This is a genomic window from Lentzea sp. NPDC004782 (genome assembly GCF_040609115.1).
Classification (GTDB): domain Bacteria; phylum Actinomycetota; class Actinomycetes; order Mycobacteriales; family Pseudonocardiaceae; genus Lentzea.
This window is the reverse complement of record NZ_JBEXJN010000064.1, coordinates 1-53,463: the sequence shown is the minus strand read 5'-3', so window position 1 is coordinate 53,463 and position 53,463 is coordinate 1. Positions and strand designations below refer to the sequence as shown.

Sequence of the window (53,463 nt, the reverse complement as noted above, 5' to 3'; positions counted from 1 at the left end):
CCCGTACAACCAGTACGAGGACGTGGGGGCGGCACCACGATGCACCCGTCTGACCGTCGAAATACGGGGCAAAGGTTGCCGGTCGCGGCACTGGGGTTCGTGCTGCTGGTCGCGCAGATGATCCCCGGGATCATCATGGCGCTCGGCTTCTACGGCATCTACGTCAGCCTCGGCATCACGAACACGGTGTGGGGCCTGATCTTCGCGGACTCGACGGTCGCCGTGCCGTTCGCGGTGCTGATCCTCACCTCGTTCATCGCCGCGGTGCCCGACGAGCTGCTGCAGGCCGCCCGGATCGACGGTGCGGGACCGTGGCGCACGTTCGTCTCGATCGTGCTGCCCGCGAGCCGCAACGGCGTGGTCACCGCGGCGCTGTTCTCGTTCCTGTGGGCGTGGTCTGACTTCGTCTTCGCCGCGACGCTCGACTCCGGCGGCGCGCTGAAACCGCTCACCCTCGGCATCTACCGCTACATCGGCAACAACAACCAGGAGTGGAACTCGATCATGGCCACCGCGGTGGTCGCGTCGGTGCCCGCGTCCGTGCTGCTCGTGGTGGCCCAGCGCTACGTCGCCGCCGGAGTGACCTCCGGCGCCGTGAAGGACTGAGAGGAACGCCCGTGGCAACCGAGTTCTCCGTGCGCGAGATCCCCTTCAGCCGGTTCGGCGCCTGGTTCGGCCTGTCCCCGGTGGTCGGCCTCGCCTCCTACGCCGAGGACGTGCACCTCGTCTCGCACCGCAACGGCATGCACCCCGTCCTGTCGCTCGTGCCCGAGCTGGACGGTGACCGCACACCGGTCGAGGTGACCGCCACCCCGGCCGCGCTCACCTGGCAGACCGGTGACCGGCGCGTCACGGCGGTGTTCTCGTCACCCGACACGCTGCGGATCTCCGGCGCCGGACTGGGGATGCGGCTGCGGTCCGCCCAACCGACGCTGACCCCGTTCACCGGCACGTACTTCTTCGCCGACCCGGCCGGGGGAGTCGTGCTCACCTCCTACGAGACCGGTCACCGCTACCGCCTGACCGTCCTTTCCGGACAGTCGAGCCAGGCCGGTGACCAGGAGCTCGGGACCGCGGAACGCGCGGTCGTCCTCAGCGAGGACGAACCCTGGGAGCTGCTGGTGGAGGAGATCGGCACCACGCGGAGGTTCTCCCCGCCCAGCAGGGGTTTCGACGACGACCTGAAAGCCGCGCGGGAGGAGTTCGCGGGCTTCGCCGACGCCGTGGCACCGTGGCGGGACGACCGCACCCCGGCCGCCGAGCTCGCCGCCTACGTCCTCTGGTCGGCCACCGTGCGGCCCGCCGGGTTCGTCGGCCGGCCCGCGGTGCTGATGTCCAAGCACTGGATGGACAAGGTGTGGAGCTGGGACCACTGCTTCACCGCGCTGGCACTGGCCCCCGGCGCGCCCGAGCTCGCCTGGGAGCAGTTCCAGGTGGTGTTCGACCACCAGGACCCCGAAGGCGCGCTGCCGGACTCGATCACCCACTCGGAGGTGCTCCGCAACTTCGTCAAGCCGCCGATCCACGGGTGGGCGCTTTCCCTGCTGCGTCGGCGCCTTCCGCGCCTGCCGGACCCCGAGCGGACGTACCGGCAGCTCAGCGCGTGGACCTCGTTCTGGCTGGACCACCGGACGGCACCGGGCAGCCGGCTGCCGCACTACGAGCACGGCAACGACAGCGGCTGGGACAACTCCACGGTGTTCCGCGAGGAACGCCTCGTGCGCTCACCCGATCTCGCCGCTTTCCTGGTGCTGCAGATGAAGGAGCTCGGCGTGCTGGCCGCCGAGACGGGTGACACGTCCGCCCGCTGGGGTGAGCGGGCGGACGCGCTGCTGGCCGCGCTGGTCGAGGAGCTGTGGCAGGGCAACTGCTTCGTCAGCCAGGGCGTGACGAGCGGGGTGAAACGACGTGGCGCGAGCCTGCTCGACCTGATGCCCGTCGTGCTGGGCGAGCACCTGCCGCGCGAGATCTTCGACGACCTGTGCCACGGCGTCGCCGCGCACCTCACCTCGGTCGGGCTGGCCACCGAGCTGCCGAGCTCGCCGTTCTACGAGCCGGACGGCTACTGGCGGGGGCCGGTGTGGGCCCCCGCCACCGTGCTGATCGAGGACGGTCTGCGCCGCGGCGGCGCGGTGGAGCTGGCGGGGGAGGTGAGCGCGCGGTTCCGGGCCACCTGTGAGAAGTCCGGTTTCGCCGAGAACTTCGACGCGCTCACCGGGCAGGGCCTGCGCGACCGTGCTTACACGTGGACGGCAGGCGCCTACCTCTACCTCGCCGGGCGAGCCTGAGCGGTCACGGGACCAGGCTCCACTGCTGGTTGCCGCCACCCGTGCAGCTCCACAGCTGCAGCTTCGTGCCGTTCGCCACGGCCGCACCGCTGGCGTCGAGGCACAGCCCCGACTGCACGCCGGTGATGGTGCCGTTGGCGTTGAGGTTCCACTGCTGGTTGGTGCCGCCGTTGCAGTCCCAGATCACGGTCGCGGTTCCGTTGGTCGTTCCGGCACCGTAGGCGTCCAGGCACTTGTTGCCGTACACCACCAGCTGCTTGTTGGAGGCGTTGTAGGTCCAGCGCTGGTTGGTGTTGCCGTTGCAGTCCCACAGCTGGGCTTGCGTGCCGTTGGTCGTGGACGCGCCGTTGATGTCCATGCACCGGTTCGACTGCTGACCGACCACCTTGACGTTCTGGGCGTTCTGCACGCCGGCCGCCGCCATCACGGTCTGCGCACCGCTCGGCCAGTTGCCGTTGCTGACGAAGACGGTGCCCGTGACGGTGTTGCCCGACGTGCCGTTGGTGATGTCGGCACCGTTGTGGTCGGACCAGTTGTCGGTCAGCGTCAGGTCGCCGGTGTGGTTGTTGCTGTTGGCGTTCGCGTGCGCCCAGTTCCAGCCGCCCTGGTAGACGTTGTTCGTCACCGAGACGTAGCGCGAGCCCTCGTCGAAGTACATGTCGAAGCCGCGGTTCATGGTCTTGAAGTAGTTCTGCTTGAGAACCGTGCCGGGGCTCGCGGACAGCATGTAGAAGCCGCCGCCGTCGGACATGGTCGTCATCGTGTCGTGGATGTAGTTGCCGATGACCAGGTTGTTCTTCGCGGTCGTCGGCGTGGTGTAGAGCGGCTGGTAGTTGTAGGTGCCGCGGTTCTGGTACTCCTGGCTGCCGCCGGGGTCGTTGATGCCCCAGCCGTAGCCGAGGTTCAGGCCCGAGTAGGGCATGTTGTAGATCTCGTTGTGCGAGATGGTCGCGTTCGTGACGTAGGTGACCAGGACGGCGACGTGGCTGCGGTACTCGACTGCGACGTCGTGGACCTTGTTGTTGCTGAGGGTGACGTTCTGGACCGTCATCCGGCTGTCGCCCGGGTGGTGCGCGTCGGCCCGCATGCCGCCGACCACGATGCCACCGGCCGAGATCTGCTCGAACGTGCTGCCGGTGACCGTCACGTTGTTCACGCCGAGACCGACGCCGGTGGTGTGCCCGTTGGCGTCGTTGCCGATACCGATGCCGACCTGGCCGAGGTTCGAGAACTTGCTGCCGCTGAAGGTGATCGAGTTGGCCGCGGACACCTGGACCGCCGCGGGCATCTGGCTGAAACCGGGCCGGGTCGACTCGAACTGGCTGCAGCCCGAGCCGCAGCTGCTGAACGCGTTGGACGGCCTGGTGCTCCACCCGCCCTTGATGTAGCCGCCGGTCTGCTGGTCCGCGTAGCCCTCGTTCGTGCTCGGCTGCAGCCAGCTCGTGTACGAGAACTGCAGGCCGGAGAACGAGATGTTGTGGGCCGGCGAGTCGTAGGTCCCGCCGACGTTCACCAACGACTGCAGCCTGGGCAGCTCCACGTCGGCGTTGGCGATGCTCTGCCCGGCCAGCGGCTTGTAGTACAGCGTGCCGGTGGCCGTGTCGAGGTACCACTCGCCCTCGGCGTCGAGGAACTCCCTGGCGTTCGCCAGCCAGAACCCGGCCTGGTTGAACGGGTTCTGCACGGTGTCCCAGCCCCAGGTGTTGTTGTCCCAGGCGGGCTGCTGCATCGTGATCGTGTTGCCGGAGATCGACTGCACCGGCGTGAACCGGTCGGTGAACGAGTTGGCCGACTCCAGCTCGACCCGGCTGGAGTTGCCCAGGTTGTTCAGGTACGACAACGAGCTGCTGGTGAAGGTCATGCCGGTGGAGCTCAACGTGAAGTCGGACCGGTTGATCGCCGTGCGGGCACGGGTCGCGATCTTGCCGTCGACGTAGAGCTGCCGGGCGTCGAACCCGGTGCCGACGCCGGCCTTCCAGATGTTCTGCGCGGCGTTGTCCTGCGTCCAGCCGGTCACCTTCTGCCCGCCGGAGATGATCGCGCCCGGTGAGCCCTGCCAGATCACGGTGTTGCCGTTGGTGCCGGAGTCGGCGGCGGTGAAGGTGAGCGGCGAGCTCAACGTGTACGTGCCGGCCGCGAGCTGCACGACGACGTCGCCGGTCATGTTCGGCGCGATCGCGCGCACCGCGGTCTGGGCCTGGGTGATCGAACACGGCTGGGCGGACGAACAGGCCGTGCCGGAACCGGTCGGCGAGGCGTAGACGGTGGTCATCACCGCGGCTGTGGCCGGTGTCGACAGCACCGAGGCACTGCCGGCCGCGAGCAGCAGTGCTGCGGCGGATCGGGCGAGAACGTGCGACACGTTGCGCTCCTAACGGATGAACGTCGTTGGTTTTCCGGGTGCGCCGACGTACCGGCCGAGCTTCGGCCGGGTGCGGTCGGGGGTTGGGACGCCTGTCGGAGGTGGGCCGGGCATTAGGCGTAACGGCGTGCCGCAGAAACATAAGATGTATTACGTATGACGTCAATCGTTGACTCGCCGGTAACAACGGGCGAGCCTGCGCGCGCTCGTTGTCGATGAAGGGAACCTTCCTCCACGTGAGGTGGAGGAAGGTTCCCTTCATCGACGAAGCAGGCGCCTTAGATGGTGGCGGGGGCCGTGGTTCCGCGCGGCACGTAACGCGCGGTCGGGGACCAGCGCGGGGCGACGGGCACGCCGTCGATGCGTTCGAGCACGGACTCCGCCACCACCACGCCGAACTGGTGCACGTCGACGCTCATCGTGGTGAGTGCGGGGGAGGCGAGCCGGCACAGGGTGGAGTCGTCCCACGCCACGAGGCTCAGCCGGTCCGGTACGGCGACGCCGAGCTCGGCCGCCGCGGCGAGGCCGGCGACGGCCATGACGTCGTTGTCGTAGAGGATCGCGGTGGGCGGCTGGGGCGCGCGCAGCAGTGCCGCGGTCAGCTTCGCGCCCGCCTCCTCGGAGTAGTCGCCCTCGACGATCGTCGGTTCGACACCGGCGGTGGAGCACCCGGACAGCAGCGCGGCCGTGCGGGCGCGGGTGTGCAGCAGTGCGCTGGGGCCGGTGACCCGCGCGATGCGGCGGTGGCCCAGGTCGAGCAGGTGACCGAGGGCGGCGGCGACCGGACCGGCGTGGTCGGTGCGGACCTCGGGCAGGTCCGGTGCGCCCGCCTCGCCGACCACCACCGCCGGAAAACCCAGCTCCCGCAACACGTCCGGACGCGGGTCGTCGGCCGTGGGGTTGACCACGACGATCGCGTCGACGAGCCCGCGTGCCGCCCAGCGGCGGTACGCGGCTATCTCGGCGTCGTGGTCGGCCACGACGTGCAGCAGCACCGACAGGTCGCGTTCGGCGAGGCGTTCCTCGATGCCCGCGATGAACTCCATGAAGAACGGTTCCACGCCGAGCAGCCGTGCCGGTCTCGCCAGCACGAGCCCGATCGCGCCCGTCGACTCCACGGTCACGGCCGTCCCAGGTCGTTGGCACAGCGCAACACCAGCGGATCGGTGAACGCGGCGGGGTCCACAGTGGCCTGAGTGCGGACGTGGAACCGGCGCGACTCACCCGCGAGCAACGGCACCAGCAGGTCGTCGACCACCGCGTCCGGCGCGACCCGGTCGGCCAGGATCGCCACGTCCTGCGCGAACGACTCGGCGCGCACCTCCACCACGTACCCGTCCGGCACGGCTTCCGCCTGCGCCACCAGGGGAGCGGGGTGGTAGGACAGCTCGCGGTCGGCCAGGAACGGCAGCACCGCGCGTGCCTCGGCGGTGGTCGCCACCAGCACCTCCGCGTCCTCGTGCTCCGGTTCGAGCAACGGTGCGTCCAGCCGCAGTTCCAGCACCGACCGGGGCGGCACCGTCCGCCGCAGTCTAGTCAGGTGCAGCGTGACCCCGCGGAACGACTGCCGGTCGAGCGTGATGTGCGTGTCCCACGGTTCGTCGTGGTCGTTCACCGCGATGAGCACGAACCGGCCGTCGCGCGGCTGGAAGGTCAGGATCCGGGGCGCGAACGCGTGCCGCAGCCCGTACCAGAGCGGCTTCAGCCGTTCGTCGCCGTCGATCGCGGCCCACGACGTGACCGGCCAGCAGTCGTTGAGCTGCCAGACGACCGCCCCGGCGGTGCGCGGCCACCACGAGCGGAAGTGCTCGATACCGAACCGGATCGCGCGCGCCTGGTTGAGCTGCGTCGTCCAGTGCCAGTCGGAGAACCGTTCCGGGACGGGCAGGTGCGCCGCCAGGCCGCGGTCGAGCTTGCCGTTGCCGTCCTCGGCCTTCTGGTGCGTCAGGAAGCTCGGCGAGGCCGGGGTGAGCGGCTCGTCGTGGATCCACCGGGTGAGCGTGGCCCAGGTCGGCGGTCCCTGGAAGCCGAACTCCGAGCAGAACCGGGGCACCTGGTCGCGGTAGTGGGTGTAGTCGACCCGGTTCCAGACCTCCCACTCGTGCCGGGTGCCGTGGTTCTCGTCGTTGGGGTGCAGCCCGGGCTCGGGGCTGTACGGGCTGCTGGGGCAGTAGAACCGGGTCGGGTCGAGCTCGGCCACGATCCGCGGCAGCAGGTCGGTGTAGTAGTCGAGGCCCCACGTCCTGCCTTCGAGCTGCCACGGCCAGCCCCAGTCGGCGAACCCCCAGATGTTCTCGTTGCTGCCGTTCCACAGCGCGAGCGACGGGTGGGACATCAGCCGGGTGACGTTCTCGCGGGCCTCGGCTTCGAGCTCGCTCCGCAGCGGCTCCTCCTCCGGGTAGGCGGCGCAGGCGAGCAGGAAGTCCTGCCACACCAGCACACCCCGTTCGTCGCAGAGGTCGTAGAAGTCGTCGGACTCGTAGATCCCGCCGCCCCACACGCGCAGCAGGTTCACGTGCGCGCCCAACGCCTGGTCGACGCGGCGCGCGAGCCGGTCGCGGGTGATCCTGGTGAGGAAGTGGTCGTCGGGGATCCAGTTGGCGCCCTTGATGAACACCGGTTTCCGGTTGACCATCACGGTGAACGGCGTGCCGATCTCGTCCGGTGTGGTGTCGACGGTGATCGTGCGGAACCCGATCCGCTTCGCGACCCGGTCGATCTCCGTGCCCGACGCCGAGAGCAGCACGACTTCCAGGTCGTACAGCGGCTGCGCGCCGTGCCCTGCGGGCCACCAGAGCTGGGCACCGGGAACCGCGACGCGCGCCACGAGAGACCGTTGCGCCGCAGGAAGAACGATCGTGCGTCCACCGACCGAGACCTGCAGTGCGAGGTCCTGCGGACGGTCGTTCGCCCACTCGATGTCCGCGTGCAGCTCGACCAGACCGGTGCCGTCCTCGGCGACGGTCACGACCGGCCGGGTCGCGGCGATCCGCGCGGTGTGCCAGCGTTCCAACCGGACCGGCCGCCAGATGCCCGCGGTCTGCAGGTCGGGTCCCCAGTCCCAGCCGAAGCTGCACGCCATCTTGCGGATCATGTTGAACGGGTGGGCGTTGACGTGCGCACGCGGGCCGAGCGCGGCCTCGGCCTTCTCGGCGTGCGTGAGGGCAGACGAGAACGAGACCGTGAGGTCGTTGTCCCCGTTGGTGACCAGCTCGCGGACGTCGAAGCGGTAGCTGCGGTGCATGTTGACGGTGTTGCCGAGCAGTGTGCCGTTGAGCTCGACCGCCGCTACCGTGTCCAGGCCGTCGAACACGAGGTCGACCCGTTCGTCCGGTTCCGCCCGCCACGCGGGGAAAGTCGTGCGGTAGCACCAGTCCGCGCGGTGCATCCAGGCCAGCTCGGTCTCGGCCCGGTCCAGGAACGGGTCGGGGATCAGCCCGGCGGCCAGCAGGTCGAGGTGGGTGCTGCCGGGCACGGTCGCGGCCACCGTCCGGCCCCTGACGTGGTCGGGGACCTCGGTGGTCGGCGCGGTCAGCTGCCAGCCGTCGTGCAGGTACTGGCGGATCATCAGGTCAGGCCTCCTGGACCGAAACGGGCCTCGGGACGGGGTGCGGCCGCGGCGAGCCGCCGGGTGTAGGGATCCGCCGGACGCACGAGCACCTCGTCGGCCGGTCCGCGCTCGACGATCCGGCCCTGGTGCATCACGAGGACCTCGTCGGAGAAGTGCCGTGCGGTGGCGAGGTCGTGCGTGATGTAGAGGACGGCGAGGTTCTCCTCCTGCTGCAGGCGGGAGAGCAGCTTGAGCACGCCGAGCCGGATCGAGACGTCCAGCATGGACACCGGCTCGTCGGCGACGATCACCTTGGCGCCCGGTGCGAGCGCGCGGGCGATCGCGACCCGCTGCCGTTGCCCGCCGGACAGCTCGTGCGGCCGCCTGCGCGCGAAGTCCGGCGTCAGGCTCACCCGTTCCAGCAGCCTGATGACTTCTGCTGCCGTGTCCGCACGCGAGTGGCCGTGCAGCCGCAACGGCCGGGCGAGGTGGTGTTCGACGGTGTGGAACGGGTTGAGCGAGGCGAACGGGTCCTGGAAGATCATCTGCACGTGGTCGCGGTAGGCCCGGCGCGGCACCGGCTCACCGTCCGGCCCGGCCAGCAGGATCTCCCCGGAGGTGGGCCGGACCAGGTGGGCGATCATCCTGGCGACCGTCGACTTGCCCGAACCGGAGGCGCCGACCAGCGCCACCGTCCGGCCGGCCGTGAGCGTGAACGAGACGCCGTCCACCGCGCGCAGCTTGCGGAACGACTTGGTCAGGTCGCGGACTTCGAGGGTGGTCACCTGGTCAGCGCTCCCGCCTCGCCGGTCAGGCTGGGGAACGAGGCCAGCAGCTGACGCGTGTAGGGGTGCTGCGGCCGCAGGTAGATCTCCTCGGCGGTCGCGTGCTCCACGACCTCGCCGTCGCGCATCACGGCGATCCGGTCGCTCAGTTCGAGCAGCAGCGGCAGGTCGTGGGTGATGAAGATGACGGCGAACCCCAGCTCGTCGCGCAAACGCTTGATCTCGTTCAGGATCTCGCGCTGCACCAGGACGTCGAGCGCCGTGGTGGGTTCGTCCATGATCATGACCTGTGGGTCGAGCAGCAGTGCCATGGCGATCATGACCCGCTGCCGCATGCCGCCGGACAGCTCGTGCGGGTAGGCGCCCAGCCGGACCGGGTCGACGCCGACCAGCCGCAACACCTCCGCACAGCGCGCGTTGCGGTCCAAAGTGGACATGTCTGGCCGGTGGGTGCGCAGCACGTCCTGCAGCTGCGCCCGGATCGGCGTGACCGGGTTCAGCGAGTTCATGGCTCCCTGGAACACCATCGAGAGCTTGACCCAGCGGAACTCCCTGAGCTTCTCCGGTCCCAGCGCCAGCACGTCGACGTCGGAGAACCGGACGGAACCGGACGTCACCTCCGCCGGTGGCCGGTGCAGGCGGTTGATCGCGTACGCGAGCGTGGTCTTGCCGCAACCGGACTCGCCGGCCAGGCCCAGGATCTCGCCGCGCCGCAACGTCAGCGACACGTCCTTCACGGCGTGCACCGGTGTCGCGGCCTGGTACACGACGTTGAGGTTCCTGACGGTCAGCACGGCGCCCGGCTCGGCAGGGGCGATCTCGGCGTCGATGGCCACCACGTCCCGCTCGCGCCGCGCACGATCGCGCAGCCGCGGGTTGACGATCTCGTCGATGCTGAAGTTGATCAACGCCAGTGCGCCGCCGAACAGGGCGATCACCAGTCCGGGCGGGACGAACCACCACCACGCTTCCCGTTGCAGCGCGAAACCGTTCTGCGCGTAGTAGAGCATCGTGCCGAGCGTCGACGAGTTGGCCGCGCCGAGCCCGAGGAACGACAGCCCGGCCTCGCTGAGGATCGCCAGCACGACGGCGAACACGAACTGGGAGGCGAGGACCGGCAGCAGGTTCGGCAGGATCTCCACGCAGATCACCCGCCAGGTCCGCTCGCCGGACACCCGTGCCGCCGCCACGTAGTCCCGATTGCGCAACGACAACGTTTGCGCGCGCAGCACGCGGGCCGCCGCCGCCCAGCCGGTGATCGCCAGCACGAGCGCGATCGTCCACGTGCCGCGCCGGTCGGCCGGGACGAACCCGGCGACCACGATGACCAGCGGCAGCCCCGGGATCACCAGCATCACGTTGGAGAACAACGAGAACGCCTCGTCGACCACCCCGCCCGCGTACGCGCCGGCGATGCCGAAGATGCCGGACAGCACGGTCGCCATGACCCCGACGAGCACGCCGATCCACAGCGAGCCGCGGGTGGCGTGCGCGAGCTGGGCGAGGACGTCCTGGCCGGTCAGCGTCGTGCCGAGGAGGTGCTCACCGCCCGGCGCCGTGAGGCCGACGTCCCTGATCGTCGCCGGGTCGCCGGTGAGCAGCGGGCCGAGGAGTCCGAAGAGGACGATGAACCCGGCGAGGCCGAGGCCCGCGCCGAGCTTGCCGGAGAAGGTCATGACACCGTGCTCCGATCCCTCGTGCGGGCGTCGATCAGCCCGTACAGCAGGTCCACGACCAGGTTCGCGCCGAGCACGGCGATCGTGATCACCAGGAAGATGCCCTGCATGAGCGCGTAGTCGTTGTTCTGCACGGCTTGCAGCAGCTTCGAGCCGATGCCGGGGTAGGAGAACACCTGCTCGGTGACGATCGACCCGGACACCACGAACCCGAGCGAGATCGCGAACCCGGCGACCGACGGCAGCACCGCGTTGCGGGCCGCGTACCGGACCATGATCCGGCTGTCGGTCAGGCCCTTCGCCCTGGCGGTCAGCACGTAGTCCTCCGACATCGCCGACACCATCATGTTGCGCATGCCCAGCAGCCACCCGCCGATCGACGAGATGACGATCGTCAGCGCGGGCAGGGCGCCGTGGTAGAGCGCGGAACCGATGAACTCCGCGCTCCAGCCCGGATCCAGCACCACGTCGTAACCGCCGTTGAGCGGGAACCAGCCCAGCCCCGACGACAGCACCGCGACCAGGATGAGCGCCAGCCAGAAGTACGGCACCGCCGACAGCACGGTGGTCGCGGGCACCAGCGCGTCGAGCCACGTGCCGCGCTTCCAGCCCACGACCGCGCCGAGCCCGACGCCGAGCAGGAACGACAGCAGCGTCGCGAGCCCGACCAGCACGACCGTCCACGGCAGCGCGTCGCCGATCACGTCCGACACCTTCGCCGGGAACGCGCTGACCGAGATGCCGAGGTCACCGCGCGCCAGGTTGCCCAGGTAGGCGAAGTACTCGTGCAGCACCGAGTCGCGCCCGCCGGTGCCGAGCAGCGTCTCGTAGGCCTTGCGGGCGCCGGGGTCGACCGTCCCGCCGCGCTGCTGGAGCTTGGCCATCAGGATGTCCACCGGGTTGCCCGGCATCATCCGCGGCACCACGAAGTTCAGCGTCACCGCCGCCCACAGCGCCACCAGGTAGAAGGCGAGCTTGCGCAGGTGGTAGCCCACCGCTCACTGCCCGGCCGGCTTGAGCTTCACGTACACCTGCGAGGCGTCCGGGCGCTTCCACACCGCGGGGAACGCGTAGAGGTCGTCCTTGCTGGGCCAGCCGGTGAACGCCTTGGCGTTGTACTCGTTCGGGACGCCACCGGTCAGCACCGGGATGTACGGCATGTACTTCTCCAGCTCGACCTGGATGGCGTCGTAGTGCTGCCGGCGCGCGGGATTGCCGCGGTCGGTCTTCTTCAGCTCGGCCAGCGCCTGGTCCACGGTCGCGTTGCTGAACCGGGAGTAGTTCGGGTAGGCCGACTGCCCGGCCGGTGCCGTGGCCGCGGTGGAGAAGAAGTAGGCGTAGGTGTAGTACGGGTCGGGCGCCGGGCCCTGCTCCACCGAGTCGATCAGCAGCTCGTACTGGCCGCGGCCGCGCGCGTCGGCCCACTCGTTCCACGACAGCTGCTGCGGGGTGATCTTGATGCCGATCTGGAGCAGCTGCTGGGCCAGGGTCTCCAGCGCGGTGATGTAGTCGGTCCAGCCGGCGACCACCTTCACGCTCAGCGTCAGCGGCTTGCCGTCCTTGGCGTAGATGCCGTCCGCGCCCTTGACGTACCCGGCGGAGGTGAGCAGCTCGTTGGCCTTCGCGGTGTTCGGGTTCATCGGTGCGAGGCGGTCGGTGAGCTTGCTCGACACGAGTGCGTTGTCGCGCGGCAACAGCGTGAAACCGGGAGACATCTCGCTGTTGACGTTCTGGAACGCCAGCGAGTTGATCTGGGTGCGGTTCATGCCGTAGTAGATCGCCCTGCGCACGGCCGGATCGGTCTGCGCGCCCTGGCAGCCCAGCTGGGCGTTGGAACAGGTGAACAGCGCGACCTGGTTGAGCGGCAACGTGATCGCCTTGTACCCGGGGTAGTTCTTCTCGATGTCCTTGAGGTCGGGGATCGGACCGGTCTGCCAGTCGATCGACCCGGCCTTCAACGCGTCCACGCCCGCCTGGTTGCCGGACAGGGACAGGTAGCGGATGCGCTTGAGCGCCGGCTCACCGCCCCAGTACTTCGGGTTCGCCTTGAGGGTGAACGACTGCGGCTTGAAGTCGTCGAGCACGAACGGCCCGGTGCCGACCGGCTTGGGGTTCACCTCGGTCGCGGGGTTCGCGATGTCCTTCCAGACGTGCTCCGGCATGATCCACATCTGGCCGAGCACCTGCGGTCCGTCCATGTAGGACGGTTCGGGGAACTTGACCACCACGTGCGTGTCGTCGGTCGCGGTGGCCGTGCCCTGGAAGGCGGTCTTGTTCAGGGCCGGATTCTTGGCGACCATGCCGAGCGTGAACACGACGTCCTTGGCGGTGAACTTCTGGCCGTCGGACCAGGAGACGTTGTCCCGCAGGGTGATCGAGAGCTCGGTGCCGTCGCCGTTCCACGAGTACGCGGTGCCGAGGAGCGGTTTCGGCGGCTGGTCGGCGGCGATGTTGAAGAAGAACAACGGCTCGTTGATCGTGCCCATGCCTTCGATGAAGGTGGGGGAGTACGGGTTGAAGTTGAGCTGGAAGTCGCCCGCCTGCCCGGTGTAGACGACGAGCGTGTCCCGGGACTGACCGCGTCCGCCGGAGCTCGCGCAGCCCGCGGCGAGCAGCACCGCCAGGCCGAGTGTGCAAAGCCGCTTCAGCAGGAACATCGTTGATCCTCCGCGTGGCCGAGTGGTCCGCACCCGGCCTGTGGAGCCCGGACGGGGCGCCTGCGTGGGGGAGATTCTTCAGTTGCTAAACAAAGAAAGTCAACGGTGCGGTTGTCGACGCTTTGCTAGTGTTCTGTTATCGATCAGGAGGTTCGTCGTTCGACGACGGAGGCGCGGATGACCCATTCCAGCACCAGAGCGGCTGTGCTGGACCTGGTCCGCGCGGCCGGCACGATCAGCCGGGTCGGCCTGGTCAACGCGACCGGCCTCACCGGCGGCACGATCTCCACGGTGGTGCGCGGCCTGATCGACGAGGGCCTGGTCGTCGAGACCGGGCACGCCGAGTCCACCGGCGGCAAGCGCCGGGTCATGTTGCAGCTCAACCACTTCGCGCGCTACGCCGTCGGCGTGCACCTGGACGACGCGCGGATCACGTGCGTGCTGACCAACCTCGGCGGCGCGGTGGTCGCCAGGATCTCCCGCGCGTGCGCGGGTGAGCCTTCCGGCCTGGCGGCGCGGACGGTCGACGCGGTGATCGACAGCGTCGGCGTCGACCGCGACCGCGTGCTCGGACTGGGCCTGGTGTCCCCGCGGTCCCTGCGCGGCTGGGAGGGGCACGACCTCGGCCCCGCACTGGAACGCGCCACCGGCCTGCCCGTGGTGCTGGACAACGACGCCGCCGCGGCCGCGATCGGCGAACACTGGGCCGGCGGCGTCGGTGCCACGTCGACGTTCGCCGCCCTGTACATGGGAACCGGCATCGGTGCGGGCACGGTGCTCGGCGGCACCACCTACCGCGGCCCGAGCGGCAACGCCGGCGAGATCGGCCACACCTGCCTGGACGTCGACGGCCCGCGCTGCTGGTGCGGCGCCCGCGGCTGCCTGGAGGCGCTGGCGGGCCCCGCCGCGGTCGTCGCGCAGGCCCGCTCCGACCGCGCGCTGACCCGCGCGGCCGGCCTGCTCGGCGGCCGGACCCGGCCCCGCACACCGGTTTCGGCGGACTTCGCGGCACTCAGCCGGATCGCGCGACAGGGCAATCCTCGCGCACTGGCCCTGCTGGAGCGGTCGGCCAGGTACGTCGCGGCCGCCGCCCGCACGCTCGCGAACGTGATGGACCTCGAGGTGCTGGTGCTCACCGGACCGGGCTTCGCCGTGGCCGGAGCGATCTACCTGCCGGTCTTGCGTGCCGAGCTGGACGCGGCGTTCTTCGCGCGCGCCGCGCACCCGATCGCCGTGCGGTTGTCGCCGTCGGCGGCGTCGGCTCCGGCGATCGGTGCCGCGGCGATCGTGCTGCAGTCGGAACTCGTGCCGCGGCACCAGGGGTTGCGCTTGCCGGACGACCTGGCGGCAGGAGAACCACCGGTCTTCCAGCCGTCAGCGTGACCGCCCGCGCCCCCGTTGTGGATGAAGGGCTCCTTGCTCCACCTGGTGTGGGTCAAGGGCGCCTTCATCCACGTCGCCTGCCCGCGAAGGTCGGCGCAACGCGTCGCCGCTTGAGTTCCTGGCATTGCACCTGACGTGGAGGAAGGAGCCCTTCATCGACCACGACGAGGGCCGGAGGCGCACCAGGAGACCGTCGCGGTCAGCAGCCCACCCGCTTCGACCCGAGCGCGATGTCGTCGAGCCAGAGGTCGTGGGTGTCGTCGTTGGCCTGGTAGAGCTGCCACCCGATCTTGACGGTGTCGAAGGCCGGGAACACGAAGTCCACCGGGTTGCCGCCGTGCGAACGGGTCGAGACGGTGAGATCGGGCTGCGGCACGCCGTCGAACCACAGCTCGACGCGGTTGTCCGAGGCGTCCATGCGCCACTCCACGCACTGCCACACGTCCTCGCGCGAAGGTGCCGACTCGCGCCAGTTCGTCCAGTCGCCGGTCGGGCCTCCGTCGGCGCCGACTCCCCACAGCGCGTGGCCGGAGGTCGGCACGTACTGGCCGCCGAGCGGTCGTACGATCTCGGGCCCGCGGCCGGTGGCCTCCACCAGCGTGTAGTGCGCCCAGTCCGGCCGTTTCGGGAAGGCCTTGACCTTCAGCCGGACGCGGCCGTAGAAGCTGTTGCCCGGCGCCGAGAAGTCGTCGACTCGCAGGAATGCTCGGCCGTTGCGTTCGGTGTGCGCGTGCAGCACCCGTTGGCCGCGTGCGCCTTTCTCCACGGTGAGCGTGCCGTGCTTGGTGTCGACGCCCCAGTCGAGGCTGGTCGCGCCGCCCAGTGGGACGGACTGGAAGTCCTCGCAGAACAACAGATCGGCGCGATCGCACGACCGGGCGTGCGCGTCAGCGGACGGGGTGAGGGTCAGCAGGAGGGGTAGAGCCAGGATCACGGACAACGCTTTCCGCATGTGCATGCGGGCAAATCTAGAAGATCCGCCGGTGAGATAGGCATTTCGAATCGAATTCGATCGCCGCTGACCAGCTCTGCCGCGCGGGCGTTTTGCGGGCTAACGTACGGGTCGTGGGGGGACCCCGTGGTGAGGTCCGGATTCTCGGGCCGGTCGAGGTGTGCGGCCCGCACGGACGGGCCGAGCTGACCGGTGCCCGGCAACGCGGCATCGTGGCGGTGCTCGCTCTGCGGGCGGGCACCCCCGTGCCGGTCGACCGCCTCGTGGACGTGCTGTGGGGCGACGATCCGCCTCGCACGGCCGTGCGGTCGTTGCACAGCTACGTGGCGCGCGTGCGGCAGGCGCTGGCGGACTGCGGCATGCCCGGCGCGCTGCTGACCAAGCCCGGCGGCTACCAGCTGGACGCGGCGGTCGACGCCGAGCGGTTCGAGCGGACCAGGGACCTCGGCCTGTGGCGGGGTGAACCGCTCGCGGGCACCGAGCTGTTCGGGTGGGGCCGTGCGGAGATCGATCGGTTGCGGGAACAGCGGATCGCCGTGCTGGAGGCGTACTGGGCCGACCGGCTGGACCACCGGAACGCGATCGGCGAGCTGGAACGGCTGGTGGCGGGCCATCCGACCAGGGAACGGCTCGTCGGCCTGCTGATGCGGGCGTTGCACCTCGACGGACGGCACGCCGACGCGCTGGAGGTGTTCCGCCGCCTGAGATCCACGCTGGCCGAGGAGCTCGGCGCCGACCCCGGTCCCGAGCTCAGCGCACTGCACACCGCCATCCTCCGCCGCGATCCCGCGCTGCACAGCGCGAAACCCGCCCAGCTGCCCGCCCGCGCCGGGCACTTCACCGGCCGTGCCGCCGAGTTCGCCGCACTGGCGGCGCTTCCGCCGATCGTCGTCGTCTCCGGTGTCGCCGGGGTCGGCAAGACCACGTTCGCGGTCGAGTGGGCGCACCGCGTGGCCGATCGTTTCCCCGACGGGCAGGTGTTCCTCGACCTGCGACGGCTCACCCCCGCCCAGGCGCTGATCGAGATGCTCCACGGCCTCGGCGTGCCCTCCGGCCGCGTTCCCGCCGATCCGGCGCCGCTGTACCGGACGTTGTTGCACGGCAAGCGTTTGCTCATCGTGCTAGACGACGTCCGTCGCGCGCGGGACGTGTTGCCACTCGTGCCCGGTGATCCGGGGAACCTGCTGCTGATCACGAGCCGGGACGCGCTCTCGGCGCTCGGCACGCGCCACGCCGTGCACACCGTCAGCCTCGACCTGCTGAGCGAGCCGGAGGCGCACGAACTGCTGGCCCGCATCCTCGGCGCACCGAGGGTGCACGCGGAATCCGGCGCCACCGCGGACCTCGTCGTCCACTGTGGACGGCTACCGCTCGCGCTGCGCATCGCGGCCGCGCGGCTCGCGGTGCGGCCGGGCAGGCGGATCGCCGACCTCGTGCGCGAGCTGACCCGCAACGACCCGTTGGACGTGCTCGCGGTCGACGGCGACGACCGCTCGGTGCGCACCGTGTTCGCCAGCGCGCATCGCACGTTGAGCCCGCAGGCGGCGCGCCTGTTCCGCGTGCTCGGCGAACATCCCGGCACGAGCTTCCCCGCCGACCTCGCCGACGCCCTGGGACCGGGGCTGGACGAGCTCGTCGCGTCGCACCTCGTCAGCGAGGTGGGCAACGGCCGGTACGCGCTGCACGACCTGATCCGGTTGTTCGCCAGGCAGAGCGGCGACCTCGGCGACGGCGTGGAACGCCTGCTGGACCGGTACCTCACGGTCGCCCACGCGGCCAACACCGTGCTCAACCCGCGCCACGACCTCGTGACCCGCGCACCCGGCGACGACCTCCCGTTCGCGGCGAACCGGGCCGAGGTGCTCGCCTTCCTCGACGCCGAACGGGACAACCTGCTGCACGTGATCAGACTGGCCGCACGCGCCGGGTTGCACCGCGAGACCTGGCAGCTGGCGTACCTGCTGACGAGCTACTTCGAGGCGCGCGGCAACTGGGCGGCCCGCGTCGAGCAGTGCGAGCACGCCGTCGCCGCCGCCCGCGCGCTCGGTGACCAGCGCGCGGAAGCGGAGATGCTGCGCGGCCTGGGCATCGCGTTGCAGATGACCTCGCGCATCGCCGAAGCCATGGTGGTGCAACGGCAAGCGCTCGCGCTGGTGCGCGAGGCCGGCGACCTGCGCGGGGAAGCGCGGCTGCACAACAACATCGGCAACGCGCACTCGGAGCTGCGCGAGTTCGACCTGGCACTGGAGTCGTACCAGGCGGCGATGCGCGTGCATCGGGCGGCGGGCGACGAGGTGGGCGTGGCACTGGCCCAGCGCAACCTCGGCTACACCTGCGTGCGCATGGGCCGGCCGGGTGACGCGGTCGAACCGCTGCTCGCGGCGCTGAAGACGTTGCGCGCCAAGGGGAACTCACGGCTGGAGGCCGCGACGCTGATGTCGCTGGGCAACGCCTTCCACCAGCTGGCCGACCGCGGACCCGCGTTGCGCTGCTTCGGCGACGCGCTGCGGATCAGCCGCGAGCTCGCCGACCGCCGGTTCGAGGCGGACGCGCTGGGCCACCTGGGGGTCACGCAGCTCGCGCTCGGCGACCCCGCCGTGGCCCGTGACCACCTGACCGCCGCCGTCGCGGTGTGCCGCGAGCTCGGCGACCGGCACCGCGAGTCGTCGACCCTGCACCGCCTGGCGGAGGCCGAGCTGGCCCTCGACGACCTCGCCGCCGCCCGCGAGCACCTCACCACCGCGCTGGCAGCACGGGCTCAGGCACCGGAGAAGTTCGAGGAGGCCTCGGTCCACCGCACGTTCGCCGACCTGGAGGGCCGGTGCGGGCGGTGGACCGAGGCGGCCCGGCACCTGGCTCAGGCCGTCGTGCTGTTCACTTCCTGCCGGCGATCGTGAACACCGCCGCGGCCTTGCCGACCTGACCGGGCTTCACCTCGGTGATCCGCAGGGTGAACTGCTTCTGCTGCCCGCTCACCCGCAGCACGGTGTACGGCACCTCGGCGTGGTCCGTCCCCGCCTTGATCGTGACGGTTCCGCTCGGCTCGGCCTGGTAGTCCTCGCCCAGCTTCGCGGTGCCGTCGACGAACTTGTAGGACACGGCGACGTCCTGCTTCACCGCGCCGTTGCGCGACTTCAGCTCCGCCGAGTACTGACCGGCCCTCTCGTGCACCGGGCCGTCGAGCGCGTCCACGACGACGGGGCAGTCCGGCGGGTCGCAGTCCGGTGCTCCGTGTGCGGGCACGATCCCCAGCAACAGCAGCAACAACACCATGATCGTCTTCATTGACCACCCCTTCGGCAGGTCCGTCTCCGCCCAACGGAGACGGACCCGCCGAAGTTGATACTGCTACTTTTCGTCCTTTTCGTTCACGAGGTACTGCGCGCCACCGAGATCCAGCCCCTGGGCGTCGATCTGGTGCACGAGCAGCTCGGCGGGAGTCGCGTCGACGTCGGTCGCGAAGGTCAGTCCGATCTCGGCCCGTTCCTCGGCCTTGAGCACGAGCCCGTCGAGGCGCGCGAACTTCGGTTCCACGATCAGAACCTCGGTCTCACCCACCGGCTTCACGCCGACGCCCTTCTGCCCGGCTTCCTTCCACCGCCGCGCCAGGTCGGGCCCGAGGTCGACCGTCACCGTGCCGGCGAACGGCCGCTCGGGCTGTTCGAGGACCAGGCTCTGCCTGCCGTCGGTGCGATCGGGGTTGCCGATGGTGTACGGAAGGCGGACCGGGTGGCCCGGGAACACGCGCACCGAGTCGACGTTGCGCCACGCGATGTTGTTGTTGTTCTGGGCGTTGAGCTGTGTGTTGGGTCCTTCGGCGAACGTCATGGGATCAGCGGCCGACACCCATCTGGAGAGCAGGCAGAAGTGTCCGGGACCGGGCACGTCCGCGCCGAACCAGGTGATCATGACCGTGGTGCCCGTCATCGGCACGCTCGCGGGCGCGGCACCGATGGGCACCCAGCCGCCCGGCCACGGCGTCCCGCCACCGATGTTGCTGCGGTACAGGTAGAGGTAGCCGCCAACGTTGCCCTGGGCGCCGGCCTTGCGGCGCAACGTGACGAACACGTAGTTGTCGGCACCCACGACGGGGTTCTGGGACGACGCGCAGAACACCGGGGTGTGGCACACCCTGATGTCCGGGCTGAAGTAGATGCTGCCGCTGCTGGGCTCGTTGCCCACGTCGGCGACGTTGTCGCGGGTGTAGACGTCGCGGTAGTTCGGCGTGGCGCTCGCCGGTGCGATGAGCGCCACGACCGCCAGCAACCCGGCTGCCAACGCCGCCAGCTTGGTCTTCACGGTCTCCTCCTCGGTTGCAGGTCTGCTGACCGAAGGAGTACCTGTGGGCTGTTGTAGCGCGGTTGTCGTGCTGTTGTCGGACGGTCAGGCCTGCTGGACCGCCGCGGGCGCGAGCCGCTCCCGCACCGGCTGCCCGAGCTCCGCCGTGGGACGCCGGAAGGTCTCGCGGGCCGTGGAGATCGCCGCCGCGCTCATCGCGCAGACCGCCGCCGTGAAGATCGCGACGGCGGTCCAGCCGTCACGGCCGGAACCGATCGCCGACACCACGCTCGGCGCGAACCCGGCGAGCAGGAACCCGAACTGGGTGCCGATCGCCATGCCGGACAGCCGGACCTCGGTGCTGAACATCTCGCCGTACAGCGAGGGCCAGATGCCGTTGATCGCGGAGTAGGCCACCCCGGACATCAGGATGCCGAGGGCCAGCACCAGGCCGTACGCGCCGATCGAGATCGACCACAGGTACGGGAAGATCAGGATCGCGCACCCGCCGCAGCCGGCGAGGAACACCGGCTTGCGGCCGATCCGGTCCGAAAGGCCTGCCAGCAGCGGGATCGCGGCCAGCGCGACGACGTTGGCGAGCACGCCGACCCAGAGCATGGACGTGCGCGACAGGCCGATCGTGTTCACCCCGTAGCTCAGGGAGTAGACGCTGAAGATCGTGCTGACCGAGGCGACGCTGGCCGCGAGGACGACGCGCAGGACGTCGGCCCAGTGGTTGCGGAACAACGTCACGACCGGCAGTTTGGCCGCCTTGGCGCGCTTGAACGCGGCGGTCTCGTCGATCCTGCGGCGGATGACGAGCCCCACGACCACGACGACCGCGCTGCACCAGAACGGCACGCGCCAGCCCCACGTCAGCAGGTCGTCCTGGGGGAGTGCCGCCACGGGCAGGAAGACCGCGGTGGCCAGGATCTGACCGGCCTGCGTGCCGCTGAGGGTGAAGCTGGTGAAGTACGCCCGGCGGTGTTCCGGCGCGTGCTCGAGGGACATCGAGTTCGCGCCCGCCTGCTCTCCGGAAGCGGAAAGTCCTTGCAGCAGACGGAGAACGACGAGCAGGACCGGCGCCAGGACGCCGACCGAGGCGTAGGTGGGCAGGCAACCGACCGCGAACGTCGCGATGCCCATCAGCAGCAGGGTGAAGACGAGGACCTTCTTGCGGCCGAAGCGGTCGCCGACGTGACCGAGCACGAAAGCGCCGAGCGGCCGGGCGAGGTAGCCCACGCCGAACGTGGCCAGCGCGAGCAGGGTTCCGGTCGCCGGCGCGGTGGCCGGGAAGAAGACCTTGTTGAACACCAGCGCGGCGGCCGTGCCGTAGATGAAGAAGTCGTAGTACTCCAGAGCGCTGCCGATCCAGGCTGCCAGCGCGGTCCTGCGGGCCATCGAAGAGGTCACGGCGCACTCCGTTGTACGTTCTAGTTAGTTAATTAAAGGTCGGTCACCTCACCCGGAGTGTCAAGAGCCCGTTTTCAGGCGGTCAGGTAGTTGATCAGCAGGTCACCGAGCATGCGCCGGTGGTGCTCGCGCCGGGCCGGGTCGAGCATGTCCCGTCCGAAGATCGCGGCGAACGTGTGCCGGTTCGCGAGCCGGAACACGCAGAACGAGCTGATCACCTGGTGGACGTCGAGCGCGTCGACGTCGGCGCGGAACCGGCCGGCCTCGCGGCCGCGGGCGAGCACGCGGGTCAGCCCGTCGAGCACCGGGTTCGCGAGACCCGCGAGGATCTCCGACCGCGCGATGTGCTCGGCGTGGTGGATGTTCTCGATGCTGACGAGCCGGATGAAGTCCGGGTTCGCCTCGTGGTGGTCGAACGTCAGCTCGGCGAGCTCGCGGATCGCGTCCTCCGGTTCGAGGTGCTCGACGTCCAGCTCGGCCTCGAGCGCGCGGATCGCGGAGTAGGCCCGCTCCAGCACGGCGACGTAGAGCTGTTCCTTGCCGCCGAAGTAGTAGTAGATCATCCGCTTGGTGGTGCTGGTGCGCTCCGCGATCTCGTCGACGCGCGCGCCCGTGTAGCCCTTGTCGGCGAACTCCCTCGTGGCCACGTCCAGGATGTCGGCGCGAGTGCGGTCCTTGTCCCGCTGGCGCTCGGCCTCGGACGACGACGGTGCGGCCACCGGCTTCCCTCCGATCAGCTGATGACCAGCCCAACTCTATTCCGCCGCGCTTGCCCGCACGCGGGGGCCTCGCGTGCGCCAGGAGCGAACGAAAGCTCCCCGCGTGCACTTCGCAACCAGGCTGTGCACTCGTTCGGCTCTTCCGAACGGACCAGTGCTGCGCTAACGTGAACTCACTAGTTCGTACATTGCGGAGGGGTACGCGTGCGGAGTTACCTGATCGGGCTCATCGGAACCGGGATCGGTCCGTCGCTGAGTCCCGCGCTGCACGAACGGGAAGCCGACCGGCTGGGACTGCGCTACGTCTACCGCCTGCTGGACCTCGACGTCCTCGGCCTCCCGCCGCGGGACGTGCTGAACGCCGCCCGCACGGCGGGGTTCGACGGCCTCAACGTCACCCACCCGGCCAAGCAGGCGATCACCCCGCACCTCGACGAGCTCGACCCCGAGGCGGCCGCACTCGGCGCCGTCAACACGGTGTGCTTCGAGAACGGCAGGGCGATCGGCCACAACACCGACGCGACCGGGTTCGCCCGCAGCCTGACCCTCGGCCTGCCCGACGTCGCCATGGAGGACGTCGTTCTGCTCGGTGCGGGAGGAGCGGGCGCCGCGGTGGGGCACGCGCTGCTCTCGCTCGGCACCGCACGTCTCGGCGTCCACGACGTCGACCCGGCGCGCAGCGCACAGCTCGTCGCGGCGCTGCAACGCAGGTTCGGCGCCGACCGGGCGGTCAGGTGCACGCCGGACGCGATCAGGACCGCGGACGGGCTGGTCCACGCGACACCCACGGGCATGGTCGCGCATCCCGGCCTGCCGATCGACGACTCCCTGCTGCGCGAGGACCTCTGGGTCGCCGACATCGTCTACCGGCCACTGGAGACGGCACTGCTGGCGGCCGCGCGGGCACGGGGCTGCCGCGTGCTGCACGGCGGAGGCATGGTCGTGCTCCAGGCCGCCGAGTCGATGCGGTTGTTCACCGGGGTGGAGCCGGACGCGGACCGGATGCTCGCGCACTTCGCCGAACTGGAAGGGGAACCCGCCCATGCGGCCTGACCCCCGCACCGCCATCGCGACCGTCTGCCTGTCGGGCACGCTGGAGGACAAGCTGGCCGCGGCCGCCGAGGCCGGGTTCGGCGGCGTCGAGCTGTTCGAGAACGACCTGCTCGCGACGCGCCGCACGCCTGCCGAGATCCGCGAGCGCTGCGCCGATCTCGGTCTGAGCATCGACCTCTACCAGCCTTTCCGCGACTTCGAGGCGGTGCCGCCGGACGTGCTGGCGGCCAACCTGCGCCGGGCGGAGCGCAAGTTCGACCTCATGGCCGAGCTGGGCGTGGACACCGTGCTCGTGTGCTCCTCGGTGTCGCCGGACGCCATCGACGACGACGATCTGGCGGCCGAGCAGCTGCACCTGCTCGCCGCCCGTGCCGCCGAACGCGGTCTTCGGGTCGCCTACGAGGCGCTGGCGTGGGGCAGGTTCGTCAACGGCTACGAGCACGCGTGGCGGATCGTGCGCCGCGGTGCGCATCCGGCGCTGGGCGTCTGTCTCGACAGCTTCCACATCCTGTCCAAAGGGGACGATCCGCGGCCGATCCGGGCGATCCCCGGTGAGAAGATCTTCTTCCTGCAGCTGGCCGACGCGCCGACGTTGCCGATGGACGTCCTGCAGTGGAGCCGCCACCACCGGCTCTTCCCCGGCCAGGGCGACTTCGACCTGACCGCCTTCACCGGCCACGTGCTCGCCGCCGGGTATCGCGGGCCGTTGTCGCTGGAGGTGTTCAACGACGTGTTCCGCCAGTCCGACCCGCACCGCGCCGCGGTCGACGCGATGAGGTCGCTGGTGGCGCTCAAGGATTCTCTGGGGTTGCTGGACGTGCCCGCCGCTCCGGTGCCGACGGGCTTCGCGTTCGCCGAGGTCGTCGGTGACTCCGGCCTGGCCGCCCTGGGGTTCGCCCGGACCGGCGTGCACCGCTCCAAGCCGGTGGAGCTGTGGACCCAGGGTCAGGCGCGAGTGCTGGTCAACGCGACGGGGGAGCCGGGCACGGTCGGCGCGCTCGGCGTCACCGTGCCGGACCCCGCCGCGGCGGCGCGGCGCGCGGAGGTCATGCTGGCCCCTCCGGTGGCACGCGCGACGGGGCCCGGCGAGGCGCCGTTGACCGCGATCACCGCGCCGGACGGCACCCAGCTCTTCCTCTGCTCCGGCCGCGACTGGATCGACGACTTCGTCCCGACCGGCGAGACCGCCGCCGGTGCCGGCATCACCGGCATCGACCACGTGGCGCTGACCCAGCCGTTCGACCACTTCGACGAGGCCACGTTGTTCCACCGCGCCGTGCTCGGGCTGGAACCGAGCGCTGTCACCGAGTTCGCCGCGCCGTACGGGCTGGTGCGCGCACGTGGCGTCAGCGGTGCCGGGATCCGCCTGTCGCTGGACGCCGCTCTGGTCCGGCGCGGGGTGTGGGCGCCCGCGGTGAAGGAGCCGCAGCACATCGCCTTCAGCACCGACGACGCGGTGGCGTGCGCGACTGCACTGCGGTCGTCCGGCGCGAGGCTGCTGGAGATCCCCGGCAACTACTACGACGACCTGGAAGCGCGCACCGGCCTGTCACCGGACCGCGTCGGCGCGCTGCGTGAACACTCCGTGCTCTACGACCGGGACGAGCACGGCGAGTTCCTGCACTTCCACGCCGAGCTGGTGGGTGCGCGGGTGTTCTTCGAGGTGGTCCAGCGAATCGGGGACTACCGGGGTTTCGGCGTCGTCAACGCCCCGGTCCGGATGGCCGCCCACCACGAGGCGAGGCTGAGCTCCGTCCGTTGAGGTAGGCGTGGTGAACCGAATCGTATGACGTATCACGTCAGCGATGTCGGGCCGCTACACTCGTCGGCACGCACCGTCGCATCGGCGAGGGGTGCGACCGGAGGGACGATGACGGCACCAGGCCAGCAACCGAGCGCGACCGTGAGCGTCAACGCCGTCCCGAACTGGGCGCGCCGGCCGGCGAACCTCGCCAGGGCGATCACGACCGAGCTCGTCGAACGGATCGTGCGCGGTGATCACCCGCCCGGAACGTCGTTGCCGCCGGAACCGGTGCTGTGCGAGACCTTCTCGGTGAGCAGGACCGTCATCCGGGAGGCGATGAAGGTCCTGCAGGAGAAGGGCCTGGTGCAGGTCCGCCAGGGCGCGGGCACGCAGGTCACCCCGCCGTCGACGTGGAACATGCTCGACGAGCTGGTGCTCGGGGCGGTGATCGCCGAGGACGCGACGCTCGGGATCCTCGACGACCTCGTGGTGACCCGCCGGTTGCTGGAGTCGGACATGGCGAACGTCGCCGCGCGGGTGGCCGACCAGGACGAGGTCGGCGCACTGGGTGCCCTCGTGGAGCGGATGGACGGCCTGCTGGACGACCCCGACGCCTACCGCGCGCTGGACACCGCCTTCCACGACACGATCATGCGGGCGTCCGGCAACCGCATCGCCAGGGCGGTGGTGCGGGCGCTGGAGAGCCAGGTCATGCACACCGCCAGCTACATGGGCAGGACCGACCGCGAACTCTGCGCGGCCTCGAACCGCGGTCACCGCCGCATCTACGAGCGGATCGCGGCGCACGACCCGGACGGTGCCGCCGAGGCCATGTTCGCCCACATCACCGAGGCCTGGCTGGTGCGCCGCAGCGAGGCTGGGGATCCTTCTCGCCTGGACCGCTGACCGCGCCCGAGGATCAGCCGCGGGGGAGCAGGAGCCGGTCCAGCAGGTCGTGCCAGCCGGTCTCGATGCGGTCCAGCGACATCCCGTGGTCGTGCGTGAGGTGTTCGACCAGCACGACGTCCACCGAGGACAGCAGGGTGTGGGCGAGCAGGTCGGCGTCGGCGTCCGGCAGCAGCACGCGCACCAGCGACGCCACGTGGGTGTGCCGCAGCCGCTTCGGCGGAACGCGGAACCGTCGTTCGGGCGCGGGTTCGGCGGCCAGGTAGAGGTCGCGGTGGGCGTGTTCGTGGCGCAGGACCGCCGGGCCGAACGCCCGCAGCCGCGCGGCCGCTCCGGCGCCGGGTCCGAGCGGCGGCGGACCGCTGAGGAACGCCTCCTGGAACCGGATCTCCGAGTGGTCGAGCAGGGCCTGGAGCAGCCCGTTCCGGTCACCGAAGCGCCGTGACACCGTGCCCTTGCCGACCCCGGCCTCGGCGGCGACGGTCTCCATCGTGATGGCCGCGGCGCCACGCTCGGCGGCGATCCTGGCCGCGGCCTCCAGCAGCCGCGCCCGGTTGCGCACCGCGTCCGCGCGCAGGGTCGCCCCGTCGCCGATGACGGGCAGTCCTGTGGGGTGGATCACCTTCGCAGGGTAGCCGGGAAGATAAGCGGGACGCGACCCGTTTAGCCTGACGACCCGTTTCACCACCTGCACCGGGAGTACTCCATGGCAGTCCGCATCCTCACCCTCGTCGGCAGCCTCCGCGCCGCGTCGACCAACCGCAGGCTCGCCGAGGCCGCGGTCCAGGTCGCGCCGGAGCACATCGAGGTCAGCGTGTACGAGGGCCTGGACTCCGTGCCGTTCTACAACGAGGACGTCGACGTGGAGGGCAGCGTGCCCGCCGCCGCCGTGAAGCTGCGCGAGGCCGCCGCCGAGGCCGACGCCCTGCTTCTGGTCTCGCCCGAGTACAACGGCACCATCCCCGCAGTGCTGAAGAACGCCATCGACTGGCTGTCGCGTCCCTACGGTGCGGGCGCCCTGGCCGGCAAGCCGGTCGCCGTCGTCGGCACCGCGTTCGGCCAGTACGGCGGCGTGTGGGCGCAGGACGAGGCCCGCAAGGCGGCCTCCATCGCCGGCGCCGCGGTCGCCGAGGACCTGACGCTGTCGATCCCCAGCTCCGTGGTCCGCTTCGCCGAGCTGCACCCGGTCGACGACCCCGAGGTCACCGAGAAGCTGACCGCGGTCATCGAGGGCCTGGCCGCCCGCACGAACGCCACCGTCTGACGCGCTCTACCGCGTTCGCGGAGTGCACGCGGGGAGCTTTCGTTCGCTCGTAGCGCACGAAAGGGCCCCGCGTGCGTTCAGAGGAGGCAGAACGAGCACCCCACGGCGTCAACGTGCCGAGGAGCAGGACCGTCCAGACCCTGCTCCCCGGCACTTTCAGGTAGTAGCGCGGCAGCAGGCAGCACCACGCCGCCACCGCGGCGACGACCGGGACGGCTGTGCCCATGCCGGCCACCGCAGTCACTTACGCGGTGCAGGCCGCCTGGTTGAGCGTCACGGCCGAAGGCGCGCTCGTCGTGCCGTTGGCGGTGAAGCCGAGCGACACCGACGCCCCGGGAGCCAGCGACGGGGCGTGCGACGGCGCGGTCACGGTGACCGTGCTGCCGGACTGGGTGAACGTTCCGTTCCAGCCGTTGTTGATGGTGACCCCGGCGGGCAGCGTGAACGCGACCGTCCACGGGTTGGCGGCGCTCGTCGAGGTGTTGGTGACGGTCAGCGAGCCCTGGAAACCGCCCTGCCACGAGTTGTCGAGCTTCCAGGCCGACTTGCACCCACCCGTGCCGCCTCCGCCGGTGGTCGTGGTCGTGGTCGTGGTGGTCGTCGTCGGACCGGAACCACCGGCCGGCGGGATGAGGTAGGGCTGAAGGATGCTCTGCTTCGCCTGGTTGACCGTGGTCCAGTCGTCGTTGAGGATGCCGCCCGTGTCACCGGAGTTGGGGTTCCACGACCAGTAGGTGAACGAGATGCCGTTGACACCGGTCCCGGTGTAGGCCATGAGCTTCTCCAGCCACACCTTGTCGACCGGGTTGGCCAGCGTCGTGCCGAACTCGCCCATCATGAGCGGCGCGGTGTTCTGCTTGTAGAGGTAACCCCAGTACTTGTCCCAGATCCCCGGCAGGTTCGCCGGGTAGTCGGGTGCGCTGAACCACGGCTGGTTGTAGACCGAGGTGGCGTACTCGTGCGGCGAGTAGACGAGCCGGCCGGGCACGGACAGGCGCACCGGGAACTGGCCCGCCTTCGACAGGTTCCCGCCCCACCAGCCGCAGTCCTCGTCGTTGGACGGGTCGCCGTCCCACACGTTCGACAGCCCGCCGCTCGGGCAGCTCACGCCCTCGACGAAGATCAGCCAGTTCGGCTGCACGGACAGGATGGCGTTGCCCGCGCGCTCGGCCGCGAGCCGCCAGTCGCGGGTGGTGTCGCCGCAGCCCCAGCACGAGCCGGTCGCGGCCGGGTTGGTGCCCTCGGCGTGCGGCTCGTTGTGCAGGTCGGCGCCGATCACCGTGGTGTTGCCCGCGTAGCGCTGGGCGAGCATCTTCCAGTCGTTGATCCAGGTGGACTCCGGCACGCTCGCCGTGTACCAGAGGGCGGTCTGCCCGGCGCTGGTCGGCCGGTGCCGGTCGAGGATGATCCGCATGCCCTTCTGGCCCGCGTAGCCGATCACCTTGTCGAGGATCTGCAACGGCGACAGGCCCACCAGGTCGGGATTGGTGTAGTCGTTGATGCCGGTGGCCTTGGCGTCGGGCTTCAGCGCGTCGTTGGAGAACGGGACGCGCAGGGTGTTGTAGCCCAGCTGCGCCATCTGGTCGAGCTGCTGGCGCCACGTGCGACTGGCCCACAGGCCGTGGAAGGTCTTGTTGTCGGTCTCCATGCCGAACCAGTTGAGGCCGGTCAGCCGGACCGTCGCGCCCGTGCTGTCCAGGATCTTGTTCCCGCTGGTGTGCAGGTATCCCGTGCCGGTGCCGCCCGTCGCGTCCACCGCCTGCGTGGCCTGGCTTGCGGTGTTGATGGCGACCGTTGCGCTCACGGCCACCGCGGCCGCGATCAGGGCGCCCAGAAGTTCGTTCCGCCGCTTCATCCGCTCTCCTTTGAGCACGACGCTCACGCCGCTGTGCTGGGGCTGTCCCAGATCGCGCCGTTCTGGGAGCGCTCCCAGACTCCAGATCCGGCCATCCGCGGTCAAGACGGCGTTCGGAGTAGCGCTGCCTCGTCAAGGGCCGGAAGGCGGTAACCGCCGTCGGTTGAACCGATTCCGGGATCTTCGGAAAAGCAGCGGCGTGACCTTCTCGGCGATCTTGGCGCGCCAGTAGCTTCTTCCTGTCAAAGCCATTCGGTCCCAATGGTTTTCTCTTGGCGGAGGATCCGTGTTCAGGCGTTTGTTCGTTTCCGCGCTGGTGCCGGTGGTCGCGATGTCGGTGCTCGCCGGCGCCGGAGAAGCCTCGGCGGCTCCGGCCTGGTCCCCTTGCCAGGAAGGCAAGCCGGGTGAGTGCGCCACCGTGCAGGTGCCGGTCGACTGGAACAACCCGAGCGGCGAGAAGGTCGGCGTCGCCATCGGACGGTTGAAGGCCACCGAGCCGGAGCACCGGATCGGGGTGCTGTTCGTCGCCCCCGGTGGCCCCGGCGGTTCCGGGATCGACCTTTTCGTGCTGGGCGACAACAAGCTCACCACGGGCGAGCTGCGCAAGCGGTTCGACATCGTCACCTGGGACCAGCGCGGTGTCGGTCGCAGCAACGAGGTCAGGTGCAGCGCCGAGATCCTCTCGCGACGGCCGGGCGACTACCCGGCGAACGAGCAGCAGTACCGGAACCTGGTGGCCTACAACGCCGAGCTCGGCGCCGACTGCCGCAAGCACACCGGGCCGTTGTTCGACCACCTGGACACCACGAACGTGGTGCGCGACCTGGACGCCGTCCGCGGTGCGCTCGGTGAGGAGAAGATCAGCCTCTTCGGCTCCTCCTACGGCTCGCAGGTGGCGCAGCAGTACGCCGAGTCGTTCCCGGCCAGGCTGCGGGCCGTGACGATCGGGTCCAACCTGGACCACAGCATCACCTCGCCCGGCCACTACCTCGCGACGGCCACAGCGGACCTGGAGGCGTCGTTCAACGCCTTCGCGGACTGGTGCGCCCGCACGGCGAACTGCCCGCTGCACGGCCAGGACGTGCGCGCCCGCTGGGACGCGCTGCACGCCAAGGCCGAGGCGGGCACGCTCACCGACCCGGACAACGGGCAAGCGCTTTCCGCGGAAGGGCTGCGCGGCGAGCTGCTGGGTGCGATGTTCACCCCGTCGAGCCGCTGGTACGCCTTCGCGACCCGGTTGCGCTCGCTCGCCGCGGGCACGAAGACCGGGGCCGCCGCGACGAGCGGGACCACCGCGGCGGAGGAGCTGGGTGCCAACAGCTACCAGGCGATCTGGTGCGAGGACTGGAAGTGGCGCGTCGACGGGTACCGCGAGCTGCGGGCGTTGCGCGAGCAGGCCGCCGCGCTCGCCCCGCACACGAAGCTCAGCCCGTTCTGGAACGACGTCGCCACCTGCCTCGGCTGGCCGGCCGAGGTGACCAACCCCCAGCACCGCCTGTCGATCTCGAACGCGCCGAAGATCCTGATCATGACCTCCGCCGCCGACGTCGCGGCGCCGCACGCGTGGAACGTCGCCGTGTCGCAGCAGATCAGCAACTCCGTGCTGCTGACCTACGACGGTGTCGGTCATGGCCAGTACACGCTCAGCAGCTGCGCACGGGCCCATGTCGACAGGTATCTGACCGATCTCGTCACGCCCGCGCCCGGCACCCACTGCGCCGCGGAGTACCCGACGGCGCCACCGATGACGGCCCAGCGCTCTCTCATCTGACGGAGGACATGTGTTCAGGCGTCTGTTCGTTTCGGCACTGGTGTCGGCGGTCGCGCTGTCGACCCTCGCCGGCACCGGTCAGGCCGCGGTCGCCCCGGCGCTGAGCTGGGCGCCGTGCCAGGAGGGCAAGCCGGGCGAGTGCGCCACGGTGCAGGTGCCCGTCGACTGGAACGACCCGGACGGCGAGAAGCTCGGCGTCGTCATCGGCCGGGTGAAGGCCACCGAGCCGGAGCACCGGATCGGCGTGCTGTTCCTCGCCCCCGGCGGTCCCGGGCAGTCCGGGATCGACATCTTCACCCTGGGGCGCAGCAGGTTGAGCACCGGCGAGCTGAGCAAGCGGTTCGACGTCGTCACCTGGGACCAGCGCGGTGTCGGTCGCAGCAACGAGGTCAAGTGCAGCGTGGATCTCCTCAACCGGTGGCCCGCGGACTACCCGTCCAGTGAGCAGGCGTACCAGGACCTGCTGGCGTACAACGCGAAACTCGGCGCCGACTGCCGCAGGCACACCGGCCCGGTCTTCGACCACGTGGACACGCTCAGCGCCGTCCGCGACCTGGACGCCATCCGCGCCGCGCTCGGCGAGGAGAAGATCAGCCTCCACGGCACCTCCTACGGCACCCAGGTGGGACAGCAGTACGCCGAGCTGTTCCCGAACCGCCTTCGTGCCATGGCGCTCGACTCGAACATGGACCACAGCATCACCTCGGCCGGGCGCTACCTCACCACCGCCAGCGCTGATCTGGAGGCGTCGTTCAACGCCTTCGCGGACTGGTGCGCCCGCACGGCGAACTGCCCGCTGCACGGCCAGGACGTCCGTGCCCGCTGGGACGCGCTGCACGCCAAGGCCGAGGCGGGCACGCTGACCGACCCCGGCACCGGACAGGTGATCTCCGCGAATGCGCTGCGCAACGAGCTGTTCAGGGCGATGTACGGCCCGTCGAGCAGTTGGTACGGCATCGCCACTCGGCTGCGCTCTTTGTCGGAAGGCAGCGGCACCGCGCCGTCGCCGATGACCAAGACGGCGGCCACGGGCGAGCTCGCGGGCAACTCCAACCAGGCGATCTGGTGCGGGGACTGGAAGTGGCGGGTCAACGGCTACCGCGACCTCAAGGCGTTCCGCGAGCAGGCCGCCGCGGTCGCCCCGCACACGAAGCTCATCGGGTACTGGTCCGACGTCACCCAGTGCCTCGGTTGGCCCGGCAAGGTCAACAACCCGCAGCACCGGCTGTCGATCCGCGACGCGCCGAAGATCCTCATCCTGAAGTCCGCCGCCGACGTCGGGACGCCGTCGGCGTGGAACTTCGCCGCGGCCAGGCAGATCCGCAACTCCGTGCTGTTGAGCTACGACGGCGTCGGCCACGCCCAGTACTGGCAGAGCCCCTGCATGCAGGCCCACACCGACCGGTACCTGATCGACCTCGTCACGCCCGCGCCCGGCACGCACTGCGCCGCGGTCTACCCGACCGCTCCGCCGGCGACCGTCAGCGTTGCCGAGGCCGCACCCGCGGCGGCCTCGCAGCACCTGGCCGGACGTTCAGGAATGGCAGTGTGAAGCCGTGCCGTGACCGGGCGGCGGCACGTCCAACGACGGGTTCCGGTCGAAGAACCCGGCCGGCTTCAACGAGAACCCGACGTACTCGCACGGCATGATCGGCCAGTCCTCCGGCCGAGGCAGGTGCGAGGTGCCGAACGTGTGCCAGAGCACGACGTCGGTGTTGACGAGGTCGCGTTCCTGCCGGACCCAGGTGCCGATGCCGTCACCGGGGTGCTGGTTCGGGTAGTCGCCCGCCGCGTGCAGCTCCTTCGGGTCGTAGCGGGTGACCCACAGGTGGTGGCGGGCGAACTCGGCGCGCCGGGCCAGGTCGCTCTCCGGCGCGGCGAGCAGGGTCGGGCCGACGAACGGCACGAGCTTGTAGCCGACGGGCTCGCCGAAGCGGTTGACCACGTTGGGGTTGACCACCTTCCACGTTCTGGCGGTCTGCGGCGAACACGCGCGGCGGGCGTCGCGTTCGTTCGTGATCTGGGTCTTGCGGGCGACGATGCGTTGCCGTGCTCGTTGCCCGGGCCCATGGGCAGGCCGACGGCGTCGACCTCCAGCACCGTGTTGCCCGGTCCGTCGATCTCCAGGTCCAGGCGCATGTTGAACAGGTGCTGGTGGTTGGGCGCGTCGAGCTGCGGCGCGACGAGCGTGCCGAACTCCGGTGTCGTGCCGGGCGCGATGGCGCGGGTCTGCACGATGCCGGTCAGCTTGCTCTCGAACTGGATGGTGCCGTCGAGGTAGAGGTACCAGAAGAAGCCGTACTCGTAGTTGCCGATGGTGTGGATGGCGGAGACGACGAACCGGCGGGACCGGCGGACCTCCGGCGCGCCCGCGTAGCGGAAGTTCCAGTGCTTCCAGAGGATTCCGTAGTCCTCCTCGTGCATGCAGATCGCGTTGGTGATCGTCTGCGGCGTGCCGGACTCGTCGGAGAGCACGGCGTCGAGGTAGCGGATCTCGCCGAGGCAGTCGCAGCCGAGCGACAGCGACCCGACGGTCTTGCCGAGGTTGTACTCGCCCGCGTCGAACACGTTGCGGAAGTAGAAGTCGTCGCTGGTGTCGCCGTAGGGCACGACCATCTCGCTGATCGCCGCGCGGTGCAGCACCGAACGCCGCCGGTCACCGTCCAGATAGGACACGTCGCTGAGCACGAGGCCCTCGACGGCGTCGATGTGCGCGTGCAGGCGCCAGCGCTGCCACTCGATGACGTTGCCGCTGACCGTGAACGACGGTCCTTCCGGCTGGGTGATCTCCAGCGGCCGGAGGTCGGTGCGCAGCGGGCCGACGCTGCCGGCGTCGTAGTTGCCGCTCTCCGGCGGCAGCGGGATCACCTCGCCCTCCTGGATCGCGGCGACCGACTTCTCGTTGCAGTCGATGACGAACACCAGGTTGCCCACCGGCCTCGCGTAGCCGTTGTCCTCTCCGAACTCGCGGACGTAGGCGCTGGCCCGCATGATCCGCCGCTTCGCCGACACCCCGTCGACCGGCAGCGTGCCGGTGGACCACGGGTCGATCTGCAGCAGGTCCAGGTCGTGCACGCCGTGCCGGGCGAGTGCCGCCACGGCGGCCGGGTCCTTGCGGACGATGTCCTCCAGCTCCAGGATCTCCTCGATCATGATGCCCGGCTGGACGTCGGGGACGTGCTGCCAGCGGGTGATCTCACCGGTGGCCAGGTCGACGGTGGCCTCGTAGGTGGCGGCGTCCGCGCGGTCGTAGACGACGAGGAACGCGGAGCGCGCGACCGGCGCGCCCGGTGTCCAGTCCCGCACGACCTGCTTGTCCGGCAGATCCGTGCGCACGACCGGGAACCGCGCTTCGGTAAGCTCACTGCGATGTTCGCGCACGGCGGCGACGGCGGTGGTGATCTCGTCCGGGGTGAGCGGGTCGTAGGGGTGCCTGAGCGGCGGGTGTGGGCTCATGATCGTCCTCTGGGTGGGGAACTGGAGGTGCTTGTTCAGGCTGGGCGCGGTTCGTCCTCGAGCGCCAGTGCGGGACGGCGCGAGGTGACGACCAGGGACCAGATCACCCCGGCGGCGATCCAGGCACCGAGCGCCCACGGCACGGTGTCGAGCGGGCTGGCGGCCTTGTAGACCGCGCCGAACACGGCACCTGCCGCGACCAGCACACCGGCGGTGGCTGCCAGGACCAGCTTGGTGCGGTTCACCTCGTGCCACAGGCCGCGTGCACCCGCGACGCACATGGCGAGGTACATCAGGGCCAGTCCGGCGCCGGCGAACCCGGCCATCCACCCGAACATCGGCGCCCACTGGGGCTGCAGCACGTCCGGTTGCCCGGTGGCCCGGGAGAACAGGCCGTCGGTGAGCGCCACCAGCACGATCGCGGCCACGGACACGACCGCGAGCAGGCCGGCCGCGACGACCGGGGTCCGGCGGCGGTGATGCGTCGTCGCGAGGGCGGCGGGCAGGCGTCCCGCCCTGGCCATGGCGAGCAGCCCGCGGGTCGCCGCCACGCAGACGCCGATGGCGACCGCGGCGACGTCCAGGATGATGATCACGAACACGAGGTCGCCGAACCACGTCGAGCCGAACTCGGGGCTGGAAGCGAGTGCCTGCAACGGGAACACGCTCGCCTTCCACGCCTCCGCGTCGAGGCCGAAGCCGACGGCCTGGGAGTACGAGGTGAGGATGAAGTAGGCGCCGCAGATCGTGAGCGACCACAGCACCGCACGGGGGACGTGCCGCTTCGGGTCGTCGGTCTCCTCGGCGAGGTTCGCGGCGGACTCGAACCCGATGTACATGTTGAAGCTGTAGAGCACGCCGTAGAGCAGCCCGAGCCCGTCGACGGCGAACGGGTTGAACGGCGTCGCCGACAAGCTGGTGCCGCCCTGGCCTCCCTTCGCGATGACCCACACCGCGAAGACCGCCACGATCGCCGCGGAGATCAGCACGAGGGCCAGCTGCGCCTTCACCGACACGTGCACCCCGATGACGACGGCGGCCATGACGAGCGCGACGAACACGAGTGCGAGCACCCACCAGGCGACGTCCACACCGAACGCGCTGCGCAGGAACTCCTCGGTCTGCCCGCCGAGCGCCAGGAACGTCGCCGCCGCCAGCACCGCCATCGCGCCGTAGTACAGCCACCCGGCGACGATGCCGGCACGCGGGCCGAAGGCGTCGCAGATGTACTCGTACAGCGAGCCGCACAGGTGGATTCGCTTGGCGTACTGGGCGATCACCCAGCCGGCACCGAAGATCCCGACGCCGGCGATGACGAGTGCGATCGGCGTGGCGACACCGGCGCCGCGACCGGTGGCCGACAGGCCGACGACCAGTGGCAGCAACGTGGCCACGGAGAAAACCGGGCCCATGAATCCGACGGACTGGGCCAGCACACCGGACATGGTGATCTTGGCGTGTCCTGGTGAAGCACTGGGATTATCGCTCATCTCGGCTCCCGCGGGGTGTGGAGAGGGCGCCGGACCACTTCCTCCGGCTGTACGATATCCGAACATGGCGTACGTTTAATGGACAGATCCTGATCGCGGGATTGCGTGATGTCAACACTTTTCGCGACGGTCCGCAATGCGCGAATCCACTCAGGACAGAAATCGCTCAGGCGGTCACGGACGGTTCCAGGCGCGGCGCGCCGACCACCTCTCGCCAGGCGTCGAACCCGTGCTGGAACGCCACGACACCGGCCTCCGGCAGCGCGATCTCGATGGCTTCCAGGATTTCCTTCGGTGAAACACCGATGTCAAGTGCGACCCGTATGTGACTTTTGATGTGCGCCTTGTCCGCTCGCAGGACGGTCAGGCTGAGGATGAAAAGAAGCTCTTTGACGTCACGGCCCAGCGTGCGCTGTTCCAGATAGGCCGCGCCGACGAGATCATCGGCGGCTTTGAGCACCGGCAGGTCGTTTGCGGCCATCACTTTGTGGTAGTCGAGCACATAACCGCGTCGGGCGACCATGTCGTCGAGATAGCGTTGCGCTTCGCTCATGGTGGAGGACTTTCTGTGCGTGCGGCGGGCAGCAGAACGCGGCTGGCCTGGCTCACCAGCAGAGTCCGCACGTTGCCGCGGAAGAGGGCGAAGTCCGGATCGGCGGCGAGACCCTGACGCCGTGCCGCCCGGTCGGAGAAGTCGTCGTACTGCCAGAGGTAGACGAGGGTGTTCAGGCCGCCGACGTCGACGGTGTAGACACCGAGCGGCGCACCGAGGTGACGGACCTGCGGCGCCCGTCCGGTGCGGTGCCACTCGTCGAGGTACCGCGGCACCCCGCCGGGCACGAGCACGTAGTCCCGTTGTTCGACGATCACGGCACCCTGCTTCCGACGAGCTGACCGGCGAGCAGCACGAGGGCGGCCCCGAAGTCGGCGGCGGTCGTCATCGCCGCCACGTAGCGGTCGGGCCGGACCAGCACGACGTCCCGGCCGCGTGCCTCGAACCAGGCCCGCAGTTCGTTGTGGACGTCCTCGACGACGACGGTTTCGCCGGCAACACAACGCTTTTCGTGGTGCCTGCGGCCCGCCCGCGACTCCACGACCTTGATCACCCGCGGCCGGAACCGGTCCACCACGGACAGTTCCGCGGCGGTCAGGCCGGCCAGCGGGTCGCACTCGAACCCGATCACCGCGAACCACGGTCCGAGCACGTCGTCGAGCCGGTGGCACGTGCCGTCCGCGGTCTCCACCGCGGGCTGGGCCATCATGCGCCCGACGCCGGGGAGTTCGGTCGCAGGCCGCTCCGGCACGACGAAACCGTTGCGGTGGTGGGGAACCGGCTTGAACCGCATCTCCAGCGTCCACCGCTTGACCGGCCCGGCCACGGCGGCCGTGCGCAGGAACAGGTCGCGTGCGCGGGCCACCGAGCGGCGGGTGGGGCTGATGATCCGGCCGAGCGTCGTGGAGAGGTCGATCATGGCCTGGGCGTGCGGGCGGCGTTCCAGGTCGTAGGTGTCCAGCAACGACTCGTCGGCCTTGTCCTGGATGATCGCGGCGAGCTTCCAGCACAGGTTGGTGACGTCGCGGATACCGGTGTTCATGCCCTGCCCGGCCCACGGCGGCATCAGGTGCGCCGCGTCGCCCGCCAGCGCGACGCGACCTTCGACGAAACGCTCGGCGATGCGGGAGTGGTGCGTGTACACCCGCGCCCGGATCACCTCCACCACACCTGGATCACGCACGTGGTGGCGCAGCAGGTCGTTGACGCGGTCGGGGGCGAGCATCTCGTCCGCGTCCTCGCCGGGAAAGAGCATGAACTCCCAACGGCGGTGGTCATCGGGCAGATGCGCGCACACGTACGGTCGGCGCGGATCGCAGTGCAACGCGGTGTACGGCGCGTCGAGCGGGTCGTTGGCGCAGTCGATCACGACCCACTTGCGCTCGTGCGTCTTGCCTTCCAACGCGATGCCGAGCTGGGTGCGGATCGGGCTGCGGCCACCGTCGGCCGCGATCACGTACTCGGCGCGGACCTCGTGCCGCTCACCGCCGCCGGTGATCAGGTCGAGCGTGACGCCGTCGGCGTCCTGCCGCAGCTGCCGCATCTCGGTGCCCAGCAACACCTGCACGTGCGGGAAGCGGGCGAGACCGCGGCGCAGCACGGCCTCCGCCCGCGGCTGCATGAAGATGTTCCGCTTGTACCAGCCGAACTCCTGCGCGGCGGGGCGGATGTCCGCGAGGCAGCGTCCCGAGCCGTCGAAGAGCTTCAGCGGCACGTTCTGGATGGTGCCGCACAGGATCTCGTCCACCAGCCCGGCGGTCTGGAACGTGCGCAGGCTCTCGTCGTCCACGCCCGCGGCCCGCGGGTAGTCGACGATCTCGGTCTCCCGGTCGATGATCAACGTCGGCACGCCGTAGCCGCCGAGCAGGTTCGCCGCCGTGACCCCGACGGGCCCCGCGCCGACGATCACGACCGGCACCGAGGCCGGCGGCACGCCGCTCATCGCGTGATTCCGGTGAGGAAGTCGGTGACGTGCTCGACGAACTCCGCGGGGTTGTCGTCGTGGGCGTAGTGGCCGGCGTCGTCGATCTCGGCCCACCGCAGCAACGGCTGCCGCTCCGCCATGCGCACGCACGTGTCCACCGGCAGGAAGTCCGAACGGGCGCCGCGCAGGACCAGGGTCGGGCACCGCAACGCCGCGACGCACGCCCACAGGTCGACCGACCGGCCGGGATCACCGCCGCGCCTGGCCTCGGCGATCCCGGCCATGTCCGACTTCCACTCCCACCCGCCGCCGGCACGGGACCGCACGGTGTGCTCGATGCGGGAGGCGAGCGCGTCCTCGGTGATGTCCGGGCGGATCCGGCGCCAGTAGGCGCGGACCTCGTCGAGCGAGGCGAACCCGTCCGGCGTGGCGGCGAGCTCCCGCAGGATCCGGTCGGCACCCTCGGTCTCGGTCGACGACCCCGGCCCGATGTCCTCGACGACCAGTGCCTCGACCTGGCCGGGATGCCTTGCCGCGTAGGCGTAACCGACCGTGCCGCCCATGGAGTGCCCGACGATGCCGAACCTGGTGAGCCCGAGGTGGGCGACCAGGCCTTCGACGTCGCCGAGGTAGGCGCCGGTGAAGTACTGGCGTTCCGGGTCCCACGCGCTGTCGCCGCGGCCGCGGAAGTCCGGCGCGATGACGCGGTGCGTGCGGCTCAGCACCTCCGCGACCGGTTCCCACGTCTGGGCGTAGCTGCGCAGTCCGTGCAGCAGGAGCACGGCCGGTGCCTCCGCGTCACCCCACTCCAGGTAGTGGTGGACCAGGCCGTTGAGGGACACCAGGTGGCTGGTGGGTTTCATCGCAGGCCGTCCACGCCCTGCACCTCGTCCGCGGTGAGACCGCCCAGCCGGGCGTGCAGCCTGCCGCGGGAGGCGAAGGCGAAGGCGATGACGACCTCGTCCGGCCGGGGCGCGTCCCCGAAGCCGATCGAGATCGTGTCGTAGTTCGACCGCACGTACAGCGCGTCCTTGTGCGCCAACGGGATGTCGATGGTCGTGCCGGCCGCCGCGACCTTGCCGCTGGAGGGCACCCAGGACTTGCCGCCACCGACGGCGTCGCGCACCGGATCGGCGAACAACTGCGTGAGGAACGCGTTGCCGTGCTCGTACTCGCCGTTGACTCCGACGACGCACGCCTTGCCGTAGCTCTGGATCGGCACGCCGCCGCCCGCCGCCTCGACCGCCCGCCGGCCGACCTCGTGACCGAGCTGGTCGGACTTGGCCACGATGTCGCTCAGGTCCGCGCCGAACCGGCCCGCGTACGGGTTGTGCACCGCGGCGGCGATGACGATCCTGCGGACCGAGGCCCCGTCGGCGAGCTGCCCGGTCTCGGTGGCCAGCACGTCCTCGACGTGGGTGAACCACTTGCGGACGTGGTAGGGCCCGAAGTTCGCTTCTGGCATGGGTTTTTCCGTCTCCTCTGGCGGGTCAGGTGTAGAGCGGGTCGAGCGCCACCGGCTCGCTGGGCGCGTTGTGCTCGCCCAGCACGCGCTGTCCTTCCTCGTCGTCGGTGACGGTCTCGACGAAGAACTCGAACCGGTTGCCGTCGGGGTCCTCGAAGTAGAGGCCGAACCCCACCTTGTGGTCGGTGGTCTTGACGACCTTGACCCCCTTGGACAGCAACATGCCGTACAGCCGACGCAGGTCGTCGAGGTCGCCCTCGACCTCCAGGCCGTAGTGCTGCAGGCCGAGGCCGCCCTGCTGCGCGCCCTCCTCCGCGCGGATCAGCGCGAGGTCGTGGTGCTTGCGGCCGAAGGAGAGGAACACCCACTGCGGTCCGCGCGCGGTGATCTTCATGTTCAGCACGTCCGCGAACCACTGCGCGGACGCTTCCGGGTCGCGCACGAACAGCGACAGGTGGGTGCGGACGATCGACGGTGTGACCATGAGCGTTCTCCTTGTTCAGTGCTGGGCGACGGGCGGGGCGGCGGCCACGGCCGGGGTCCACGCCACATCGGTGATCTCGGGGAACTCCCGCCACTCCTTGGTGAAGGTGCGGCCGCCGTCGGTCGAGCGCAGCAGGTGGCCGTACTTGGTGCCGGCGAACACGAGGTCCGGGTCGGCGGAGTGCGTGCCGAACGCCCAGACCGTCGAGTTCGGCGGCACGTCTGCGGTGGACTCGGTCCAGGTCTGCGCCAGGTCGTCGGAGCGGAAGATCATGGTCCGCGTGCCCGGTGTGCCGTCACCGATGCCGAGCAGCAGGGAGTTGGTGCCGGGGATGCGCGCGACGAGCCGCGTGTAGTAGATGCCCCAGGTGGACTTCGTGCCGGTGCGGGTCCACGTCACCCCGTCGTCCTGGCTGACGAAGATGGCGTTGACCACCAGGCAGACGATCGTCTTGGGCGGTCCGTCGAGCACCAGTACGCAGTGGATGTCGGAGGGGTTGACGCCCTCCGGCCCGTCGACGCGCTCCCACGTGTCGCCGCGGTCGCGGGTGAGCCACAGGCCGCCCTCCTCGACGCCGAACCAGGCGGACTTGCCGTCCACGTGGTCGTAGGCGGCGGTGAGGATGCGCGGCTTGCTCACCCCGGCGCAGCGTTCCGGCAGCACGGGGGAGAGGCGGTCCCACGTGACGCCGCCGTCGGTGGTGCGGTACATGGCCGCACGGGCGGGGGCGCCGGTGCCGATCAGCATGCTGTCCGGGTCGTTGGGGTCGATCGCGATGGACCACACCTGCTGGTCGTTGAACGGCGAGTCCACGCGGGTCCAGCGGGTGCCGCCGTCGTCGCTGCGGCCGAGCCCGGCGTCGGCGCCCGCGAAGATCACCTCGGGCCTGGCCGGGTGCACCGCGAGCGCGCGGACCACGGAGTCGAACTCCAGGGCCTGGTCGAGCGGGATGCGGTGCCAGGTCGCGCCGTCGTCGTTGCTGCGCAGCACTCCCTGTCCCGCCGTGCCGACCAGAATGGTTCCTTGCATCGGGATTTCTCCTTCGCGATCAGAGGAAGATGCCGCGGGTCAGGCCGCCGTCGATGCCGATGGACTCGCCGGTGATGCCGCCGGAGCCGGGCGAGGCGAGGAAGCAGACGGCGTCGGCGACCTCGTCGGCGGTCAGCACGCGCCGGATCGGCGTGCGGTCGATGAAGTTCTGCTCGACCTGCTGCGGCGTGATGCCCTCGGCGGCGGCGTTCTTGGCGTACAGCTCGTGGATGTGCTCGGTCTCGACCACGCCGGGGTGCAGCGTGTTGATCGTGATGCCGTCCGGGCCGAGCTGGTCGGACAACGCCTTGGTCATGTGCACGATCGCGAGGTTGCGCATGCCGGACAGCGCGTGGCTGGACCGGCCGGTCAGCCCGCCGATGTTGACGACGCGGCCGTAGCGGTGCGCCCGCATGATCGGCGCGACCGCCTTGACGCACCGGAAGTACCCGACCACCTTGGTGTTCAGGTCGGCGAGCAGCGCGTCCGGGTCGGCGCTGCGGATGTCGTTGCGCACCAGTCCCGCCGGGGCGGCGGCGCCGTTGACGAGGATGCTCACCTGGCCGACCTCGTTCGCCGTCTCGGCGAGGTTCAGCACGGAGTCCATGTCGGTGGTGTCGGCGGAGACCGGCACGACCCTCCCGCCGAGCTCGTCGGTGATCTCCTCGGCCGCCAGGTCCAGCACGGACCTCCGGCGTGCCGCGATGACGACCGCCGCGCCGCGCCGCACGAGCGCGCGCGTGACGGCCTTGCCGATGCCCAGCCCGCCACCGGTCACGATCGCGACCTGGCCGCTGAGATCCTGTTGCGTCATCTGTGACTTCTTTCGTGGACACCCTGGCCTTCAGGCCGGGGAAGAAACGAAACCCCTGCGGAGCACGGCATGGGGCGGTGAAAACCCTGCGGCGCGAGCTGCAGGAATCCCCTCGTTCACGAGGGGGAGGAAGTCAAGTCAGGTTCACCCACACGCTCTTGGTCTCGGTGTACTGCTCCAGGACGCCGCGGCCCATCTCGCGGCCCCAGCCCGACTGCTTGTAGCCGCCGAACGGCGACGCGGGATCGGTCAGGTTGAAGCAGTTGATCCAGACCGTGCCCGCCTTGATCGCGCCGGCGACGCGGTGCGCCTGCGTCAGGTCGTTGGTCCACAGCCCCGCGGCCAGCCCGTAGGGGGAGTCGTTGGCCTTGTCGACCAGGTCGTCGACCTCGGTCCAGCGCATGGCGACGAGCACCGGTCCGAAGATCTCCTCCCGCACCACCTTCATGTCGTGCGTGGTGTCCGCGAGGATCGTCGGTTCGAGGAAGAAGCCGTCCGCGTGCTCCTCGCCCAGGCCGCGCGGCCGCGAGCCACCGGTGGCGAGACAGGCGCCCTGGTCCAGTCCGGACTCCACATAGGACTTCACGGTGGCGAGCTGCCTGGCCGAGACCAGCGGCCCCATCTGTGTGGCCGGAGCCTGGCCCGGCCCTACGACGATGTGGCGCGCGTGATCGACGAGCGCGGCCATCACGTCGTCGTAGATGTCGGAGTGCACGTACAGCCGTGACCCGGCCGTGCAGGTCTGGCCCTGGTTGAAGAAGATGCCGTCGGAGGCCGCGGCGGCGACCGCGACCGGGTCGGCGTCCGGGAACACGATGTGCGGCGACTTGCCGCCCAGCTCCAGCGAGACCTTCTTCATGTTGCCGAGCGCGGCCCTGGTGACCGCGCGCCCGGTCTCGGTCGAACCGGTGAACGCGACCTTGTCCACGCCGGGATGCGCGGCGATGGCGGCACCGACCACACCACCGGTCCCGGTGACGACGTTGAGCACGCCGGGCGGGAACCCCGCCTCCTCGACCAGTTCCACGAGCCGCAGCGTGGAAAGGCAGGTCTCCTCGGCCGGCTTGAGCACGACCGCGTTGCCCGTGGCCAGCGCGGGTGCGAGCTTCCACGCGGCCATCGACATCGGGAAGTTCCACGGCACGATCGCGCCCACGACACCGATCGGTTCGTGCACGGTGTAGTTGAGGACCTTGAGGCCGTTGCGCGGCGACAGCGGGATGGTCGAGCCCTCGAACTTGCTGGGCCAGCCCGAGAAGTAGCGGAACAGCTTCGCGGTCGTGCCGACGTCCACGGCCCTGGCGACCGCGACCGGTTTGCCGTTGTCCAGCGACTCGATGAACGCGAGCTCGTCGGCGTTGGCCTCGACGAGCTCCGCGAGCCGGTGCAGCAGCTCGCCGCGCTGCAAGGGGTTGATGTCGCGCCACGCCGGGTCGGCGAGCGCCGCCCGTGCCGCGGCGACGGCGTCGTCGACGTCCGCGGCCGTACCACTGGCCACTGTGGACAGCCGGCGTCCGGTGGCGGGGTTGATGGAGGGCATGGTCCGGCCGGACTCGCTCGGCCGCCATCGGCCGTTGACGTACAGGCCGTGCTCGCGAGCCAGGAACGAGGCGACGCCGAAGGGTGCCGGTGCGGACAGGAAGGTCGTGTCGGTCACGAGGTGCTCCCGGTGCGGGTGGGAAGGCCGGAGGTCACAGGGCCATCTCGACGAGGTGGGGGCCGCCGGTCGCGGCCGCGTCGGTCAGCGCCTTGCGCAGGTCGGCGACGGTGACGGCCCGGACGGCGGGCACGCCGAACCCGGCCGCCAGCGCCACCCAGTCGACGCACGGGTCCGCGAGGCTGGTCAGCGCCTCCGCCTGCGACCCGAACTCGGCGTTGCCGTGCCGCCCGAGCTCGGTGCGCAGCACGTTGTAGGTGTGGTTGGCGGCGATCAGGACGATCACGTTGGCGCGCTCGCGGCTCATCGACCACAACGCCTGCGCGGTGTAGAGGCCGCTGCCGTCCGACTGCAACGCGATCACCGGCCGGTGCGGTGCGGCGATGGCGGCCCCGAGCGCACACGGCAGCCCTTGCCCGATGGCGCCGCCGGTGTTGGTCATCACCGTGTGCGTCACCGCGGACGCCGACTCGGTGTAGAACGGGTATCCGCTCGTGCCGCCCTCGATCGACACGATCGCGTCGTCCGGCAGGCACGCCGCGACCACCCTCCCGATGACCCGCCCGGTCAGCGTCTCGGTGTCGTCCGGCGGTGCGGTTTCCGGTGCGGTGGCGGCGATCGGCGTGGTGGCGCCGATGAGGTCGGCGAGTTCCACGAGCGCCTGCTCGGCGTCCTCGATCGGATGCGCGAGCCTCGCCAGAGTGCCCGGCGCGGTGAGAACGCTCGGCACACCCTCGTAACCGAAGTACGCGACCGGGTCCTCGGCGCCCGCGACGACCACCACGTCCGCTTCGCTCAGCACCGCGGCGGCGGTCTCGGGGAAGTAGGGCAACCGGTCGATGGCCGGCAACCCGCCGCCGCGGTCGACGCGCGCGGGGAACGTCTCGCAGTGGAGCGCGGCGCCGGTGGCCGCCGCGATCATCCCGGCGGCCTGCTGCCCGATGCGCGTCAAAGCGTTGCCGCCCAACAGGAACAGCGGTCGCTGCGCGTCGCGGAGCCGTTGTGCGACTTCCTCGAGGTGATCGACCGCGACGATGGGACGCCGTGCGTGCGGTGCGAGATCGGCCTGTGACCGTGGCGCCGTGGCCTGCTGGTGGTCGGCCGGCACGATCAGCGTCGAGACGCCGCGCCGCTGGTGGGCCTCGGCGATCGCACCGGTCGTGGTGGCCGCGACGCCCGCGCGGTCGGTGACGTGGTGGACCGTCCCCACGGTCGCGGCGAGGGCCGCGATGTCCGACGTCAGCGGCGCGTCGAACGGCAGGTGCCAGCTGGTGTGATCGCCGACGACGTTGACCAGTGGCGTGTTCGCCCGGCGCGCGTTGTGCAGGTTCGCCAGGCCGTTGGCCAGCCCCGGCCCCAGGTGCAGCAACGTCATCGCGGCGTGCCCGGTGATGCGCGCGTAACCGTCCGCCGCGCCAGTGCACACGTTTTCGTGCAGACCGAGCACCGCCCGGATGCCCGGCACCCGGTCCAGCGCGGCCACCAGCGGCATCTCGGTCGTGCCGGGGTTGGCGAAGCAGACGCGCACGCCCGACTGCGCTGCGGCGAGCACGAGCGACTCGGCGCCGGTGAGGACGTCTTCAGCCACGGCTGTCTCCCGGAAGAGTGCGATAATCGTACATAGTGTTCGCTTATCGCCCAGAGAGTAGACGCTGCTGCCGCGGTGGGGAAGCCCGCAGTTTCGGATCGGTTCGCGCGCACGCGAAAACACCCGGCCTGGCGACGCAGACCGGGCGTGGCGGGAAAAGCGTTGCTACGCGGGCGTTTCCGCGCTGAAGTCGCTGGAAAGTCGGCGTGCGGCCTCGCTGGCGGCCGACATCACGAGCTCGGGCACCCCGGGATCGGAGACCTCGGTCCCGAGCTGCACGATCCCGATGCTCGCGCTGGCCCACTCGGACGTGCTGATCGGCGCCGCCACCCCGAGCGCCCCCGGCTGCAGCACCCCGACGCTCAGCGCGTACCCCTGCGAACGCGCGAGCCGCACGATCGAGGAGTCGTCGTCCGAGGGCGGACGTCCGGCGAGGATGGCCACCCCGTCCGCGCCCAGCTCCAGCGCGTGCCGCGCGCCCTGGCGCAGCGCCAGGTGGAACGTGCTCTGCGGCGGTTCCTCGGTCAGCAGGATCAGCGCCTCGTCGCCGTCGGCCACGCTCAGCAGCGACGTGCTGTTCGTCTGCGTGCTGAGCCGGCGCAGGATCGGCAGGACCACCGCCTGCAGGCGCGGGCGCAGCCGGCTCGCCAGCTCCGAGATGCCGATGCCGAGCACGTACCGGGTGCCGATGCGGCCGACCAGGCGGTGGGCTTCGAGGGTGCGCAGCAGCCGGTAGACCACCGCGCGGGCGGTGGCGAGCTGTTCGGCCAGTTCGCCCGCGGTGAGGCCGTCGCTGTGTTCCGCCAGCAGCGACAACACCTTGAGCCCGCGGTCGAGCGTCTGGGAGATCTCCCCGCCTGCAGAACTCATCGCGTGCTCGTCCTTCTTGACTGGTCGGTCAGTAGCTCTGTTTAGCACAGCGGCCCGCCGGTGATTGACCGGTCGCCGATCTCTCGCTTAGTGTACGACTATCGACCACTAGGGACGGTAATCGGACATGTCGCAGCGATCAGTCGCCGAGGCGCTCGCCCGGAAGCTCCCCGCCATGCCGTTCGTCGCAGGGCATTGGCAGTCTCACTCCTCAGCTCAGCCGTTCGACGTCGTCGACCCGGTGACGGAGCAGACCCTCACCGCGGTGGTGGAGGCGGACGCGGCGATGGTGGACCGCGCCGTCGAGTCCGGCCACGACGCCCTCGACGGTGAGTGGGGGCGCATGGACGGCGCCACCCGCGGGGAGTTGCTCCACACCTTCGCGCGGCTGCTCGAAGAGCGCGCGGAGGACTTCGCGAACGTCGAGTCGCTCGACGTCGGCAAGCCGGGGTTCGAGCCCAGGGTGATCGACCTCCCGCAGGCGGTGGCCACGTTCCGGCACTACGCGGGCTGGGCCGACAAGCTGACCGGGCAGACGATTCCCACGTCCGGCTACATGGGACGGTCCACTCTCAGCTACACGGTCCGGCAGCCGATCGGGGTCGTCGCCGCGATCACGCCGTGGAACTCGCCCACGATGATCGGCGCGTGGAAGATCGCGCCGGCGCTCGCGGCCGGGTGCGCGGTCGTGCTGAAGCCGCCGGAGGACGCGCCGCTGACGTCGTTGATGCTCGCGGAACTGGCCGAGCAGGCCGGTTTTCCCGCCGGCGTGCTCAACGTCCTGCCCGGACGCGGTGTCACGACCGGCAACCTCCTGATCAACCACGCCGGCGTCGACAAGATCTCGTTCACCGGCAGCCCGGAGACCGGGCAGATCGTCGCGACCGCCGCCGCGAAGGGGTTCCGGCCCACCACGCTCGAACTGGGCGGCAAGAGCCCGCAGATCGTGTTCGCCGACGCCGGCCTGACCGCGGCGGCGGACGGGGTGGCCGCCGGTGTCTTCGCCAACCAAGGTGAGGTGTGCGCGGCGGGAAGCCGGATCCTGGTGGCCCGCGACATCTACGACGACTTCGTGGACCTCCTCGCCGAACGTGCCGCGAAGGTGGTCCTCGGCGACCCGTTCGACGAGGGCACCACCATGGGCGCGCTGATCAACGCGAGACAACGCGACCGCGTCGCGCACTACGTCGAGCGGGGCCGCGAGGAAGGCGCGCGCGTGGTCGCTGGAGGCAGCAGGCCGGACCGCGCCGGGTTCTTCGTCGAACCCACGCTGTTCGCCGACGCGTCGAACACGATGACCATCGCCCGCGAGGAGATCTTCGGTCCTGTTGGGACGATCATCCCGTTCGACGACGACGAACAGGCGATCGCCATCGCCAACGACAGCGACTACGCCCTCGCCGCCACGTTGTGGACCACCGACCTCAGCCGTGCCCACACCCTGGCCCGCCGGGTCGACGCCGGTGCCGTCGCGGTCAACGGCTGGTCCCCGCTCGACCCGCGACTGCCGTGGGGCGGCTGGAAGCTCAGCGGTCACGGCCGCGAGCTCGGCCTCGCGGGGCTCGAGGCCGACACCGAGCTCAAGACCATCACGATCGTCCTTTGACCACAACGGAAAGGGAACACCGAATGCCTGCCCGCGTACTCGTCACGTACTACAGCGCGACCGGCTCCGTGCACCGGCTCGCCGAAGCCGTCACGGCGGGAGCGGAGGACGCGGGCGCCGAGGTCCGCCTGCGCCGCGTCGCCGAGCTCGCCCCGGAGGAGGCCATCGCCTCGAACGCCGACTGGGTGCGGCACCGCGACGAGACCGAGGGAATTCCCGTCGTCACCCTGGACGACCTGGCGTGGGCCGACGGCTACGCGTTCGGCACGCCCACCCGCTACGGCGCGCCCGCCGCGCAGCTCAAGCAGTTCATCGACACCGCGAGCAGCCTGTGGCACGAGGGCAAGCTCGCCGACAAGCCGGTCACCACGTTCGTCTCGTCCGCGGAGCTGCACGGCGGCCAGGAGGCCACGATCCTGTCGCTCAACAACGTCTTCTACCACTGGGGCTGCGTGATCGTCCCGCTCGGCTACACCGACGACGCCGTCTACGCGGCGGGCGGCAACCCGTACGGCACCTCGTGGCCCGCGGGCTTCCCGTCGACCATGCCCGACGAGAAGGTGCTGGAGTGTGCGCGCTTCCAGGGCCGGCGGCTGGCGCACTTCGCCGAGGTGCTCGCGGGCGCACGGGCCAAGGCCGCCTAGGCGCACGCACCGGGCCTGCTACGTCGATGAAGGGCTCCTTCCTGCACCTGGGGTCGATGAAGGAGCCCTTCATCGACGTCGATTCGACTCGAACGGCGCCCGGAGTTCCTTGCGGCAGAAAACATCATGTCGGTTAGCATGCGAGACCTCGCCAACCGACGGAGGTCTTCCGATGGCGGTTCTGCCCGCGCGGGTGTTGTTCGGTGCCGCCTACTACCACGAGTACCAGCCGTACGACCGGCTCAAGACCGACCTGGACCTGATGGTGGAGGCGGGTTTCACCGTCATCCGGGTCGGCGAGTCGGTGTGGTCGACGTGGGAGCCGGAGAACGGCCGGTTCGACCTGGAGTGGTTGCGGCCGGTGCTCGACGGCGCCCACGAGCGCGGCATCTCGGTCGTCCTCGGCACCCCGACGTACGCGGTGCCGCCGTGGCTGGCCCGCCAGTACCCGGAGATCGCGGGGGAGCAGGCCGACGGCCGCAGGGTCGGGTGGGGTGCGCGGCAGGAGGTCGACTTCACCCATCCCGCCTTCCGGTTCCACGCCGAACGGATCGCGCGCAAGATCGCCGGCCGGTACGCGGACCACCCCGCCGTCATCGGCTTCCAGGTGGACAACGAGCCGGGCATCCGGCTGCTGCACAACCACGGCGTCTTCCAGCGGTTCGTCGACCACCTGCGCACCACCTACGGCGACGTCGAGAACCTCAACCGCGCGTGGGGACTGGTGTACTGGTCGCACCGGCTGTCCACATGGGCCGATCTGTGGACACCGGAGGGCAATGCCCAGCCGCAGTACGACGTGGCGTGGCGGGCGTTCCAGGCCAGGCAGACCACCGAGTTCGTGGCGTGGCAGGCGGACATCGTCCGCGAGTACGCGCGGCCGGACCAGTTCGTCACCACCTGCCTGCACTACCCGCACGTCGCGCTCGACGACGCCGAACTGACCGAGCACGTCGACGTCACCGCGGGCAACCCGTACTACGACATGCAGGACGCGCTCACCCTGCCCGACCCCGACGAGTGCGAGCAGAGCTGGAAGACCAACGGCGTTTGGGCGTTCTACCGCGGCGCCGACTGGATCTTCTCGTCACGTCAGGAACCGTTCCTGGTCACCGAGACCAACGCCGGCAACATCAGCACGCCGTGGGACAACCGGCCCGCCTACAACGGCCAGTGGCGTCAGGCCGCGTGGGCGCTCGTCGGCCGCGGCGCGCGGATGATCGAGTACTGGCACTGGCACACGCTGCACTTCGGCGCCGAGACCTACTGGGGCGGCGTGCTCCCGCACAGCGGCAGCCCCGGCCGGGTCTACGCCGAACTGGCCCGGCTGGGCGCCGAGTTCGAGACCGCGGGCGCGACGGTCGCGGGCATCGAGCCGGACGCCGACATCGCCATCGTCTACTCGGCGCCCAGCAAGTGGTACATGCAGAAGTACCCGCCCTTGTCCACTTCGGACGGTGGACCGGACGGTGCCGCGTACCAGCGGATCTTCGACGCGTTCTACCGGGGTGCCTTCGAGGCGGGACGCCAGGTGCGGATGATCCACGCCCGGCAGCTGGCAGGTCTGGACCTGGCCGCGCACCCGGTGCTGGTCGTGCCCGCGCTGTACCTGGCCGACGACGAGACCGTCGACCGGCTCGCCGCCTACGCGCACGCGGGCGGTCACCTGGTCGTCGGGCCCCGCACCGCCTACGCCGACCACGAGGGCAGGGCCCGTCACGAGCACGCGCCCGGACGGCTCGTCGAGGCCGCGGGCGTCTACTACGACGAGTTCAGCAACCTCTCGAACGACCTGCGCGTGCTGGCCGCGGACGGGTTCGGCCTGCCCGCGGACGCCGTCGCCACCCGGTGGGTGGAGGGGTACACGGTCATCGACGCCGATGTGCTCGTGGAGTACGACCACCACCACTTCGGGCGTTGGCCCGCCGTCACGACGCGACGGCACGGCGCCGGTCGCGTCACGTGCGTCGGCACGGTGCCCGGCCGCGGTCTTGCCGCGGCACTGGCGAAATGGCTTGTGCCGGAACCGAAGTCGGGCTGGCCGGACCTGCCGGAGACGGTGACCGCGACGACCGGGACCTCACCGGACGGGCGCCGCGTGCACGTGGTCCACAACTGGAGCGGCGACCCCGTCGAGATCGCGGCACCGGTCGCGCTCACCGATCTGCTGGGCGGCGGCGCGATCCCCGCCGGTGGACCGGTCGAGCTGGCAGAGCGGGACGTGCGGATCTTCGTGACCGGGTGAGCTCAGCGCATCGTGACGGCACGCCAGAGTTCGGCGTTGTCGTGCGGGCCGATGCCGGGGCGGTTCTCCCGGTACCAGTCCACGATCCGCCGCCTGCCCGCGTCGGTGATGTGGTAGCCGAGGTGGTCGCCGACCGGTGCCCAGATCAGGTCCGCCGCCAGGGCCTGCTTGATGGCGTCCGGACGGCACAGGCTCTGCAGCAGCCACGGCCACACCATGCCCTGCGCGGTCATCCACAGCACGCGCAGCACCGCCGTTTCCGGTAGCTCCGGACTGTCGTTCGCCGCATTGTCGAAGAACCTGCCTGCTTGCATCCGAACCCCCGTTCTTTCCCACGCCTTTCGTAGTACGGCCTGCTCGTGGCTCTGGTTCAGGCCCGGGGGAAAATACTTTCGCGTCGAATGGGGTTCGGATCGATTCGATCAGCGCAGTTCACGCGCTCGCCCGGCGCACGAGCGAGGTGGGCAGCAACATCGACAGCGGCAGCTTCTCCTCACCGGCGAGCTCGGCGAGCAGCCGCCACGTCAGCGTGCGGCCGAACTGCTCCACGTCCTGGCGCACGGTGGTGAGCGGCGGCACGGCGGTCGAGGCGAGCACCGAGTCGTCGAACCCCACCACCGCCACGTCGTCGGGAATCCGGTAGCCGCGTGCCTGCAGCACCCGCAACGCGCCCAGCGCCATGATGTCCGCGGCCACGAAGACCGCGTCGAGATCGGGCGCCCTGCGCAGCAGCTCCTCCATCGCCCGCGCGCCGCTCTCGGGCGTGAAGTCGCTGTGCACCACCAGTTCCACGGATCTGCCGTGCTCGGCGAGCCCGCACCGCCAGCCGCTGAGCCGGTCCATGCCGACCGCCATGTCACGCGGGCCGGCGATCGTGGCGATCTTCTCCCGCCCGAGCGAGACGAGGTGGCGCACCGCGCCCAGCGCGCCGTTGAAGTTGTCCGAGTCGACGAACGGGACGGTGCCGCCCGCGAGCGGACGGCCGCCCACCACGATGGGCAGCCCCGCCTCGTGCAACGTCCGCGGCAACGGGTCCTCGCCGTGCAGGCTCACCACGAGCGCGCCGTCGACGTGCCCGCCGGTGAGGTAGGCGACCTGGTCCTGGCCGTCCAGCGGCTGGTTCATCATCAGCAGCAGCTGGACGTGCCGCCCGGTCAGCTCGGCGTGCACCCCGCGCAGCACGCCGGCGAAGAACGGGTCGGCGAGCACCCGGCTGCCCTGTTCGGAGATCACCAGCGCGATCGCGTTCGCCTTGCTGCCCGCGAGCGTGCGCGCCGCGTGGTTCGGGCTGTACCCGAGCAACGCGATCGCGCGGTGCACCGCCTGCCGTGAGCGTTCGCTGACGTACTTCTCGCCGTTGATCACCCTGGAGACGGTGGACTTCGACACCCCGGCCACGCGCGCGACCTCCTCGATGCGCGGGCCGGGGCGCCGACTCCTGCCTTCGGTCATGAGACGGCGACCAGCGCGTTGTCGCGGGCCACCCTGCTGTACCACCTCGCACTCATCTTCGGCGTCCGGATCTGCGTGTCGTAGTCCACGTGGACGATGCCGAACCGCTTCGCGTACCCCTCGGCCCACTCGAAGTTGTCCAGCAGCGACCAGCAGAAGTACCCGCGCAGGTCGACGCCCGCCTTGATCGCCGTGTGCGCGGCGCGCAGGTGCGAGGCGATGTAACCGGTCCGGTCGACGTCGTCGATCGCGCCGGAACCGGAGAAGTCGTCGCGGAACGCGGCACCGTTCTCGGTGATGTAGAGCGGAAGCCGCGGGTAGTCGTGGTGCAGCCGCAGCAGCACGGCGGTGAGGCCGTCCGGCCTGACCTCCCAGTCCATGTCGGTCCGGGGAGCGTCACGGCGGGGGAACGACGCGTGCTGCACACCGACCCACGGCGAGGGACCGGGTTCGCTGCCGTTGGGCGACGAACTGACGTAGTGCTCGGTGTAGTAGTTGACGCCGAGCATGTCCATCGGTGCGGAGATCACGCCGAGGTCGCCGTCCCGCACGTGCTCCCCGAACCCGAACGGCTCCAGGTCCGCGAGGATGTCCGCGGGGTACTCGCCGCGCAGCAACGGGTCCAGGAAGATCCGCTGCTGCAGCCCGTCGAGCCGGCGTGCGACGTCCAGGTCCGCCGGGTCGGCCGGATCGACCGGGATGATCGGGTACATGTTGAGCGTGATGCCGACCTTGGCCTCCGGCGCGGCGGCGCGGATGGTGTCGGCGGCGAGCCCGTGCGCGAGCAGCAGGTGGTGGACCGCGGCGACGGCGGCGGCGGGTTCGGTGCGTCCTGGCGCGTGCACGCCGGCGGCGTAGCCGAGGAACGCCGAGCACCACGGCTCGTTCAACGTCGTCCAGGTGCCGACGCGGTCACCGAGCGCCTCGACGACGCTGGCCGCGTAGTCGGCGAACCGGAACGCGGTGTCGCGCGCCGCCCAGCCACCCGACTCCTCGAGCGTCTGCGGCAGGTCCCAGTGGTAGAGCGTCGGCCACGGCACGATGTCGTGCGCCAGCAACGTGTCGACGAGCCTGCTGTAGAAGTCGAGCCCGGCCTGGTTGACCTCGCCGCCGTCCGGCCGCACCCGCGGCCAGGCGATCGAGAACCGGTAGGCCTTGAGCCCGAGCTCGGCCATCATCGCGACGTCCTGCTCGAAACGCCGGTAGTGGTCGGCCGCGGGCTCGCCGCAGTCGCCGCCGACGACCTTGCCGGGCAGCCGGCAGAAAGCGTCCCAAATGGAGTCGGTGCGGCCGTCGACGTCGGTCGCACCCTCCACCTGGAACGCCGCGGTCGCGGCTCCCCACAGAAAACCCTGCGGGAAAACAATGTTCTCCATTTTCACCCCTTGACGGCGCCCTGCATCACACCGGCGACGATCTGCCGCCCGAGGACCAAGAACACGATGAGAACCGGAACCGTTGCGAGCGTGGTTCCGGCGAGTACGAGCGAGTAGTCGACGTAGTAGCCGCTTTGCAGCTTTTCCAGGGCCA

General features: G+C 70.3%; 42 protein-coding genes and 2 pseudogenes. 13 read left to right on the top strand and 31 right to left on the bottom strand.

Annotation, left to right across the window (positions count from 1 at the left end; all coding sequences use genetic code 11):
- A partial coding sequence (locus ABZV40_RS38965; protein WP_355453864.1) for a carbohydrate ABC transporter permease occupies positions 1 to 606 on the top strand: 606 nt, incomplete at its 5' end.
- A gap of 11 nt (positions 607 to 617) precedes the next feature.
- Complete coding sequence (locus ABZV40_RS38960; protein ID WP_355453861.1) at positions 618 to 2,288, top strand: trehalase family glycosidase; 1,671 nt, start codon at positions 618 to 620, stop codon at positions 2,286 to 2,288.
- Positions 2,289 to 2,292: 4 nt separating this feature from the next.
- Here ABZV40_RS38960 and ABZV40_RS38955 read toward each other — a convergent pair whose 3' ends face one another.
- The 7 genes from ABZV40_RS38955 to ABZV40_RS38925 form a co-directional block, all read right to left on the bottom strand.
- Positions 2,293 to 4,650, bottom strand: coding sequence for a ricin-type beta-trefoil lectin domain protein (locus ABZV40_RS38955; protein ID WP_355453858.1), 2,358 nt, complete (start codon positions 4,648 to 4,650; stop codon positions 2,293 to 2,295).
- 278 nt (positions 4,651 to 4,928) lie between these two features.
- On the bottom strand, positions 4,929 to 5,774 hold the full coding sequence (locus ABZV40_RS38950) for a substrate-binding domain-containing protein (RefSeq protein WP_355453855.1): 846 nt from the start codon (positions 5,772 to 5,774) through the stop codon (positions 4,929 to 4,931).
- Complete coding sequence (locus ABZV40_RS38945; protein WP_355453852.1) at positions 5,771 to 8,218, bottom strand: glycoside hydrolase family 2 protein; 2,448 nt, start codon at positions 8,216 to 8,218, stop codon at positions 5,771 to 5,773. The genes ABZV40_RS38950 and ABZV40_RS38945 overlap by 4 nt, the downstream gene beginning before the upstream one ends.
- The gene (locus ABZV40_RS38940) at positions 8,218 to 8,985 is read right to left on the bottom strand and encodes a dipeptide/oligopeptide/nickel ABC transporter ATP-binding protein (protein WP_355453849.1); all 768 of its coding nucleotides are present in this window, start codon (positions 8,983 to 8,985) and stop codon (positions 8,218 to 8,220) included. The genes ABZV40_RS38945 and ABZV40_RS38940 overlap by 1 nt, the downstream gene beginning before the upstream one ends.
- On the bottom strand, positions 8,982 to 10,661 hold the full coding sequence (locus ABZV40_RS38935; protein WP_355453846.1) for a dipeptide/oligopeptide/nickel ABC transporter permease/ATP-binding protein: 1,680 nt from the start codon (positions 10,659 to 10,661) through the stop codon (positions 8,982 to 8,984). Before ABZV40_RS38935 ends, ABZV40_RS38940 begins: the two co-directional genes overlap by 4 nt.
- Positions 10,658 to 11,656, bottom strand: a complete 999-nt coding sequence (locus ABZV40_RS38930; protein ID WP_355453843.1) for an ABC transporter permease — start codon at positions 11,654 to 11,656, stop codon at positions 10,658 to 10,660. The genes ABZV40_RS38935 and ABZV40_RS38930 overlap by 4 nt, the downstream gene beginning before the upstream one ends.
- Positions 11,657 to 11,659: 3 nt before the next feature.
- The gene (locus tag ABZV40_RS38925; protein WP_355453840.1) at positions 11,660 to 13,318 is read right to left on the bottom strand and encodes an ABC transporter substrate-binding protein; all 1,659 of its coding nucleotides are present in this window, start codon (positions 13,316 to 13,318) and stop codon (positions 11,660 to 11,662) included.
- A 177-nt stretch (positions 13,319 to 13,495) separates the two neighbouring features.
- Between ABZV40_RS38925 and ABZV40_RS38920 the strand changes: the two genes are divergently transcribed.
- Entirely contained in the window at positions 13,496 to 14,701 is a 1,206-nt protein-coding gene (locus ABZV40_RS38920) for an ROK family protein (protein ID WP_355453837.1), read from the top strand.
- Between the two features lie 199 nt (positions 14,702 to 14,900).
- Here the strand turns inward: ABZV40_RS38920 and ABZV40_RS38915 are convergent, their stop codons facing one another.
- Positions 14,901 to 15,659: a hypothetical protein gene (locus ABZV40_RS38915; protein ID WP_355453834.1), complete on the bottom strand. Its 759-nt coding sequence runs from the start codon at positions 15,657 to 15,659 to the stop codon at positions 14,901 to 14,903.
- Between the two features lie 107 nt (positions 15,660 to 15,766).
- On the opposite strand from ABZV40_RS38915, the gene ABZV40_RS38910 reads away from it, so the two are divergent.
- Positions 15,767 to 18,550: a BTAD domain-containing putative transcriptional regulator gene (locus ABZV40_RS38910; protein WP_355453831.1), complete on the top strand. Its 2,784-nt coding sequence runs from the start codon at positions 15,767 to 15,769 to the stop codon at positions 18,548 to 18,550.
- Here the strand turns inward: ABZV40_RS38910 and ABZV40_RS38905 are convergent.
- From ABZV40_RS38905 to ABZV40_RS38890, 4 genes are all read right to left on the bottom strand, one after another.
- A complete protein-coding gene (locus ABZV40_RS38905; protein ID WP_355453828.1) occupies positions 18,528 to 18,938 on the bottom strand; it encodes a Calx-beta domain-containing protein in 411 nt (136 codons plus the stop codon). The genes ABZV40_RS38910 and ABZV40_RS38905 overlap by 23 nt on opposite strands.
- A gap of 63 nt (positions 18,939 to 19,001) precedes the next feature.
- Positions 19,002 to 19,952 carry a hypothetical protein gene (locus ABZV40_RS38900; RefSeq protein WP_355453825.1) on the bottom strand — a complete coding sequence of 317 codons (951 nt, stop codon included), beginning with the start codon at positions 19,950 to 19,952 and terminating at the stop codon, positions 19,002 to 19,004.
- 84 nt (positions 19,953 to 20,036) lie between these two features.
- Positions 20,037 to 21,344, bottom strand: a complete 1,308-nt coding sequence (locus tag ABZV40_RS38895) for an MFS transporter (protein ID WP_355453822.1) — start codon at positions 21,342 to 21,344, stop codon at positions 20,037 to 20,039.
- A 74-nt stretch (positions 21,345 to 21,418) separates the two neighbouring features.
- Positions 21,419 to 22,063, bottom strand: coding sequence for a TetR/AcrR family transcriptional regulator (locus ABZV40_RS38890; protein WP_355453819.1), 645 nt, complete (start codon positions 22,061 to 22,063; stop codon positions 21,419 to 21,421).
- 204 nt (positions 22,064 to 22,267) lie between these two features.
- On the opposite strand from ABZV40_RS38890, the gene ABZV40_RS38885 reads away from it, so the two are divergent.
- The 3 genes from ABZV40_RS38885 (at position 22,268) to ABZV40_RS38875 (ending at position 25,766) form a co-directional block, all read left to right on the top strand.
- Positions 22,268 to 23,116 (top strand): shikimate dehydrogenase, encoded by an 849-nt coding sequence (locus ABZV40_RS38885; RefSeq protein WP_355453816.1) that lies wholly within the window; start codon positions 22,268 to 22,270, stop codon positions 23,114 to 23,116.
- Positions 23,106 to 24,878 carry a TIM barrel protein gene (locus ABZV40_RS38880; protein WP_355453813.1) on the top strand — a complete coding sequence of 591 codons (1,773 nt, stop codon included), beginning with the start codon at positions 23,106 to 23,108 and terminating at the stop codon, positions 24,876 to 24,878. The genes ABZV40_RS38885 and ABZV40_RS38880 overlap by 11 nt, the downstream gene beginning before the upstream one ends.
- A 108-nt stretch (positions 24,879 to 24,986) precedes the next feature.
- Positions 24,987 to 25,766, top strand: a complete 780-nt coding sequence (locus ABZV40_RS38875) for a FadR/GntR family transcriptional regulator (RefSeq protein WP_355453810.1) — start codon at positions 24,987 to 24,989, stop codon at positions 25,764 to 25,766.
- 13 nt (positions 25,767 to 25,779) lie between these two features.
- On the opposite strand, the gene ABZV40_RS38870 is transcribed toward ABZV40_RS38875, so the two are convergent.
- Positions 25,780 to 26,388 carry a TetR/AcrR family transcriptional regulator gene (locus ABZV40_RS38870; protein ID WP_355453807.1) on the bottom strand — a complete coding sequence of 203 codons (609 nt, stop codon included), beginning with the start codon at positions 26,386 to 26,388 and terminating at the stop codon, positions 25,780 to 25,782.
- Between the two features lie 84 nt (positions 26,389 to 26,472).
- Here ABZV40_RS38870 and ABZV40_RS38865 point away from each other — a divergent pair, with 84 nt between their 5' ends.
- Positions 26,473 to 27,030: an NADPH-dependent FMN reductase gene (locus tag ABZV40_RS38865; RefSeq protein WP_355453804.1), complete on the top strand. Its 558-nt coding sequence runs from the start codon at positions 26,473 to 26,475 to the stop codon at positions 27,028 to 27,030.
- 244 nt (positions 27,031 to 27,274) lie between these two features.
- Here ABZV40_RS38865 and ABZV40_RS38860 read toward each other — a convergent pair whose 3' ends face one another.
- Positions 27,275 to 28,885, bottom strand: a complete 1,611-nt coding sequence (locus ABZV40_RS38860; protein ID WP_355453801.1) for a cellulase family glycosylhydrolase — start codon at positions 28,883 to 28,885, stop codon at positions 27,275 to 27,277.
- 286 nt (positions 28,886 to 29,171) lie between these two features.
- Here ABZV40_RS38860 and ABZV40_RS38855 point away from each other — a divergent pair, with 286 nt between their 5' ends.
- Complete coding sequence (locus ABZV40_RS38855; RefSeq protein ID WP_355453798.1) at positions 29,172 to 30,656, top strand: alpha/beta hydrolase; 1,485 nt, start codon at positions 29,172 to 29,174, stop codon at positions 30,654 to 30,656.
- A 10-nt stretch (positions 30,657 to 30,666) separates the two neighbouring features.
- Entirely contained in the window at positions 30,667 to 32,208 is a 1,542-nt protein-coding gene (locus tag ABZV40_RS38850) for an alpha/beta fold hydrolase (RefSeq protein WP_355453795.1), read from the top strand.
- Here the strand turns inward: ABZV40_RS38850 and ABZV40_RS38845 are convergent.
- The 13 genes and pseudogenes from ABZV40_RS38845 to ABZV40_RS38785 all read right to left on the bottom strand — a co-directional run bounded on the left by ABZV40_RS38845 (position 32,191) and on the right by ABZV40_RS38785 (position 45,986).
- A pseudogene (locus ABZV40_RS38845) lies at positions 32,191 to 34,112 on the bottom strand (primary-amine oxidase). The gene ABZV40_RS38850 and the pseudogene ABZV40_RS38845 sit on opposite strands and share 18 nt — an antisense overlap.
- Positions 34,113 to 34,147: 35 nt before the next feature.
- Positions 34,148 to 35,602: an APC family permease gene (locus tag ABZV40_RS38840; RefSeq protein WP_355453792.1), complete on the bottom strand. Its 1,455-nt coding sequence runs from the start codon at positions 35,600 to 35,602 to the stop codon at positions 34,148 to 34,150.
- Positions 35,603 to 35,768: 166 nt separating this feature from the next.
- Positions 35,769 to 36,155, bottom strand: a complete 387-nt coding sequence (locus ABZV40_RS38835; RefSeq protein WP_355453789.1) for a carboxymuconolactone decarboxylase family protein — start codon at positions 36,153 to 36,155, stop codon at positions 35,769 to 35,771.
- Entirely contained in the window at positions 36,152 to 36,472 is a 321-nt protein-coding gene (locus tag ABZV40_RS38830; protein ID WP_355453786.1) for an NIPSNAP family protein, read from the bottom strand. Before ABZV40_RS38830 ends, ABZV40_RS38835 begins: the two co-directional genes overlap by 4 nt.
- Positions 36,469 to 38,097 (bottom strand): bifunctional 3-(3-hydroxy-phenyl)propionate/3-hydroxycinnamic acid hydroxylase, encoded by a 1,629-nt coding sequence (locus ABZV40_RS38825; protein WP_355453783.1) that lies wholly within the window; start codon positions 38,095 to 38,097, stop codon positions 36,469 to 36,471. The genes ABZV40_RS38830 and ABZV40_RS38825 overlap by 4 nt, the downstream gene beginning before the upstream one ends.
- Positions 38,094 to 38,942, bottom strand: a complete 849-nt coding sequence (locus tag ABZV40_RS38820; RefSeq protein ID WP_355453780.1) for an alpha/beta hydrolase — start codon at positions 38,940 to 38,942, stop codon at positions 38,094 to 38,096. The genes ABZV40_RS38825 and ABZV40_RS38820 overlap by 4 nt, the downstream gene beginning before the upstream one ends.
- Positions 38,939 to 39,544, bottom strand: coding sequence for an amino acid synthesis family protein (locus tag ABZV40_RS38815; RefSeq protein ID WP_355453777.1), 606 nt, complete (start codon positions 39,542 to 39,544; stop codon positions 38,939 to 38,941). Before ABZV40_RS38815 ends, ABZV40_RS38820 begins: the two co-directional genes overlap by 4 nt.
- Positions 39,545 to 39,569: 25 nt before the next feature.
- Positions 39,570 to 40,028: a VOC family protein gene (locus ABZV40_RS38810; RefSeq protein ID WP_355453774.1), complete on the bottom strand. Its 459-nt coding sequence runs from the start codon at positions 40,026 to 40,028 to the stop codon at positions 39,570 to 39,572.
- A 15-nt stretch (positions 40,029 to 40,043) separates the two neighbouring features.
- Positions 40,044 to 41,057: a glycosyl hydrolase gene (locus ABZV40_RS38805; protein ID WP_355453771.1), complete on the bottom strand. Its 1,014-nt coding sequence runs from the start codon at positions 41,055 to 41,057 to the stop codon at positions 40,044 to 40,046.
- A 19-nt stretch (positions 41,058 to 41,076) separates the two neighbouring features.
- Positions 41,077 to 41,871 (bottom strand): SDR family oxidoreductase, encoded by a 795-nt coding sequence (locus ABZV40_RS38800; RefSeq protein ID WP_355453768.1) that lies wholly within the window; start codon positions 41,869 to 41,871, stop codon positions 41,077 to 41,079.
- A 133-nt stretch (positions 41,872 to 42,004) separates the two neighbouring features.
- Positions 42,005 to 43,528, bottom strand: coding sequence for an aldehyde dehydrogenase family protein (locus tag ABZV40_RS38795; RefSeq protein WP_355453765.1), 1,524 nt, complete (start codon positions 43,526 to 43,528; stop codon positions 42,005 to 42,007).
- Positions 43,529 to 43,562: 34 nt separating this feature from the next.
- Positions 43,563 to 45,116: an acetolactate synthase large subunit gene (locus ABZV40_RS38790; RefSeq protein WP_355453762.1), complete on the bottom strand. Its 1,554-nt coding sequence runs from the start codon at positions 45,114 to 45,116 to the stop codon at positions 43,563 to 43,565.
- Between the two features lie 165 nt (positions 45,117 to 45,281).
- Positions 45,282 to 45,986, bottom strand: a complete 705-nt coding sequence (locus ABZV40_RS38785; RefSeq protein WP_355453759.1) for a helix-turn-helix domain-containing protein — start codon at positions 45,984 to 45,986, stop codon at positions 45,282 to 45,284.
- A 127-nt stretch (positions 45,987 to 46,113) separates the two neighbouring features.
- Between ABZV40_RS38785 and ABZV40_RS38780 the strand changes: the two genes are divergently transcribed.
- The 3 genes from ABZV40_RS38780 to ABZV40_RS38770 all read left to right on the top strand — a co-directional run bounded on the left by ABZV40_RS38780 (position 46,114) and on the right by ABZV40_RS38770 (position 50,481).
- Positions 46,114 to 47,592: an aldehyde dehydrogenase family protein gene (locus ABZV40_RS38780; protein ID WP_355453756.1), complete on the top strand. Its 1,479-nt coding sequence runs from the start codon at positions 46,114 to 46,116 to the stop codon at positions 47,590 to 47,592.
- Between the two features lie 23 nt (positions 47,593 to 47,615).
- A complete protein-coding gene (gene wrbA / locus ABZV40_RS38775) occupies positions 47,616 to 48,236 on the top strand; it encodes an NAD(P)H:quinone oxidoreductase (RefSeq protein ID WP_355453753.1) in 621 nt (206 codons plus the stop codon).
- A 172-nt stretch (positions 48,237 to 48,408) separates the two neighbouring features.
- Positions 48,409 to 50,481 (top strand): beta-galactosidase, encoded by a 2,073-nt coding sequence (locus ABZV40_RS38770; RefSeq protein WP_355453750.1) that lies wholly within the window; start codon positions 48,409 to 48,411, stop codon positions 50,479 to 50,481.
- A 2-nt stretch (positions 50,482 to 50,483) separates the two neighbouring features.
- On the opposite strand, the gene ABZV40_RS38765 is transcribed toward ABZV40_RS38770, so the two are convergent.
- From ABZV40_RS38765 to ABZV40_RS38750, 4 genes and pseudogenes are all read right to left on the bottom strand, one after another.
- Complete coding sequence (locus tag ABZV40_RS38765; RefSeq protein WP_355453747.1) at positions 50,484 to 50,795, bottom strand: hypothetical protein; 312 nt, start codon at positions 50,793 to 50,795, stop codon at positions 50,484 to 50,486.
- 118 nt (positions 50,796 to 50,913) lie between these two features.
- Complete coding sequence (locus tag ABZV40_RS38760; protein ID WP_355453744.1) at positions 50,914 to 51,933, bottom strand: LacI family DNA-binding transcriptional regulator; 1,020 nt, start codon at positions 51,931 to 51,933, stop codon at positions 50,914 to 50,916.
- Positions 51,930 to 53,309, bottom strand: a complete 1,380-nt coding sequence (locus tag ABZV40_RS38755) for a GH1 family beta-glucosidase (protein ID WP_355453741.1) — start codon at positions 53,307 to 53,309, stop codon at positions 51,930 to 51,932. The genes ABZV40_RS38760 and ABZV40_RS38755 overlap by 4 nt, the downstream gene beginning before the upstream one ends.
- 2 nt (positions 53,310 to 53,311) lie before the next feature.
- Positions 53,312 to 53,463: pseudogene (locus tag ABZV40_RS38750) on the bottom strand (carbohydrate ABC transporter permease); the annotation flags it as partial.

Excerpts from the sequence above, each read along its gene's own strand:
- ABZV40_RS38945 (WP_355453852.1), bottom strand. The coding sequence starts at position 8,218 with ATGATCCGCCAGTACCTGCACGACGGCTGGCAGCTGACCGCGCCGACC.
- ABZV40_RS38935 (WP_355453846.1), bottom strand. The coding sequence starts at position 10,661 with ATGACCTTCTCCGGCAAGCTCGGCGCGGGCCTCGGCCTCGCCGGGTTC.
- ABZV40_RS38925 (WP_355453840.1), bottom strand. The coding sequence starts at position 13,318 with ATGTTCCTGCTGAAGCGGCTTTGCACACTCGGCCTGGCGGTGCTGCTC.
- ABZV40_RS38920 (WP_355453837.1), top strand. The coding sequence starts at position 13,496 with ATGACCCATTCCAGCACCAGAGCGGCTGTGCTGGACCTGGTCCGCGCG.
- ABZV40_RS38915 (WP_355453834.1), bottom strand. The coding sequence starts at position 15,659 with ATGCACATGCGGAAAGCGTTGTCCGTGATCCTGGCTCTACCCCTCCTG.
- ABZV40_RS38905 (WP_355453828.1), bottom strand. The coding sequence starts at position 18,938 with ATGAAGACGATCATGGTGTTGTTGCTGCTGTTGCTGGGGATCGTGCCC.
- ABZV40_RS38880 (WP_355453813.1), top strand. The coding sequence starts at position 23,106 with ATGCGGCCTGACCCCCGCACCGCCATCGCGACCGTCTGCCTGTCGGGC.
- ABZV40_RS38875 (WP_355453810.1), top strand. The coding sequence starts at position 24,987 with ATGACGGCACCAGGCCAGCAACCGAGCGCGACCGTGAGCGTCAACGCC.
- ABZV40_RS38865 (WP_355453804.1), top strand. The coding sequence starts at position 26,473 with ATGGCAGTCCGCATCCTCACCCTCGTCGGCAGCCTCCGCGCCGCGTCG.
- ABZV40_RS38860 (WP_355453801.1), bottom strand. The coding sequence starts at position 28,885 with ATGAAGCGGCGGAACGAACTTCTGGGCGCCCTGATCGCGGCCGCGGTG.
- ABZV40_RS38840 (WP_355453792.1), bottom strand. The coding sequence starts at position 35,602 with ATGAGCGATAATCCCAGTGCTTCACCAGGACACGCCAAGATCACCATG.
- ABZV40_RS38835 (WP_355453789.1), bottom strand. The coding sequence starts at position 36,155 with ATGAGCGAAGCGCAACGCTATCTCGACGACATGGTCGCCCGACGCGGT.
- ABZV40_RS38825 (WP_355453783.1), bottom strand. The coding sequence starts at position 38,097 with ATGAGCGGCGTGCCGCCGGCCTCGGTGCCGGTCGTGATCGTCGGCGCG.
- ABZV40_RS38820 (WP_355453780.1), bottom strand. The coding sequence starts at position 38,942 with ATGAAACCCACCAGCCACCTGGTGTCCCTCAACGGCCTGGTCCACCAC.
- ABZV40_RS38815 (WP_355453777.1), bottom strand. The coding sequence starts at position 39,544 with ATGCCAGAAGCGAACTTCGGGCCCTACCACGTCCGCAAGTGGTTCACC.
- ABZV40_RS38810 (WP_355453774.1), bottom strand. The coding sequence starts at position 40,028 with ATGGTCACACCGTCGATCGTCCGCACCCACCTGTCGCTGTTCGTGCGC.
- ABZV40_RS38805 (WP_355453771.1), bottom strand. The coding sequence starts at position 41,057 with ATGCAAGGAACCATTCTGGTCGGCACGGCGGGACAGGGAGTGCTGCGC.
- ABZV40_RS38800 (WP_355453768.1), bottom strand. The coding sequence starts at position 41,871 with ATGACGCAACAGGATCTCAGCGGCCAGGTCGCGATCGTGACCGGTGGC.
- ABZV40_RS38785 (WP_355453759.1), bottom strand. The coding sequence starts at position 45,986 with ATGAGTTCTGCAGGCGGGGAGATCTCCCAGACGCTCGACCGCGGGCTC.
- ABZV40_RS38780 (WP_355453756.1), top strand. The coding sequence starts at position 46,114 with ATGTCGCAGCGATCAGTCGCCGAGGCGCTCGCCCGGAAGCTCCCCGCC.
- wrbA (WP_355453753.1), top strand. The coding sequence starts at position 47,616 with ATGCCTGCCCGCGTACTCGTCACGTACTACAGCGCGACCGGCTCCGTG.
- ABZV40_RS38770 (WP_355453750.1), top strand. The coding sequence starts at position 48,409 with ATGGCGGTTCTGCCCGCGCGGGTGTTGTTCGGTGCCGCCTACTACCAC.
- ABZV40_RS38765 (WP_355453747.1), bottom strand. The coding sequence starts at position 50,795 with ATGCAAGCAGGCAGGTTCTTCGACAATGCGGCGAACGACAGTCCGGAG.
- ABZV40_RS38760 (WP_355453744.1), bottom strand. The coding sequence starts at position 51,933 with ATGACCGAAGGCAGGAGTCGGCGCCCCGGCCCGCGCATCGAGGAGGTC.
- ABZV40_RS38755 (WP_355453741.1), bottom strand. The coding sequence starts at position 53,309 with ATGGAGAACATTGTTTTCCCGCAGGGTTTTCTGTGGGGAGCCGCGACC.